Below are 45,614 nucleotides of genomic sequence, written 5' to 3'. Positions count from 1 at the left end.
ATTTACTAATCCGACGGTATCTCCCGACGGGCAGTGGATCTTATGTCAGGGAAACAGTAAGTCATCCATCACTAAAAAGAATAATCTGGATATTTTTGCTGTGAAAATTGATGGGACAGGCTTTATACAGTTGACTTATCATCCTGCCAGTGACTGCTGTCCCATATGGTCGGCTGATGGAAAGAATATCTATTTCATTTCCAGTCGTGCAAATAAAGAAGATTATTTTAATATATGGAGAATGAGGTTTGATTTACGCTAGGCGGTGATTCCTTAAAAACTATATGCAAATAGAACGGTGTGGCTTTCATACAGTTCTATTTTTTTTCTTGTGCGCCGTACATGATAACTAACCTAGTGGTGTAAGTCCACTATGGGGGTATGTGGCGGCCAACCATTAGCTAAGGGCCAGGGTGTCTACCGTGAGGAGGATCTTTTCAAGCCCCAACGAAGCCCTAAAGCTACATGGATACGGTATGGATAAATGATGCAGATGTATGGAACGAAAGTTATAGTCTTCGCCTTTACATACTTTTATATCACGTTTTGCAGATAAATATGGCAGGTTTTGCAGGGAATCTCTTCCCTTTTTTATACTTTTGCCCTATTATAACAATGCATTATGATTATGGTCAAGAAGAGCAAGACGAGTAAAAAGACAAAAGATGCGGCAAGCAAGGTGTCTTATCACTACAAACCGGACAACCTCACCCTGGAAGAATGGCAGATTGCCTTGCGCAGGCAGGCTGTTGCAAAGGAGCAGTTTGCTATTTCCGAGATGAACAGGAAGGAATATCCCGGATATTATCAAGTGGTGAATCCGGTATCGCATAATGAATATAGAGTTGTGTATCGGGGACAGGAAAGCCCTTGGAATTACTGCTCGTGCATGGACTTCAAGACCAATCAGCTGGGTACGTGCAAACATCTGGAGGCAGTCGGAATCTGGCTCAAAGAGAGCCGGAAGCGGGTCTGCCGCGACGTTCCTCCTTATACTTCCGTTTACCTGTCTTATAAAGGAGAGAGAAAGGTGTGCCTGCGCATTGGTACGGATAATGCCGAAGAGTTCCGCCGTCTGGCGGAGCCTTATTTCACACCCGAAGGAGTGTTGCGCCCTGAAGCATTGGACACGGTGACCGATTTCCTGCGTGATGCCTTGCGGCTGAACGATACATTCCGTTGGTATTCGGATGCTTTGAGCTTTATTCTTGAGAAGCGCGACGCGAAGAGACGGCAGCAATTGCTGTCCGAAGTCGCCTCGGATGCGGTACTGGATGTTCTGCTGAAAGCGAAATTGTATCCTTATCAGAAAGAAGGAATCCGATTCGCTTTCCGTGCCGGAAAGTCGGTGATTGCCGATGAAATGGGACTTGGAAAAACCATCCAGGCCATCGGAACGGCAGAGTTGATGAGGAAACAGAACTTGATATCTTCTGTTCTGATTGTTTGTCCCACTTCATTGAAATATCAGTGGAAGAAGGAAATAGAACGTTTTACGGATGCCAAGGCGGTCGTTGTGGAAGGAAACCATTTGGCGAGGAAGAAGCTTTACGATGCCGGAGAGTTTTATAAGATTGTTTCGTACAACGGTGTTTGCAATGACATCAAGATACTGAAGTCTCTGTATACGGATTTCCTCATTATGGACGAGGTGCAGCGGCTGAAGAACTGGAATACGCAGATTTCAAAGGCGGCCAGGCACATTGAGTCGGAATATGCTGTTATCCTTTCGGGCACTCCGTTGGAGAACAAACTGGAGGAATTGTATTCCATCATGCAATTTGTGGACCAGTACTGTCTAGGCCCTTACTATCAGTTTATGGACAGCACGGTGGTAAAGTCGGAAACCGGCAAGATAATCAGTTATAAAAACTTGAATGCCATAGGCGAGCAGATGAAGGACGTACTCATCCGTCGCCGGAAGAAAGACGTGGCTTTGCAGTTGCCGGGGCGCATGGACAAGATTCTGTTTGTCCCGATGACCGAGCAGCAGCGTGCCATGCACGATGAATATCAGACTGTTGTCTCGCAGATAGTTTATAAATGGACACGCGCCCGCTTCTTGAGCGAAAAAGACCGTAAAAGGTTGTTGCTGATGCTTAGCCAGATGCGCATGATTTGCGACAGTTCCTACATTCTCGACCAGAAGAGCCGTTATGACACGAAGGTGGAGGAAACGATGAATATCCTGAAAACCGTGTTCGATAGTGGCGATGAAAAGGTGGTCATCTTCAGCCAGTGGGAACGGATGACCCGTTTGGTTGCTGCCGAACTTGATACATTGGGAGTGCGCTATGAGTACCTGCACGGAGGCGTACCTTCCGAAGCGAGAAAGAACCTGGTGGATAACTTTACGGAACAGCCCGAAAGCCGTGTGTTTCTTTCGACGGATGCCGGAAGTACGGGGTTGAATTTGCAGGCCGCTTCCATCTTGATAAACCTTGATTTGCCTTGGAATCCGGCTGTGCTGGAACAACGCATCGCCCGCATTTACCGTATCGGGCAGAAAAAGAATATTCAGGTCATCAATCTTGTAGCCAGCCAGACGATTGAGGAGCGGATGCTTTCCACATTGAACTTCAAGTCTTCCCTTTTTGAGGGCATTCTGGATAATGGTGAAGATGTCATTTTCTTGGAAGACAGCAAGCTGGATAAGATAATGGACAGCATCAAGGTGATGACTGAACCTATAGAAATGGGAGAAAGTGCTCAGGCTGGTAGTGACATACGTCAGGATGATGGCGAGGAGGCACGAAAAACAGATGCTGCGGAGAAAGAAATCGTGCCGGAGCAAGAGGAAAAACCTGTACGCGAGGAAATTCCTGTACGGGAAAAAGACACACTTGAGGCAGAACGGGATACGTCGGTAGAACCGGAACAGTTGGTTCAGCAGGGCTTCTCTTTCCTCAGCGGATTGGCACGTACGCTCAGTTCGCCGGAAGCAACGCGGAAATTGGTAGACTCGATTGTTGAAGAAGATAAGGAGACGGGGCAGACTTCACTCCGCATTCCTGTGCCCGACAAAAAAAGCGTGGCAGGGATACTGAATTTGTTTGGAAAACTGTTGGCAGGAGGGTAAGGACTTTTTGTTTGTCGGCTGTGGGGGACGGCTTGAAAAGAACCTGCTTCTATCGCTTATCTCGAAATAAATTTGTTATTTTGCAGTGAAAGTGGAAAGTCGTGATATAATCTTTTAAAACTCAGAATGGAACAAGAAGATTTAGATATACGTAATCAGCAACCGCTAACCAGCAAGGAACGTGACTTTGAGAACGCTCTCCGGCCGTTGAACTTCGAGGATTTCAGCGGGCAGGACAAGGTAGTTGATAATTTGCGTATTTTTGTGAAAGCTGCCCGCTTGCGGGGGGAGGCACTGGATCATGTACTCCTTCACGGTCCTCCGGGACTGGGAAAGACAACGCTTTCCAACATCATTGCCAATGAACTAAATGTCGGTTTCAAGATTACCTCCGGCCCCGTACTCGACAAGCCGGGCGACTTGGCGGGAGTGCTTACCAGCCTCGAACCGAATGATGTGCTTTTCATTGACGAGATACATCGGTTGAGTCCCGTAGTGGAGGAGTATCTATACTCTGCCATGGAGGATTACCGCATCGACATCATGATAGACAAAGGTCCATCGGCACGAAGCATACAGATAGACCTGAGTCCTTTCACTCTCGTGGGTGCCACTACCCGTAGTGGCCTGCTGACGGCTCCTTTGCGTGCCCGCTTCGGCATCAACCTGCATCTGGAGTATTATGACGACGAGGTGTTGAGTGGCATTATCCGCCGTTCGGCAAACATTCTTGCTGTGCCTTGCTCCACGAAGGCGGCGGCAGAGATTGCAAGCCGCAGTCGCGGAACGCCGCGTATCGCCAATGCACTGCTGCGCCGTGTACGCGACTTTGCCCAGGTGAAAGGTTCGGGCAGCATTGACACGGAAATTGCGAATTACGCTCTTGAAGCACTGAATATCGATAAGTACGGTCTCGATGAAATCGACAATAAGATACTTTGTACCATTATCGATAAGTTCAAAGGTGGTCCGGTAGGGCTTACTACCATTGCTACGGCATTGGGTGAGGATGCCGGTACTATAGAAGAGGTGTATGAACCGTTCCTGATAAAAGAAGGTTTTCTGAAACGTACTCCTCGCGGACGTGAAGTAACTGAATTGGCTTATAAACATTTAGGACGTAGTCTTTACGATAGTCAGCGTACGTTATTTAATGAATAACGAATAAAGATGAGTGGATTAAAAAGTTTAGCAAAAGAAACAGCTATTTACGGGGTGAGTAGTATTGTAGGGCGTTTCCTCAATTATCTGCTGGTACCTGTATATACGATAGCTTTGCCTGCATCATCGGGTGGTTATGGTGTGGTTACGAATATATATGCTTGGGTGGCATTGATGCTGGTATTGCTGACGTGCGGCATGGAAACGGGATTCTTCCGTTTTGCCAATAAAGGGCAGGATGACCCGATGCGGGTGTACTCTACCACCTTGTTGAGCGTAAGTATCGGTTCATTGGTATTCGTTGCTTTGGGATTGTTGTTTCTGGAACCTATTGCCGGATGGCTGGAATATGGCGAACATCCCTGGTATATAGGTATGATGATGATTGTGGTAGCAATGGATGCCATTCAAAGTATTCCGTTCGCTTATCTGCGCTATAAAAAACGGCCTATCAAGTTTGCTGCACTGAAGTTGCTGTTTATCTTTCTCAATATTGCACTCAATCTTTTCTATTATGTCATATTGGAAGGGAATGATGTGGGGTATGCTTTCCTCTTCAATCTGGTATGTACCTCTGTTGTTATGGTGTGCATGATACCGGAACTGAGGGGATTTATCTATGTGTTGGATAAAGAGTTATTGAAACGGATGCTTCGGTACTCTCTGCCGTTGGTAATTCTGGGTGTGGCAGGCATCTTGAATCAGGTGGCTGATAAGATTATCTTTCCTTTCGTTTATCCCGATGAGGCGGAAGCTACCATACAACTCGGTATTTACGGAGCTGCCAGTAAGATTGCCATGATTATGGCTATGTTTACCCAGGCATTCCGCTTCGCTTATGAACCTTTTGTATTTGGTAAGAGTAAGGAGAAAGACAGTCGTGAAATGTATGCCCAGGCTATGAAGTTCTTCATTATTTTTACCTTGCTTGCCTTTCTGGCTGTGATGTTCTACCTGGACATCCTGCGTCATGTCATCGGACGTGATTACTGGGACGGGTTACGGGTGGTGCCTATCGTCATGGCAGCGGAAATCTTTATGGGGATTTATTTCAACCTGTCCTTTTGGTACAAATTGATTGATGAGACCCGTTGGGGAGCCTATTTCTCATTGACAGGTTGTATCATCCTGATTTTGATGAATATCTTCCTGGTTCCGAAGTATGGTTATATTGCTTGTGCCTGGGCTGGGTTTACAGGATACGGCGTTGCTATGCTGCTTTCTTACTTTGTCGGTCAGAAGAAATATCCGATACAGTACGATTTGAAGGCGATAGGCATGTATGTACTTCTTGCCGCTGTGCTTTATGTAGCTGCCGAATATGTATCGATAGACAATATCTATTTGCGTATGGCATATCGTACAGTTTTGCTGTTACTGTTTATTGCGTATGTCGTTAAGCGTGATTTACCGCTGAACCAAATACCAATCCTGAACAAACTCTTAAAACACTAAATGAGCCGCATGGCAAATAGTAAATAGTCAAATTGTAAATGATATGATGGAAACACCTGAACAAAACCGGAATGTTTTTGCCATTAAAAAGTTCCTGAGCGAGTACCTTGATCTGAGGAAAGACAAGGACAATGAGCTGGAAACAGTAGACTCCATCCGCAAGGGAGTAGAGTTTAAAGGGGCTAACCTGTGGATTTTGATCTTTGCCATTTTTATGGCATCGTTGGGACTGAATGTCAATTCTACAGCTGTAATCATAGGTGCCATGTTGATTTCCCCATTGATGGGACCTATCATGGGGGTGGGACTTTCTGTCGGTCTGAATGACTTCGAACTGATGAAGCGTTCACTGAAGAGCTTTCTGATAACCACCCTGTTCAGTGTAACTACGGCTACTATCTTCTTTCTTGTAAGCCCTGTTGCCGAAGGGCAGTCGGAGCTTCTGGCACGTACTTCACCTACGATTTATGACGTATTCATCGCATTGATGGGTGGTCTTGCCGGTGTAGTTGCCCTGTCTACCAAGGAGAAAGGAAATGTGATTCCAGGTGTTGCCATTGCTACGGCCTTGATGCCGCCACTCTGTACGGCAGGTTACGGGTTGGCAACGGGGAATCTGGTTTATTTCCTCGGAGCATTCTATCTTTACTTCATTAATTCGGTATTCATCAGTCTTGCCACGTTTGCCGGTGTGCGTGTGATGCACTTCCAGCGTAAAGAGTTTGTGGACAAGAAGCGGGAGAAGAAAGTACGCCAATACATAATACTCATTGCTGTGCTGACTATGTGTCCGGCTGTCTACTTGACAGTAGGCATTATTCAGAGTACTTTCTATGAGAGTGCCGCCAATCGGTTTGTTGCCGAACAGCTTTCTTTTGAGAATACACAGGTGCTAGACAAGAAGATTCATTATCATGGCAGTAAGGACAATGAAATACGTGTGGTGCTGATTGGACAAGAAGTTCCCGAAGCCTCTATTGCCATTGCCCGTAACAAGATGAAGGACTATAAGTTAGGTGAAACGAAGCTGATCGTTCTTCAGGGAATGAATAATGAAGCTGTGGATATTTCTTCTATCCGAGCTATGGTGATGGAAGATTTCTATAAAAACAGTGAGGAACGACTGGTGGAACAAACAAAGAAAATTACAGTGCTGGAACAGAGTCTGGCAAGATACAAGTCTTTCGATGAATTGGGCAAAACGATCGTTCCGGAGCTAAAAGTTCTCTATCCATCAGTGAAAACTGTTTCTATCTCTCATGCCATAGAACTGACGGTTGATTCGGTACGGACGGATACCATTACACTTGCTGTGCTGAAGTTTGGCAAGCATCCCGACGTCCATGAGAAACAGAAGATTACCGAATGGCTGAAAGCACGTACTGGAGCGAAAAAACTAAGACTGATTGCAGAATGATAATCAGTTAAGTATAACGAGTTATTCTAAATAATAATTTAATACCAAGTATAGAATGAAGCTAAAGTGTATCCTAATTGTAGCTTGCAGCCTCTTCACGTTGACGGGACAGGCGGACGAAGGTATGTGGATGCTGGGAAACCTGAATAAACAGACCCGTAAGACCATGAAAGAACTCGGCCTGCAAATGCCTGCCGATAAACTATATAATCCGAAGAAGCCGTCGTTGAAAGATGCGGTAGTCAGCTTTGGAGGGTTTTGTTCCGGTGTGGTAGTGTCGGAAGACGGGTTGGTGTTTACCAATCATCACTGTGGCTTCAGTAGTGTGCAGCAACATTCGTCGGTGGAGCATGATTATCTGAAAGATGGTTTCGTAGCCCGTAGCCGTGCAGAGGAATTGCCTAATCCGGAGCTTTATGTTCGTTTTCTACTTCGTACGGAAGATGTAACCAAGCGTGTGCTGGGAGCCGTTAAACCTTCGATGAACGAGATGGAACGTTCCAGTGCGGTAGACTCTATGATGATGGTAATAGGCGGTGAGGTATCTCTGAAAGACTCCACTTTGCTTGGCGTGGTAGATGCTTATTATGGAGGCAATGAGTTCTGGCTCTCCGTTTACCGCGATTTCAACGATGTGCGGCTGGTGTTTGCACCTCCTTCCTCTGTCGGTAAGTTCGGTTGGGATACGGATAATTGGGTGTGGCCCCGGCATACGGGAGATTTCTGTGTGTTTCGTATTTATGCAGACCGCAAGAACCGGCCTGCCGATTACTCCCCCGACAATGTTCCGTATCACCCTGAATATGTAGCGCCGATTTCACTGGATGGCTATAAGGAAGGCTCTTTCTGTATGACGATAGGCTATCCGGGAAGTACGGAACGTTACCTTTCTTCATTCGGTATCGAGGAAATGATGAATAACTCCAATCAGGCGCAGATTGACATCCGTGGTGTGAAGCAAGCCATCTGGAAACGTGAAATGGACAGTAAGGACAGTATACGCATTAAGTATGCTTCCAAATACGATGAAAGCTCCAATTACTGGAAGAACAGTATCGGTGTCAACCGTGCCATCCGTAAGCTGGGAATCCTGGAGAAGAAACGTGAAATGGAACAGGAAATTCGTCGATGGATACAGCAGAACCCGGACGAACGTGAGAAACTTCTTCAACTGTTTACAGACCTGGAACTGAATTATAAGAACCGCCGGGAGGTAAACCGTGCACAGGCTTACTTTATCGAGTCTTTCCTATATGGACCGGAATTAGTGCAGCTCGCACTGAAGATTCTGAATTTCGACTTTGAAGGGGAGCAGAAAACAGTTATTGCCGCCTTGAAGGATATCGTTGAGCAATACTCTAATTTGGACCTGGATATAGACAAGGAAGTATTTACGGCACTATTGAAGGAGTATCGCTCAAAAGTGGATACCACTTTCCTGCCGGAAATCTACCATACTATCGCACAGAAATATAATGGGGATGAGAAAGCTTTCGTAGATAGTCTTTATGCAAGTTCTGAGTTGACTACTCCCCGTGGTTTGAAGCGCTTTCTTGAACGGGATACTACCTATCAGATTTTCGATGATCCGGCTATCTCGTTGGGCATTGATATGCTGACGATGTTGTTCGATATGAATATGCAGATGCAGGCGCCTACTACGGAGATCATCCGTGGGGAACGCCAGCTGAACGGGGTTATCCGTCGGATGTATACGTCTCGTAACTTTTATCCGGATGCCAATTCCACCATGCGGCTGAGCTTTGGAACGGTATGCGGTTATACTCCCTTTGACGGAGCGGAATATGATTATTATACAACGACAAAGGGTGTCCTGGAGAAAGTGAAAGCTCATGTGGATGATGTTGATTTTGCAGTACAGCCGGAGGTACTTTCATTGCTCTCTTCGGGCAATTTCGGAAGATATGCCGATGAAAAGGGCGAAATGAAGGTGTGCTTCATCTCTAATAATGACATTACGGGTGGCAATAGCGGTAGTGCGATGTTCAATTCGAAAGGTGAATTGCTGGGGTTGGCTTTCGATGGAAACTGGGAAGCTATGGGCAGTGATATTCTTTATGAACCGAAGATGCAGCGTACCATCGGGGTGGACGTGCGCTATATATTGTTTATGATTGAGAAATACGGGAAAGCAGGGAACCTGATCCGGGAATTGAATATTCTCAATTAGTGGACGGGCCCCTGCTTTTCGTGAGGGAGACAATTACTTGCTTCCGGACAAGATTCCGGTATCGGTATCCCTGTTGTTGATTCTTCTGCCTTGGCTGTTGCGCTTCTTTCCGAAATCAAGGCTGAAGGATGCATTTACCATGAACAAAAGCCTTAAGTTCTTGGAATACGCTAACTGGCGGTAGGGAGCCGACTTTGACAGATTTTCTATTTCCTGTTCATACTTCTTGGTGAACGGGTTCAGCACCCCGGCAGAAAGGCTCCATTTCTCCGTATTATATCCTGCCATGATGGTGTGCAGTTTCTCTTCTTTAGTCAGCGTTTCACCCCACAAAGTGTGGTTGCTGGTATTCATTTCTGCCATCAGTACCCAGTTTTTGTACATTGCCATCAGGCTACCTCGCAGTCTTGCATTGGTGTGTGTATGCGTGTAGGTGTTGCCATAGCTGATATAGCGGTTCAGAAACGGAGTGATTTTAATGGAGATATACTCTTTGTAAGGTCGTATTTGTATAGCTGTCTCCAGATTGATCCGGTGGAAACCTTTATGATTCTCGGTAGTGCGGACAAAATACCCGTCTTCGTAGTAGGTATTTTCCATAATCGGCTTATTGTCATAGCTATATCTTCCAAATAAATCGACAGATACATACTTGCTTTGCCAACTGGCAGACAGTGTATTGGCATAGAATGTAACAGACTTTAAGTCGGGATTCCCTTTGCGTATCTGATACTTATCCATTGCTTGCGAGATGTCGTTCAGGTCGGACAGGGAAGGGGCATAGCCCGACACGTATCCGTTGTATCTGAAAAACCACTTCCCGTTGATAGAGTACGACAGGCTTAAGGAAGGTTTGACTATATACTTCTCGGAAGAATACTGCTCCTGACTATTATAAGTTCTCATGGCTCCAATCCCTACTGTGTAGTTCAGAGCTTTTATCTTTGATTGATATTCGGCAAATAGGTACGTTTCAGCCGTATTCATCGTGATTTTATTCTCTATATTACCCGAATATCTATTTTGCAAATAGGCCTGTGTATGCTTGATGCCTCCGGTAAACTTACCCGTATTGAATTGTTTTTCGTAGATACCTTCTCCAATGATGGAGTACTTCTCACCTTTGGTTTCCGAATAAATACCCGTATCGTTATTGTCATTATTAAGGGCTTTCTGCATAAAAGTCCGTTCGTTCTTGCTGTCCAGATAAGAAGCCACTATATCCGCATAGATTGTCTGCTTGTTCTTCAGATTTCTCTGGTAATAGATATCCAAAGAAGGGATAAGTACTTTGGAGGCGGAAAGGTCGGATATGGAGTAGGAGGTGTCTCCTTCATACAATGTACTGATTCTGTCCGACATGGAACTGGGAGTATCGCTGTATTGATTTCTGAGAGCAATATTGAGAAGTTGTTTGTCATTATCCTGGTAGCTGTAATTGAGGTTGAAGTTAAGGTTATCATACTTTACTTTGGTAGGTTCTCCCACCTCTCTGTTCTCCTGATAGGCCTCCGGGAAGTGGAAACTTTCATCGTTTTCGCGTGTCCACTTCAGATCTCTCTGTCCCCAATATACGGTAGTGCTGAGCTCTGACTTGTTGAAGTGGTATTTGGCAGCGAGGTTATGTTCGCCATATCCCGTATCGGATACTCCGTTGGTGAGATCGGCAGAGATACTCCCTCCTGATTCTCTTCTCTTTACAATGTAGTTCAATACAGCTCCTGCATTTCCATAACGTGCGCCGGGATTGTCTATATATTCGATGCGGATCACATCTGTCGGGCGGATGGCAATTATTTCAGCTTGAGTTACTTCTACGCCGTTAATCCTAAGTTGCACATTGTCTCCTCCGGGGATCGTGATGCTGTTGTCTATCGGATTGATCAGGATGCGCGACAGTTGTAGATTTCTCAGTAAGGAAACTCCGTTGGAGGCGGCTTTAGTCTGCATTTCGGTCGGGAGGATAATTTGCCGGTCGGTCTTTTTGATGATGGGGCTGGCTGTTACGGTAACACCTTCCAGTATTACATTGTCGGGCGATAAGGGCAGTTCTCCCAGATTCAGGTTGGCTTGCAGGTTGCGGATGGAGAGATAGGAGCTTTCATATCCGACGCATGAGATGCATAAGATATAATCTCCATCGTTTACTTCTTTCAGCAGGAAGCCGCCACCGTTGTCTGTGGCAACTCCGGTGATGAATGTCGAATCCTGAGTCAGCAGGCTGACGTTGGCATACTCGATGTGCTGATTGTTACTCTCATCGATGATTTTCCCTGTGATTTTGTTTGCCGCCATCAGGGAAGTACATAGGAATAATACTCCTGAAATGATACTTAGTCTCTTCATTTTTCTTATTATTTTTAGTGATTATTTCTGTTCTTTGAACATGACAAAGGTAGGGGGATCGGGGGAGAAAAGCGGTTTATATGTGGCACTAAATAAAGTGCAATGGGTTTTGCAACTATCTGAGAATTAAAGAGTTTTGATCTTTGGTTTATAGAAAAGTTTATATCTTCCTATTTCAAGTTTATATATAAAGAAAAGTGCAAAAAATGGGATGCCGTAACTTCCGTTAATTGATAAATATCTATCTTTGCAAAGATTTAAAGCAAGAAGGAAGGATGGCATGAAAGCATTGAGACATGGTTTGATAGGTTGGGTATGCGTGTTGGTATTGGCAGCATGTGCAGAAGCCCTGCCATCGCAACGCATCCGGATAGAAAAGGCGGAGCAGATGTTACAGCAGAATGCAGAGGAGGCGATTGCTCTGCTTCGGTCGGTGGAAGATCCCGAAATATTGCCGGATTCATTGCGGGCACGGTTTGCATTGGCTATGGGGCAAGCCCACTATAATGCGCATTGGGTGATGAATGAAGACTCTTTGCTATTATATGCCCTGGATTATTATGGAAGGCCGGATGTACGCGATACATTGCAGTTACTGCGTACCTATAAACTGGCGGCGCATTACTTCTACGATAGCGAGAGATATAAAGAAGCCACTGAGATGATGACCGAAGGGAATCGCATTGCAGCCTTGCGTGGTGATACGGTCGCCCGTCTTGATTTGCTGCGGTCTGTAGCGAATATAGGGGAAGGTAATGATGATTTTGAAGGTTTGATACGCTTACAGAAGCAGTTGATAGCTATAGAGCCTGATTCCACCCGGAGATATTCCAATTACAACAGTCTGGCGATATCATACTACTGTGCAAATCAGAATGACTCTGCGCTGCTGGCTCTCCGCAAAGCTACTGAATGCCTGTATACATCCGCAGACTCTCTAAAGGCGTTATACTATGTGATGCGCAACTATGCGGATATTTTGAGTGACTCCGGAAAGAACCGGGAAGCCATCAATTTGCAACGCCATAGTTTGCAAGAGTATAAAGAGACGAAACATCCCTTCGAGTCCTTATCTTATTATGCTCTTTCACGTTATTTCCTGAATATGGGGCAGATGGATTCCGCCCGCTACTATATACAAATGGGGGATAGCGTGCGTTCGCCCTATATTGACCAGGACTTATCGTTGGCTAACTTTTATCTGGTACAGAAAACGTTGATGAATTATATAGATAGCCGTTCTTTTACAATCCGGGATGTCGCGTTCTTCTCAAACCGGTTGTATAACAACTTTATCCGTGACCAGCGGGTGATAGCCCAAAAAGGAAAGGTACAATTGTTACTCCAACAGCAGAATATGAATCTGCAACTGGAAAAACAGAAAGAACGGGCCTTCTTTGTCGGAGTGGTGGCTCTCTGTATTTTGTTGTTGCTGGCTGTCGTCTGGTATTTGCAGAGAAGAAAGCATTTGCTTGTGGAGAAGGAAGAAGAACTGGAAGCCTTGCGCCGTTTGCTGCATGAGACGGAAGACGATGAAAGCGGCAATAATGATAAGTTTGTCAAGAAGATGCTGCTTCAGCAGTTAGGTCTGATACGTATTGTGGCTACGAATCCCAGTTCCGATCATCAGGAGCTATTGGTACAGATGGGACGGATAGCCAATAAAGATGTAGCGGTGGACGATTTGCTGGTTTGGAGTGATTTATATAAGACTATCGACATGGTACATGATGGCTTTTATACCCGTATCAGTCAGAAGTATGGAAATATCCTGAATGAAAAGGAACTGCAACTATGCTGTTTGTTGAAGTCGGACTTTTCGACGAAAGAGATTAGCGTGGTTATCCAGCAAAGCATACGGACAGTGTATCAACGTAAGACGGTCATACGGCAGAAATTGGGCATGGCAGAAAAAGAGGATATCGCTGAATTCCTTTCTTGTAAACAGATAGGTAGATGATTGACAGTACTATCTTAGTTCTCCTCCTCCTCGGGAGGAGGAGTACCCGTAGGGGGAGGTGGTAGGTAAAATAATAAAATACCTATAAATTACAAGGTTAAGGATTTCTTTTCTCACCTACCACCCTGCCCTTTGGGCACCCCTCCTCCGACTGGAGGAGGGGAATGAAGATACTCTATCTGTGTCGTCCGCGTACCTATTTATGCAATTCCCCGGATGCGGTCATCAAATGCCGACAGTGCCGCCTTTGCACCTTCACCCATTGCAATTACTATCTGTTTGTAAGGAACGTTCGAAACATCTCCTGCCGCATAAACTCCCGGAAGCGTGGTGCGGCAAAAAGCATCGATCTTGATTTCGCCTATTGGAGTCGTTTCCAGTATGTCACGGAAAGGAGCGCTATTGGCTGCCAAACCAATCTGTACGAAGATGCCATCCAATGGGAAATCCCGTTCTTCGCCGCTTATACGATCTTTGACGCGGACAGCTGTTACCTTATCACCGTTTCCCACTACTTTGGTAGTCTGTGAGGAAGTGAAGATTTCTACATTCGGCAAGCTTTGCGCCTTTTCTTGCAGTACCTGGTCGGCTTTCAGCGTATCGGCAAATTCAAAGACAGTCACTTTCCGGCAGATACCCGCCAAGTCGATGGCTGCTTCTATACCGGAGTTTCCGCCACCGATAACGGCTACGTCTTTTCCCTGATAGAACGGCCCGTCGCAATGCGGACAAAAAGCAACTCCTCTGCCTATATACTCCGTTTCACCTTCCACATTCAGTTTGCGCCAGCTTGCACCGGTGGCAATAATTACACTGGGAGATATGAATACTTCACCGCCCACTACTGAAATCCTCTTTTCTTTTCCTTGAAGCTCCGCCTTCTCTATCTTACGGTCTTCAAACAAGTCGATGGGATAATGATTGATATGGCTTCTTAAATTGTCTGCCAACTGTGCGCCTGTAGTCTGCGGTACGGAGATCAGATTCTCGATTCCTACGGTTTCCTTTACCTGGCCACCGATCTTTTCAGCTACAATAGCTACCCGTAATCCCTTGCGGGCTGAATAGATCGCAGCTGAGGCACCTGCCGGCCCACCACCTAATACGAGGACATCATAAGTACGTGAGATAGGCTCTGCATTCCCCACAGGTTCGGAGCCGAACATTTCTTCCAGCTTTTGTAGAAGTTCGCCTAAAGTGCCACGTCCTACATGAAGCAATTTACCGTTGGCATAGACGGACGGTACGCCTTGTATTTTCAATGCATCCACTTCTTCCTGGAAAAGAGCGCCGTCTATCATTTCATGCGTGACCTGTCCGTTCAGCAAAGCCATAATGTTCAGAGCCTGCACCACATCGGGGCAGTTGGTACATGTCAATGATACATAAGTCTGCAATGAAACGGGCCCTTTCAACGCCTGAATGCGTCGGCTGATGGCTTCATCGGGAAGATTTTTCCCCTTTCCATCGGCATTCAGTACTGCCAGAAGCAAAGATGTGAATTCATGACCGTTCGGTATTCCGCGGAATTTGACACCGGTTTCTTTCCCGTTTTTCAGTAAAGAGAATTCCAGCTTCGGTTCTTCAGTTTCAGTTACCTCACAGGAGAGTTTATCGGAACATCCTGCTACATCTTTCAGCAACTCTGTCAGTTCCTGTGCGCTTTCGTGCCGGGGATGGCAGGTGATATGAAAAGTGTACTGTGCTTCCAGGTTTTGGAAGACACTGCGTACTTGATTTAAAATGCTTGTTTCTAACATAACAGTCTATATTAATGTATTCCGTTGGCGGGATTAATTCGTTTCTGAGCGGTTATGAGTTAAATGATAATTCCAATATTAAGTAAATAGAGTATCTCAATTCCCCTCATCCGTCGGAGGAGGGGTGCCCAAAGGGCGGGGTGGTAGGTAAAGCAAGAAATACCTATGAATCATATAAATAAGGAATTATTTTCTCACCTACCACCTCCCCCTTCGGGTACTCCTCCTCCGACGGAGGAGGAGAATTGAGATAGTATTGCTCAGCATTTCATTCATTACTTTTTTCGATATAAACTAATCTCGCCAACGGGTACTAATGATAAGATAAAAGAGGCCCCCTCTATGTGTGCAATGGATAAAGGGGACCTCGCTAATAAAAAAGGGATGTGAACTTAAATTTTACCAACTAAATCTATACTTGGCTTCAGTGTTTCGCCGCCTTTCTTCCATTTTGCGGGACATACTTCACCGTCGTGTGTTGCAACGAACTGTGCTGCTTCTACCTTGCGGAGAAGTTCGTCGGCGTTACGTCCGATGTTATTGTCCTGTATTTCGGCAATCTTGATTTTGCCTTCGGGGTTCACGACAAATGTGCCGCGGTAAGCCATACCTTCTTCTTCGATCATTACACCGAATGCGCGAGTCAGCACGCCTGTAGGGTCTGCCAGCATCGGATACTTGATCTTACGGATACTTTCGGATGCATCGTGCCATGCTTTGTGCACGAAGTGAGAGTCGGTACTTACAGAATATACCTCTACACCCATTGCCTGGAATTGCTCGTATTTTTCAGCGATGTCCACCAGTTCGGTAGGGCATACAAACGTAAAGTCTGCGGGATAGAAGAAGAAAATAGCCCATTTGCCTTTTACGTCTTCGTTGGTTACTGTTTTGAAACTTCCGTTCTGAAATGCCTGAACTTTGAATTCAGGAAGCTGTGAATTGATAATTGGTTCCATAATCTTTTTTGTTTTAAAAGGTTTAGTACTTTGTTTTTTCGATGATGCAAAGTTCATGCAAACCGAATGCAGAAGCAAGCTCGCTTGATTATGCTGAGGTGCAGCTGAATTTCGCTTTTGCAAAAATATAGCATCTTTTGCCGATAGAACAAAAAAACCGATTGAAAAGATTTATGGGCCGATAGACGAAATCTATACAACGCACTGAGTTGCCCGCAGGGACAGCATTTCGCGGGGTACAGAGGCTTGTATTTCTTTTGTGAGTACCTCCAATAAAGTGGTTCGTATGAAGTGCTCGTTGGTGATGAGAATGATCTGCCGGGTAGGAGTGGGGATGGCAAAGGGGCGCACCAACTCTTTCTGTGTCTCGTTGAGCTGATCAATGGCAAGTTCGGGAATGAAGGTAACGCCTTTACCGCTTTCTACCATACGCATGAATGTCTCCATGCTACCTAGATGATAAGCGATCTGGCTGGCTTGCGCCGCTTTCATCTGGCAGAAGCGGACTAACTGGTCGCGGAAGCAATGTCCCTCGTCAAGCATCCAAAGCTGTTCGTCGCTGAGATCGGAGGTACGGATAATCTTATTGTCGAACAGTTTGCTTTCGCGCGCGATATAAGCATAGAACTGTTCGTAGAATAAAGGTATCTGGCGGAAGTCATCCTTTTCAGGCAGGGTGGCGATAATGCCGGCATCTATCTCTCCTTTCATAAGAGCCTGTTTGATGTCCTTCGTCTTCATCTCCGTTACGCGGATATCCAATTTAGGATATTTCTTCATCAGTTGCGGAAAGAAGCGGGGCAACAGATAAGGGGCGATGGTGGGGAGTATGCCTAACTTAAAGACACCCGATAAGGAGTGCTTCTCTTCTTCAATAATATCCTTTATATGGCCTGCCTGTTCCAATACGATACGGGCTTGCTCTATTACAAGCTGTCCGACGGGAGTAGGGCAGATGGGCTGTTGGCTGCGGTCGAATATCTTAGTGTCTAACTCGTCTTCCAGTTTCTGTATCATGGCACTCAGGGTGGGTTGAGTTACACGGCAGTGTTCCGCGGCTTTGGCGAAATGGCGGAACTGATTAACGGCAAGAATGTATTCCAGTTGTTGTAAAGTCATGATAAATAAGGGGTTTGAACGGGTTGTATAGATTCTGTCTATGCAAAGATAGAAATTATCTGTTTGACAAGCATGGGTTTCCGCCTTATCTTTGTACAAAAAACGAAGAAAGGCTGCATCTCAGCATAATCAAGCAAGCTTGCTTCTGCCTTCGATTTGCACTTTCTTTGTCTCAGAAAAAAGAAAAACAGTATAAATTATTAAAACCATAAAATTATGAAGACTTTAAATTACATCAAGTTAAATGAATCGGGAGTAGCTAACGTAGTATCTGCATTGCATCAACTATTGGCAGATTTCCAAGTGTATTACACGAATCTGCGCGGTTTCCACTGGAACATCAAGGGACACGGTTTTTTCGTATTGCACGAGAAGTTTGAAAGTATGTATGACGACGCAGCCGAGAAGGTGGACGAAATTGCGGAACGTATCCTGATGCTGGGTGGTGTACCCGAAAACAAGTTCAGCGAATACCTGAAAGTTGCAAAGATCAAGGAAGTATCTGACGTGGCTTGCGGCAGCGATGCGGTCAGCAATATTCTTGAAACTTATGGATACCTCATTGGTGAGGAAAGAAAGATCATTGAACTGGCTAATGAAGCAGGCGACGACGTTACTGCCGACCTGATGACGGGCTATCTGAAAGAACAGGAAAAGATGGTCTGGATGCTAGTCGCTTTCAGCACAAAAGGATGCACGGACAAATAGTATATAGGTTTAGGTGATAAATGATGGAAAAGGTGATGAAGTGGTGGAAACACTGCTTGGTCACCTTTTCTTTTGTCTTATAGCTTAGCCAACTTGCCTGCCGGGCTTACATCATCATGTTCTTTCTGATGGAGAACTTGACAATCGCCATCGCCTGTATGGATGTGAGCGGAAGATCCATCGGTTCATGGTGTGGATTGTAGCTCACCAGCTTGATGCAATCTTCCACATCGGAACGGTTTATATACTTCACCGACAACATTGAATTGGATGTTTAGGGATTTCATCGGCCTGTGAAGGTGGGTGAAATCTTGTATCTATTTTTTCAGAACGATCACTGTAACCGCCGAAATAATCACCCCGATGCCTAAGGCGATGCTTTGAGTGAAAGGTTCTCCAAAGATGAGAATGCCTACACAGACGGCAGTCACAGGCTCCATGGCTCCCAATACAGAGGTGAGTGTGGAGCCTATGTTTTTAATGGCGTGTACCAGTGCCAGATTAGATATTACGGTCGGTACCAATGCCAGCATCACCAGGTTTCCCAGGGTTATCCGGTCCGGGATGGTCTGTACTCCGACGCCTGTCACTGTCATTCCGGTGAAAAGAAGGATTCCGCCAAAAAGGAAAACATAGAATGTCATTTTCAGCCCCTTCATTTCAAGGGATTTCAGTTGACTGACGGTGACCAGATAGAGCGCGTAGCCCAAAGCAGAGAGCAGGACGATAAAAATCCCGGTAAGGTAATAGTCTCTGTTGTGTCTCCATGCGAAAGGAAGAAAACTCCGCTTACCGCTAAAGCGATTGCTGCTATACGCCAAGGGGATTTCTTTTCGCGGAAGAAGATCATCATAATAAGCGTAGTCAGCACCGGATACATGAAATGAATGGTAGTAGCTACTCCGCTTGACATGAACTTATATCCCCAGAACAGAAAAACAGCGGAACAGTCATACAGGAATGCCAGCAGGAGAAGTGGAAGTATCTCTTTCCGGCGGATGCGGAAAGACTGCTTGTCGAGCAATAGTATACAGGCCAGTGCCAGCATGGCAAAGAGGAAACGGTAGAGCAGTATGGACCAGAACTGCATGCCCTGATGCATAGCAGGAATGGTGAACAGCGGAATAAGTCCGAAGCTCGCCGAAGAGAGAAGGCCATATAGGAATCCGTTTACTTTGTTCATATAAAAAAGGTGATAGAGTGATAAGGTGATAAAGTGATGGGGTGATAAGGTGACATTACTCTATCACTTTATCACCCCATCACTCTATCACAGCATTCTATTATTTCTTTTTAGGTGCCCGTCTTGCCCAGCCTTCTTCGCTGAAATCGGGTTCTTTATCACGGAACTCCTTGTTGTCGCCTTGAAAGAACTGTCTCCAATCGTCTTTCTTGCCGCGGGCATCGGTATAGCCACGCTCTTCGCGGCTTGGTTTGCTTTTCTTTTTGTCAGCCGGAGTACTTTCAGATTTACTTCTACTTTTTCTGGGGGCATCGCTACGCTTTCCAGATGCATCACTGCGCTTTTCGTCTTTGAAGCTGTGTTTCTTGCCTTCAAATTCCTTCTTGCCGTAGTTGTTGCCCTCACTCTTACGTCTGCCTTTGGGAGCTTCCTTGCCTTCTTCGCCGGCAATTTCTACAGATACCTTTCGACCGTTCCAGTTCGCACGGTTCAGGGCTTTCACTACATTACCTGCCTCTTTCTCATCTACTTCGAAGAATGAGAAGTTTTTCATCAGATCAATGCGTCCCAGCTCCACGCGTCCGCGGGTATTACCGTTCAGTAGGCCTATCAGCTCATTTGGGAAGAAGTTATCCATCTTACCCAGATTGATGAACAGGCGGGTGAATCCCGGATCTGCTTTGCGGCTGTTGCGATCACCGGTGCGTTCGCTGCCGCCTCTGCTGTTGCGTTCACCACGGCTGTCGGTAGGCATTTCTATCTCTTCGCGGTTGCGGTAATATTCTGAGAAACGGTTGAATTCATGAGAAACCATGCGCTTGATCAGATCTTCTTTGCTCAGCCAGTCCAGCTTACGGTATATTTCAGGCATGAAGTCGGCCATATCTTCCTCGTTCACCTTCACCTTTTCCAGGTCATCGATCACTTTCAGAAGCTGTTTCTCGCAAATCTGCTTGCCGGTAGGCATTTCGCCAACAATAAACTTCTTGCTGATAATCCGTTCAATTTCACGCATTTTACCTTTCTCGCGCAGGTTGATGATGGCGATGGAAGTGCCCGTCTTTCCGGCACGTCCCGTACGTCCACTACGGTGAGTGTAGCTTTCGGTATCATCCGGCAAGCCATAATTGATGACGTGGGTCAGATCGTCCACATCCAGTCCGCGGGCGGCAACGTCCGTGGCAACCAGGATTTGCAGATTGCGGATACGGAATTTCTGCATGACGGTATCACGTTGTGCCTGGCTTAATTCTCCATGCAGTGAGTCAGCGTTATAACCGTCCTGCATCAGCTTGTCGGCAATCTCCTGCGTTTCTTTTCGTGTACGGCAGAAAATGATACCATATATTTGCGGGTAATAGTCTACAATGCGTTTCAGGGCAGCGTATTTATCTTTGGCATGAACGGTGAAAACCACATGCTTCACATTGCTTGTGCGCATTTTTCCGTCCGATGGTGATTTCTTTGGCGTCACGCAGATATTCTTTTGAAATGCGTGCAATCTCCGGACTCATAGTGGCGGAGAATAACAGAGTGTTACGCTCTTGCGGTACATCGGCAAGAATGGCGTTGATGCTGTCCGTGAATCCCATGTTCAGCATTTCGTCAGCCTCGTCCATCACTACGTTCTGGATGGTGGTGAGGGATACCGTTTTGCGCTCCATCAGGTCGAGCAAGCGTCCCGGGGTGGCGACAATGATATGTACACCCTGTTTCAGGGCACGTATCTGGCTGTCTATGGATGAACCACCATATACCGGCAATACCCGCAATCCGGTGATGTATTTGGAATAATCATTCAGATCACCTGCAATCTGCAAGCAAAGTTCGCGTGTAGGGCAAAGTATAAGGGATTGTGGAATCCGGTTCTTTACATTAATTTTCTGGATAAGTGGCAAGCCGAATGCGGCGGTTTTCCCCGTTCCTGTTTGTGCAAGTGCTACAACATCATTATTTTCTCCTAAAAGGTAAGGAATCACTTCCTCTTGTACCGGCATGGGACACTCATATCCCATTTCTTCAATGGCGCGGCGTATCTCCGGCGACAGACCGAGCTCTTCAAAATTCTTCATTAAATCTTTGTATATCTTTATATTCGGGCACAAAGATAAGAGTTTTTTGGTGATAAACGATTAGTTGTTAGTGATAAATTGAGGAATAGGAAGAAATTATGCTACGTAAACGGCATGTTTATCAATCTTTCACCAGCAGAATCTTCTGCAACTTCTTGATTTCTTCTTTGTTGAGTCCGATGGCTCTTTGCAGATACGTATCTACATCACCGTACCGGCGCTCTATTTCCTCCCTGGCGGCGTTCAGGAAATCTTCCCTTGCCGAATAGATGGTCGTAATGGCCTCTTGCGAGCGTGCGGGTAGGTTGTAGGCATAGCTGGAAGCGCTGGGAATGTTGAAGTAATCGTTGCTTAGGCGGTAGTCTTCCATAATGATGTCGCTGTTCACGCCAAGGGAGGCAAGGATCAGTGCCGAAGCAATGCCGGTGCGCCCTTTGCCGGAGGAGCAATGGATAACGACTGGGTAATTGGTACTGTTCAGCAAGATATCAAATATCTGGCGATACTCTTTATGATAGTTCATTACCAATTCGCGGTTCATCCGTTCCACCATCCGGTAGACAGTGTCGCTTTTTATCTTCTGTTCCTGGATGCCTTTCAGTATATCTTCCATGTCTCCCGTTTTTATAGGGACATGTATTACATTAAATCCTTGTTGCAGTGGAGTGTGCCCTTTCAACTCCGATTCTGAGCGCAGATCGATGATGGTCTTGATGCCTATATTCTTCAGTTCCCTGCGTGAGTAGCATTCCAGACTGTCTATCTGTGCAGAACGATAGAGCATGCCCCAACGCACCCTCTTCTTGGTAGGGTATGACGGATATCCACCCATATCACGGAAGTTTTGTATGCCGGGGATATTGACATTGCGGGTAGCAATCTTTACGCGATATTTATCATTGAATACGAGGGTGTAGTAATAACGCCTGGTAGGGTCTGTGGTGACAATCGTCATTCGCTGATCGGAAATGTTTGCTATGGCTACCGGAGAATCCTCGGGGATATTGTTCGGATCAGTCGAAGCATATACCTTTACGTTCCCTTTGATGAGAGGGGCTATTTCCCATTTGACGATACTGTTCCCGACATTATTTTCTTCGCAAACAATGGAAATATGAGGAGCTGTGCCGCTACAAGCCGGTAGCAGCAATACACATGTTAGCAAGTTCAACAGATTTCTATACATAGTTTTTTTGTCTGAGCATATATATGCAAAGATAATGCAAACCGAGAGCAGAATAAAATGAACTTGTTCATTTTTTATGCCGAGGTGCAGCTTATCTTCGCTTTGTTGCAAAGATATGTATTCTGATGACTTTTGTTATTCCAGGGCACAGAGTTTCACAGAGTTTTTTCTCCTTTAACGGGGATTTAGTTAACGGGAGGCAACTGCTTGGCAAATTCCGGTGATATAGAGTTGTTGAAACTCCGGCATACATCTGCCGCAAACTCGATGCCGCAACGGATAATCTTGTCCCAGGTGTCCTCGCTTATCTGTCCTAAATCGCAGTAACGCACGTCGTACTTCAATAAACCATAAATAATACCGGCATTAAAGTTATCGCCTGCGCCAATAGTGCTGACTGCTTCCAATGGGGGAATAGAATACTCTTTGGTGATGCTATTGGTGCGTAGTGAGATTTCTTTGGCTCCGGCAGTACAAAGGAAGTTAGGGCAATAAAAACGAATTTTGTCTTTATATACCTTGTCCACTTCTCTTTGATTGTACATATAGAAAAAGTCTTCTATAGATCCGCGCACAATGTCGGCATATTCCAGATTTTCGATGATGGTGGACGTCAACTTGATAGCCTCGCTTTTGTGCGACGACCGGAAGTTGGGGTCGTAGTACACGATTGCTTTCTTCTCACGTGCCTGCTCCAATAAATCCAGAACTTTTTCGCGCAGCACCGGATTCAGGGCAAAATAGGAGCCGAAAACCACGATGTCGTCTTCTTCCAGTTTTGGGAAAACCACGTCCAGCCGTTGCTTGGGATAATCTTTGTAGAAGATGTATTCCGCATCACCATTCTCGTTAAGATAGGCCAGTGATACCGGGGATTTTCCATCGGGAAATACGTTGACATAGTCAGTAGACATGCCGCTATCCCGCATGGATTGCAGGATTGTATTACCTACCCGGTCGTTTCCTGTCTCACTGATAAAGCTGACGGGAACGCCTGCCCGTGCCAATGACACGACGCCATTGAATACTGAACCGCCCGGTACAGCAGCTGTCGGCTGGCCGTTGCGGAAAATGATGTCAAGAATCGTTTCTCCTATACCAATTATTTTTCGCATAATTTTCTTGATTTTTCACCCAAATAGCCACCGTGATGGCGTTTGGAGTAGTCTCCAATAGTAAATCCTGTCTGTTTCATGACTTGTACCACAAGGATGTCACCGATAACGGTCATCACAGTGGTCGAAGTGGTGGGAGTCATACCTAAAGCACAAACTTCCTTTGGTTTTCCTGTGCTGAGGCATACATCGGACTCGTGTGCCAACGGACTATCCGGATTTCCGGTAATAACAATAAACTTGAGGTCTGGGTTCAGATTATGAGCCAATTGTGTAAGTTCAACGATTTCTCGCGTCTTACCGGAATTGGAAATCAGCAACAGCAGGTCGTTCTCCTGCAAGATGCCCAAGTCTCCGTGTTGTGCTTCGCTGGGGTGCAGAAATACGGAAGGAATACCTGTAGAACAGAATGTCGTAGCAATGTTCATGGCAATCTGCCCGGCTTTTCCCATACCTGAGGTCACCAGTTTTCCTTTCCGCCGATGAATCTGTTCCACGATAAGTTCTACCGCACGCTCGTAAGCGTCTGTCACGGGGATGTTCAGTACGGCTTGTGCCTCTTTCTGCAAAAGCTCTTGAATGGATTCAATCATTATACTATTTTTGTTAGTAGTTAGGTTATAGCCTACAAATATCTGCAATTTTCCATAAATGGCAATAAGTTTTATTGTATTTTTGCTTTGCGAAGATAAGGGGACCTCGTCAAATTGCGCTATCTTTGCGCCCTCAATTAGTTTCAAACGTCAGAATGAAGAAGTTAGCACTATTACCCTTGCTGGGACACCATCAATATACTCTTGCCAATGGTTTGCGTATTATTCACCAACCGTCATTTTCCGATGTGGCTTACTGTGGTTTTGCAGTTGATGCCGGAACCCGTGATGAATTGGAGAATGAACAGGGCATGGCGCATTTTGTGGAACATCTTATTTTTAAGGGTACTCAGAAGCGGAAAGCCTGGCATATACTCAACCGTATGGAGAATGTGGGCGGTGACCTGAATGCTTATACCAACAAGGAGGAAACAGTGATCTACTCTGCTTTTCTTACCGAACATTTCGGCCGTGCGTTCGAGTTACTGGCGGATATTGTCTTTCACTCTACTTTTCCGCAACGTGAGATTGAAAAGGAAACGGAAGTGATTATTGATGAGATCCAATCTTATGAAGACACCCCTTCCGAACTTATTTTCGATGATTTTGAGGATTTAATCTTTCGAGGACATCCGTTGGGACGCAATATCCTGGGGAATCCTGAGCTGCTGAAAACCTTTCACAGCGAAGATGCCGCTGCGTTTACTTCCCGTTTCTATCATCCGGGGAATATGGTGTTCTTTGTGTGGGGAAACCTGTATTTCAAGCAAATCATCCGTTGGGCAGAGAAACTGCTTGCCGATGTTCCGGCGGTGACGGTGGATAACCGTCGTACCCCACCGTCTCTTTATACGCCCGAAAAACTGGTGGTGCATAAGGATACGCATCAGGCTCATGTGATGATAGGCAGCCGTGGCTATAATGCTTACGATGATAAGCGCACCGCGCTCTATCTATTGAATAATATTCTTGGCGGGCCTGGCATGAACAGTCGCTTGAATGTTTCTCTGCGTGAGCGTCGCGGCCTTGTCTATAATGTAGAGTCTAACCTGACTTCTTATACGGATACCGGGGTTTTCTGCACTTATTTTGGTTGCGATCCCGATGATGTGGATACTTGTATGCGTCTGGTGATGAAAGAACTTAAAAATCTGCGTGATACAAAGATGACTTCGCTACAACTCGCAGCTGCGAAGAAGCAGCTTATCGGACAAATAGGTGTGGCTTCGGATAATAATGAGAACAATGCTCTCGGCATGGCGAAGACTTTCCTGCACTATAATAAGTATGAAAGCTCCGAAGCAGTTTATCAACGTATTGAACAAATTACTCCGGAGATTTTGCTGGAAGTGGCGAATGAGATGTTTGCAGAAGATTATCTGTCGACGTTAATTTATCGCTGATTGTCGTTTACTTAATGGGATAGGGTAATGTTTGTAGCCACAGTTCCATAAACCGGTCATACACACAATAACCTTTGTCGGATTTGAAAACATATTCCTTATTGATTAATGTTTTAAGCGCTGTGTTTATACTACTGCTACCTTTTAAACCATATTTTTTTATGAAAGCCGAGCTATTGATGGCAGTTACTATTTTTTCTCGTGCGATGGCACGTAATAAAGACGATTGATTTTCGGTTAGCATCCCGTATAACTGTTGGTAAGAGTCTATTTCGGAATGGATAATATCTGATATGCACTCTTCAATCAGTTTTTCATCAATGGTTGGTTGAGGTTGTTCATAAAGTCGGTTCAGGATATATTGCATATACCAGGTGTGACCTCCGAAGCGCTGATAGATTTGCTGAAATAAGTTTCTCCCCAGTTGCCTACCTCCCTGATTCATCCATTCGTTGGCAAAAAGAAAGTAATCCTCTACGGGGATTGGTTGCAGAGTCATTTTTTCCGTACTCCGATAGAAGGGACGCTTGGTAGAAGTGAAGATTTCATCCATGAGATGTTGTTTACTGCCGGAAAATATGAAATGTATATGTGGCAGGAACTGTATATAAGAACGTAATAATCCTTCTACACCTTTTTCCGGATAGTCCGTGATTTGCTGGAACTCATCGATGGCTATGTAGCATTCTTTACCGGAGTGTTCCAGATACTCGAATATTTCTTTCAGAGTGGCTTGCGCTTGCGAAGGTTGAAAATCAAGTGCCGCCTGTGGAGTTCCGTTCAGTGGGTCGGATGAAAATACAATGCGGCAACTTCTGAAGAAACCGGTAAGTGTTGACAGTGCTTTCTGTGATAGGGTATCTAGTTTTCCGACAACTGTTTGGCCGAAAAGAATGATAAAATCATTCAGGCAAGTCGTGGAAAAGATGTCCATATAAAAGCAGGCTGCTTCCGGGGTTTCCTGATGAATTTGATAAAAAGCATTCTTGATCAGTCCGGTTTTCCCCATACGGCGTGGGCTCATCAAAGTGATGTTCCGTCCGTTCCTTAAGGCGGAAACCAACTTTTGTGTATCCTCTTTCCGATCACAAAAATAATCTGGCCCGGCGTAGCCATAAATCAAAAATGGATTAGTTATTCTGTTCATAAGCAGATGTTTATATGTAGCACAAAAAGTGTAGCACTTTTTGTGCTACACAAATTACGCAATAACTTTCCACATCTGCAAATGTTTCGTATAAATTCTGATTCCTACTTGAATACTTGCTTCATGGGCCTGCCTATCCAAACTTGCGGTTGTTCCAGTCCGAAGATGTAGGCAATGGTGGAAGCAACATCATATTGCATCATGCTTTCTTGAAATTCACCGCTTGTCTTCACATTTTTACCGGAAATGATGAAAGGTGTCTGCATTTCGTTCATGGTTTTGCCGCCATGTCCTTTCTCAATGCCTCCGTGGTCGGAAGTGACAATGAAAATGGTTTCTTTCAAGATACCGGCATCTTTTACGGCTTGGATGATGCGGGTAACGTAAGTATCCAGTTCTTTTAGTTTGGCATAATATTCGGGAGTATCATGTCCGGCCTGGTGTCCTACATGATCGGGATTATCGAAACAGACGGCAAGCAGGGTTGGTCTTTTCTCTTTGATGTATGTTTCTGCCATTGTGCACAGAGCTTCGGGATATTTGTTATAATCGGGCGCTTGCTTGTGGTGACTTAATGCAAGGGTGTCTACCAGATATTTAATACCATCCCATTCGTATAGGCAACCGATTTCCGCTTCGGGTTGTGCATCACGCAATAACTGGAAAATAGTAGGGAAAATGCCATGTTGATTGAGCACCCGTGAAGGAAGCTCAGGCGTTTTGGAACCCCATTGCGTGTATCCGTGCAATTCGGGTCCGGCACCCATGAACATGGAAGCCCAGTTGATGGCACTGGAAGAGGGGAGGGCCGAACGTTTTTCAAGCGTATAGGCTCCGTCTGCCATCAATTGTTTAATAGTAGGTATATCAGCTTTGGGAACGCTGTAGGCACCCCAACCATCCAAACCGATTAATACGACATGTTTTGCTTTTCCCTTGGCATTGCAAGGAGTGGTAATCAATAGCACTGTCATAATGGAGAGCGCCAATGTAATGGTAAATTTCTTCATGTTTTTCCGTTTTTTACGTTAACTGATGGCAAAGTTACGGAATTTATTGCGGTGCACCTGCCGGTTTAATACTGGAAATATGCCTTTATTATCCATGTATTGCAAAAAGAAACTATGTAGTAACTTTCTCTGCTAAAAAATGTTTCAAGATGAATTATTATGATTACCATAATAATAATTATTATATTTGCAATAATCTAAAATTGAATAATTATGAAGGCTGTACAAACAAATCCTTTTATAATAGGCACCTATGCCGGTAGTCATTACTTTTGTGACCGCAAAAGAGAAACTGACGAACTGATTCGTGACTTGACAAATGGGCGCAATGTGGTATTGATCGCACAACGGCGTATGGGAAAGACCGGATTAATTCTACATACTTTTCACCAAGAGGAAATCAGCGAAAATTATAATGTTTTCTTTATCGATATCTTTGCAACGGCTTCTATCCGTGAATTTGTATATGCTTTCGGCAGTGCTATAATCGACCAGTTGAAACCACGTGGCAGGAAGTTTCTGGATCGTTTCCTGCAAACCATAACTTCCTTGCGTCCTGCTGTGAAAATAGACGCTTTCACCGGTGAACCCACATTAGAAATCGGTTTAGGAAACGTGCCCTCTGTGGATGCCACTCTGGATGAAATCTTTGCGTATCTGAATACTGCCGATAAGCCCTGCATTGTTGCGTTTGATGAGTTTCAACAAATAAACCGTTATGCTGAAAAGAATATGGAAGCCTTGCTGCGCACACAGATACAGCATTGTCCGAACGCCCGTTTCATTTTTGTCGGCAGCGAACCCAGTTTGCTGGTAGATATGTTCAATAGTGAGAACCGTCCCTTTTATCAAAGCACCTTTACTTTGCATCTTGAAAGCATACCTTCGGATAAGTATATCGAATTTGTGCAGATGCATTTTCGTGAGCATGGCAAAGCCATAGATGCCGCTTTGGTGGAAGTGGCTTATCAGAAATTTGAAGGGATTACTCTTTATCTGCAGATGCTGATGAATGAGGTATTTTTGCTGACGGAGAAAGGAGAAACTGCCACACCGTATTATTTCGAAATGGCTTTAACTTCCCTTATCCGAAAACAAAATTTCATTTATCAGTCCATCTTTGCCGACTTGACGGAGCGTCAACGTGAGATACTCCGTGCAATAGCTGCTGAAAATATAGCTGCTAATGTGACTTCCGGTGAGTTTGTGCGAAGATATCATCTGAAATCACCCAGTTCCGTACAATCTGCTCTGAAAGGACTTTCCGGTAAGGGGGTGGTTAGTAAGACTCTGGATGGCTATGTCATCAACGACCGGTTGTTTAAGTTTTGGATAAAACGAAATTCCATCTGAAAGAGTCCATAAGGCGGAATCCTCCGAATGGGGTGCATACGGGGTAGTTTGGACGGTTGTTACGGATAGTCGTATGCTATTGGCTACACAACTTCCGTCAGCACTGCAAAAGCTGAGATAGGCTACCAGTTCATCGCCCTGCCAGTCATCAGGAAGGGGCAATTCGCCATGAGTGTCGGATCGCAGGGCGGCTTCTGTGTCATAGAGGGCTGTTTCCTTGTCTTTGTTGTACACCAACAGCATGACTATATCGGTATCTTCTGCATTTCCCATGCCACTGTTGTCCTGCCAGTTAAAGTGCATCTTATTTCCGTCTTGTGTGGCTGCACCTTCGAATACCGGCATCAGGGTTCCCATGGAAACCAATGCCCGGTCAAAGTCTATTTTGATTCCTTTTCCACTGCCAGTCACGGCTCTTTTCAGAGTGTAGGACATAGCGGAGTTGAATGCGGATTTATCCTGTGTAAATTCCTTGTAGCCAATACGTATGAAAGGTTTTATAGTCTTCAGGAAGCTGAATGCCGTAGCGAATTTACCGCGTTGTTCCTGTTGTTTCGGTGTGCGCGGATTGCTGACTTTGGCGGCTCGTGCACGTATATAGTAGTTTGATTTCCAGCGGAACCCTACTATCGGTCCCACTTTACCGGAGAAGCCTCCGAGAATGCCCTGGTTGATAATTCCCATGATATTGTGTTTTTAATTACTTGTTTCTGTTACTGTGCAAATCTATGGAAAATAGATCTCTTCAACCCGCTTCCTGTGATTTTTGCGTTCATTTGCGTCATTTTGCGTAGATAACGCTTTGATCTTCTTCATTGTATTATGACCTGTCCTCGTTATATCCGGGATACACTTGCTCCGTATCAAGGCCGTATTTTCTTCGGTCAGAGGTACCTGTGAGTGGAGAAGGTACGGAGCAGGTGCATCCCGGATATAACGAGGATAGGTTTTGTATTGCAATGAAACACTCTTGTTATAAGATAATTCCGGTTAATTGATTTTCAACTGTGAATTCGTAAAATATTGATGCTGTATTTAAAATCTATTGCTTGTAATATGAATTTATTTAATGTATAATCTGAGTGCTTAATTATATATTTATGATTTATTGGATATATAATAATATTATTTATTATATTTGTGATTGTTATAGTTTGTGTTTATGAAATAAAACACTATGCCTTTCGTGAAAGGTCTCAATAAAACTCTTTAATAAAACATAGATATTAAAAAAGTAATGAACAACTTGAGGTTTACCTTATATCTGGTATTGATTTTTCTCGTCGCATGTCGGCAAGAAAGTTCGTTAGAACGCGCATTAGCCGCTTCCGGAGAGAACCGGAAAGAGTTAGAATTGGTTTTGGATTACTTCAGGGGAGATAGTTTGAAGTATAAGGCGGCTTGTTTTCTATAGAGAATATGCCGGGAGCTTTTGCCGTGGACGAAGAAATTGTGGCAGCTTGCCGGCCTTTCTACCAAATGTATGATTCATTGTCGCATACCTACGATTATGATTCTCTGTCTATATACGACCAGTATCCTAGGGGTAAAGACTGGGGTAGGCAGATAGACAGCTTGTGGAATGCATATTCCAGCTCTAATAATGAAAAGCTGAAAAAGGATATGTGTATTGATATTAAGACCATTAAAGCTTCCCGGTTAATAACAGAAATTGAGCAGGCATTTCGGTCCTGGAAAGAGAATGTCTATACCCGAAACTATTCTTTTGAAACTTTTTGTGATTACATTCTGCCTTATCGCCAGGAAAACGGCTTGTTGGTGGATAGTGCACGCCAGGTATTTTACAGCAGGCATCAGGGACAGTTTTTTACCAATCCCGGAAAAAACATGATAGAAGAAGCGGATTCCCTGTTACGATTGTATAGTTACATAGGGCATTCGGGATTTCATGCTACCGGTATTCCTATATGGGATGTTGCTACTTTAGAGAGGTTACGTCACGGGCTTTGCACGCACAAATGTTGGCATAACACATTGTTGTTTTCTTCTTTAGGTATAGCGGTTGCCACTGATATCGTTCCGGCATGGGCCAATAGGGGAAGTTCCCATTCGTGGAGTGTATTGATTGAAGAGGGAGATATTCATCCTTTTAATCCCTTTTGGGAACAGGGCTTGTGGCAGTATAAGCGCCTTTACAACAATATGGATTATCATAAATACTGGGGACGCTTTCGTCTGCCTAAGGTTTTCAGGAAGACATACCGATATTATATGGAAGGGCCGCTGGCAGATGGAGTGCCCGCTAAGGATATACCGGAAGCCTTCAGAAGTTTAAGGAAGAAAGATGTTTCGCATGAGTATTTTGATACGGTGAATGTGAGGATAAAGCTGCGTAAGGTGCCTTCCGGCACGAAGTATGCGTATCTGTGCGTGTGGAATTATAATAACTGGAAACCTGTTCATTGGGGAAAAATAACCGAGGATATGGCGTTGTTTTCGGGAATGGGAAAAGACATTGCTTATTTGCCTATGTACTGTATGGACGGGGAGATGGTAGTGGCGGCTGATCCCGTATTGGTACAGAAAGATGGGAAGGTACGAATACTTCATCCGGAGGATACACGGGAAGAAATGGTGACTACACAGTATACAGGTGTACTGGCTTATCCATTGAACAGGTATAATAATGGGATCATAGCTGGAACAGTGCTTAAGGGAGGGAAGGTGTATGGTAGATGGGAAGATACGTTGTGTGTATTCCCGGAACAAATAGAATTGAACAGTCAGCGATTACAAGTGCAATCCAAAGATTCGGTACGTTATGTACGGATGATGTTGCCTACCAAAGGAATGGCGCTAGGCGATTTGAAATTCTATAAAAACAATGCTTCGGGGGAAGTGCCGCTGAAGAATGTCCGTTGGTTGGCTGAACTTCCTTTATCTCATAAAGAGGAATCGGCAGATTGTGTTTTGGATGCTTATTCTTCAACAGGATATAGGATGGACTTGGATGAAAAGTATGTAGACTTGGATTTAGGAGAATGTTGTCAGCTGGCGGAGGTGAGCTTTTGCCCGTATTTGGATGTGGAGTACCGGAAGGATGAGACCTACGAACTTTGCTTGTGGCAGGATAGTTGGCAAGTTGTTACGAGCACTGAAGGAGGGAAGCCTTTGCGTTTTACAGATATTCCCCGAAATGCGTTGTGGCTGATCCGTCCTGTTTCGCAAAGTGGGCGGAAACATGTGCGTCCTTTTTTGTATGAAGCAGGGGAGGTTTATTGGTATTGATTAACGGGTTAGATGATATATGAAAAACATGGACTTAGGAATGTTAAAGCGGTTCTTTTTAAATATCTTTTATGTTAAGAAGAATACAATCGCAGGTGGAGACATTTGTCCTGCCATATTGGAGACGGGAAAAAAGGTTGTTGCCGGAAGGGGAACTCCCTTCGATATTTATCCATTAGGGAATGGACTTCATTTTGATTCTGTCAGCAGACGGCTGTTTCGTAAAGAGAGGGCGGAATTTATCACCCGGCAAGCTTCCACATTGCTACTTGCCTTTTTGAAAGCGGAAAATTGCGACTTATCCATATCTGAGATTTGCGATGTGTTGTGGCCGGATGGTGGTGGTACTTCCGAACGGGTATATACTGCCGTCAGAAGGCTGCGTGCCTTTTTGGTGGAGATGTGCGCAGGTGCAGTCATTCTAAATGGAGATTACCATTACTGGCTGAAAATCCCGGTTTCATCGGAGGAAAACGAGGAAATACGAAATCTGACATAATCTGACATAATCTGACAACAGTTAAAAATGTCTTGATGTCAAATATTTAGTCGTAATATATTTGATATTCTTTTTGGGGTATTCTACCTTTGAAACATGTGGAAGCTAGAAAAAGGTAGCAACCAATTATAGCCGAGTGGCTTATACTGACAAAAAGAAATAAGATATGATGCAATAAAAACGGAACAGATGGAGTGCGTTTGATTGAAGTATGGCGTACCATCTGTTCCATAACCCATTAATTAAGAAAGGAGGGCTATGCAAAGGTAGTGATTTAAATCGAAAACGGGAAAAAGGCTTCAACTGTGACGATAGCGCAGCATGAATCTTGTTTTTTAAGACGGGTAATGTCTTAGCTTTAATTGCATACTTAGTATGCTTAATATTAACAATTTAATGAAAAGTAATGAAGAAATTTATGAAAGTGGCTTTTGCTGCAATCTTTGCAGCAATTGCAGGATATGGTGTTTATACTTCGCAAAAAGCTGATGTTATGTCTGAACTAGTATTGGCTAATGTGGAAGCGTTGGCAAGTGGTGAAGGTGGCAATGGTGAAAATCAATGTTATCAAGTATATACACCTGCAGATTGGTTTCATAGTGATCAAATATTTGTAGATTGTTATACTTGTACTCAGAAAAAAGGGCGCAACTTTGATATCAGTCGTTCTTGCTTTAGAAACTAATTTTTATAATGTATAGTCAGAGATGGTTAAAATAAGAATGATTTAAATAATAAGTTCGGAGTTTTAACCATCTCTATTAAATAGATGAAGGTATGGTATTGAAAAATATTATTTTGTTTTTGGTCTTGGTTTTACTTTGTGGATGTTCCCATAAAAGAGCGGAAATTAATAGGTATAGTGGTTTTGAACAAACTATATCTGTAAAAAGTACAAAAATAGAGGTCCCTCCTGTTTTGCTTTATCCTCGGAATCTTTTTCTTCTGAAAGATAAATTGATTGTATTGAATGAAAAAACAGATACTTTATTTCAAGTGTTTAGTATGCCTGAGCTTGAGTATCAAGGGCAATTTGGAATAAAAGGGGAAGGACCCGATGATTTCCATTTACCTTCGATACAGGCTGTTAGATGTACGGAATCCGGCTTTACATTAAGTGATTTAAATAAGTTGAAAACTGTAAATTGGGAAAATACTGAACCTTATATAACTTCTACGGACATGCCTTATGAATTTCAATATTTCAATGGCTTGATAGAACTGAAAGATTCTTTATATTGCTGCAATACAGAGTATGGTTCGGAGCATGAATTGAGATTTCTTTATCCTGATGGGAACTATGAAGAATTAGGTGTGTATCCTGAAGAGGTAAAACCTAGGTTTAAGGATACGTTGGCGCGTAATCAGGCTTATAATAGTTTGTTGGCAGCTAAGCCTGATGGAACTTGTGTAGCTGTTTTCTACCAGTATTTACGCAGATATCGTATTTATAATGCTAATGGTGAACTGAAAACGGACAATGTTTTAGATATTCTTCCATGTCAAGAACTGCCTGACGTAAGAGATGAGAATAGGTATATTCATCCGATAGCCCTTTATGCTACTGATCGCTATATCTACACTTTAAATTTAGATATGACAGTAAATGAGATAGGTAATAAGGTTAGCAATCCAAGTATCCAACTTTTCGACTGGGAAGGTCGCCCATTGAAGCGATATCAATTAGACCGTTATATAAGTTCTTTCATTGTGGACGAACAGAATGGGGTTTTCTATGGTGTGTTCGTGGAAGATGAGAATTCTATTTATAAAATTGAACTGTAGCGAATTAGATAATGATGGGCATGCAAAGGATAAAAGAACTGGTCCTTCTTTTGATTGGGCTTATGTATGGTATCCATGTTGATGGGCAACAGGTTTCTTATGTGAAAATGAAGGGTGATACTTATAGTATTGATATGATGGCAGACTGGAAACTTTGTACAAGTGAACAGATTAGTAAAGAGCCGATGAGACGGAAAATAGCAGGGTATGAAACGGTATGTATGACTAGGATTTGTCCGGATTATAACCTTGGGGTCTCAGTTTCTGTTTTAGAATTCAAGGGCTGTAAGGATTATAAGAAAATACAAAAAAGGGATAGCTTGAGTTTTGTGGATAGCCAATATTATAGTACAGTAACTTGGTGTAAGTCTGGCTCTGTGAAAGTGAAGCAATCTGTAGAACTGGTATGCATGCCTGTTAGGCATTTGGAAACAGGCAAGAATATATATATGAGAATGAAAAAGTGGTATGTTCAAGGAAAGGAAAATGTTTATCTTATAGATTTTGTGTCATCTTCAACTTTGGGATGGAATAAATGGTTGCCGGAAATGGAAAAGATGATTCTTTCTTTGAAAGAAATTGATTGAAGTGAAAAATGAATATGCCAATGATTGGATAGATCCTATGAATCCTATGGTATATGGACAAGATAATCTTGAAAATGCAGATATAGGTTCTTTGGCTATAAACTATCTCAAACTGAAAGTCGGATAACTTTATTTATGGCCTTTTTCAGATAAGATACAGAGGAGATAGCCTCTGATATCTGTTATGAGGTGCATATTGGGGATTGGAAAAGAAAACTTGTAAAACGTTATGTTCTTGATAGACTGGTTTGTAACTGTGCTATTGTGTTTTGTTGATAAATATTTAATTGTGAATAAGCAAATATTTAGGAAGGTAGAAATGTGATATGAAGTCTTTGATATGTATATGGATTGCTTTATGCTTTATTGGTTGTGGAAACTCAGAAAAAAAGAAGGTTCTAGAATTAGTAAAAGAATGGAATGGGAAAGAAATCCTTTTTCCAATGGAGAGTTTTACCACTGTCTTAGGGAAAGATACTTTTATGATGGAAGAAAATCCAGAATATAAAGTTGTTGTTTATACGGATTCTGTGGGATGCACTAGTTGTAAATTGCAATTACATCGTTGGATGGAGTTGATGCATGAGGTTGACTCATTGGCAAAGGGGCGTGTTTCTTTTTTATTTTATTTTTATTCGGAACGTAAGAATGAGTTAAATGATATTTTTAATCGCTTTAATTTTGTTTATCCTGTATATTGGGATGAAAAAAATGAGTTTTATCGTTTGAATCGTTTTCCCTCTGATATAACCTTTCAAACTTTCCTGTTAGATAAAAGCAATAAGATAATAGCTATTGGGAATCCTGTTCATAATCCTAAAATAAAAGATTTATATATGAATATAATTCAAGGGAAGGCAGCTTCCGAGAGCGAGGGAATAAGAACAAAGGTCAATATAAAAAGCACTGATTTGTCTTTGGGTGCTTTTGATTGGCAGCAAGAACAAACGGTAGAGTTCATTCTTGAGAATACAGGTGAGCGGCTTTTAGTGATAAATGATGTGCTAACTTCCTGTGACTGCACTATGGTCGGTTATTCAAAGGAACCGGTTCGTCCTAAGGATTCTGTCGCTTTATCGGTGACATATATGGCAGAGCAACCGGGGCGTTTTGATAAAATCATAAAAGTGTATTGTAATGCAGATTCTTCTCCTATCTTATTGAGGATAACCGGGGAAGCAAAATAATAGAAGGCTAAATAGGGTAACCCTCTTTGAAAGAGATATAACCTATTTTAGTTTTCTGAGTAATATGATTACTATTGTAAGTACCTTTTGTCTTTAAGAGTAATTTTTTACTTGTTTATTTATGAAAAGAATTGAATGTATATCTTGTCTCATGATGCTGTTGATTACCTGTATTGATTGTCGCGAGAAGTATGATGATGTGAAATGTGTATAGTGTGTTGAGAATTTAAACAATATAAATATTTATTGTATGGAGCGTGTTTGTTTTTTATTGTTCTGTATCACATTAATGGCATGTACAGAACAAAAGTTACAACAAGAAATGGAACCATTTCCTGAGGAAAAGTTACTTTATGCAGAGAGAATAAGAGTAGATGAGATTATAAGTCCAGAGCAGATAGTACTGAAAAAGCAAAGTGTATTGGTTACGGACAGTAGAAATCATGATGCCATGCTGTACCAATACTCTCTGCCTGAGTTTAAGTGTATTTATAAAGGGGGTGTGAAAGGACAGGCAGAAGAAGAGTTTCAAGTTTATCCCAGAATTTGGAGAACATTGACTGATAAAGTTTATATAGGAGGATACACAGAATTCTCTCTTAAGAGTTTTAGGATGGATAGCACATGTCATCTTTTTTTTGAAAAAAAGCATGAGTTGCCCATCTCTAGCGATATTCCTAATGATAGGCATATAGTGAGAGACTCTCTCTATATATATAATGAGACAGACAAACTCGCCATAAAGAAAATCAATTTGAATACCCTGCATGAAATGGGACAGATTTTGTTTGAGCCAGATGATCATCCTGAAAAATACTATTATAAGAATAGTGGAATTATGATTGCAAACGACTCTCTGATTATTTATGCATATAAGTATAAGAAGCAGATTGATTTTTATAGTGTGGATAGCATGAAACTCTGTAAAAGGCTTGTAGAGGATGATATAACTCCGCGCATGGTAATTGGTGATTTAGAAAATAGTGTGGTTTATTATAATGAACTGATTGTGGGTAAGCGCTATTTCTATGCAAGAGGTGAAGGAAAGAAAAAAGAATGTATTATAGAAGTTTTTGATTACTCAGGTCATTCCATTGCTAAATATACTTTGGATATTATGCCAAATCCTTTTGATGTGGACGAAGAGAATAGAATTATCTATGGTTATAATAGTGAATTTTTTGAAGACGGTTTCTTGAAGTTTGCTTTTTAGTTTATTATGGTTTGATAAAATAAGGCTATATTGTAATTTGAATGAAGCCATTTCGTAAAAAAAGAAAACTCACTTGGTTTGTCGACAAGTTGCTAAACTTGTTTTTGATAGGCTGTGGATTAGTGGCTCTATGGGTATTACTTCAAGTAACCTGTATTGCCACTTTCAAGATTCCTTCGGACTCCATGGAGCCTGCTTTGCTCCCGGGGGATAACATTCTGGTGAATAAGTGGGTGATGGGTGCCCGTATCTTCAACATCTGGGATGCTGCAGAAGGAAAAGAAGTTAGGATTTCCCGCCTGCTGGGATTAGGCAAGATTAAGAGAAACGATGTATTGGTTTTCAATTTTCCTTATCCGGCCCAGTGGGACAGTATCGGCCTGAATTTGATGACTTATTATGTGAAGCGTTGTGTGGCATTGCCGGGCGATACATTTGAAATAAGTCAGGCGCATTATAAAGTGCGCGGTTGTAATGTACCGTTAGGAAATGTAGATTCTCAGAATGGGTTGATGCGTATCATAGAGAATGGGAGAGAAAGGGATTGGGGAATTGTCATGAGTGGTTATCCTTATAATGAATTGGTAAACTGGGATATTATGAATTTCGGCCCTTTGTATCTTCCCGCTAGAGGAGATGAAGTGGAAATGAATCCTGAACATGCCGCTTTCTATAAGAATGCAATAGAGTGGGAACAAAAAAAGAAACTCTTCTTGCGTGGAGATACCGTTTTACTGAATGACAGTGTGATATATGCTTATCGCTTTAAAGAGAATTATTACTTTGTTACGGGAGATAAAGTGATGAACTCTCAGGATTCCCGCTATTGGGGGCTGTTGCCGGAACCTCTTATCGTGGGCAAGGCTGTCAGGATATGGAAGTCGGTAGATAGGGAGAAGGATAGGATAAGATGGGATAGAATATGGAAGAGAATAGAATGATAAAGATACTAATAAACAAAAGAAAAACGATATGAATAGAATAAGTAAATATGCACGTATATCTATATTCCAGATGCACAGAATGGTGTGTTTATCAGTTGGCTTACTGTTTATGGCATGTGCAGAGCAGAAGCCTGCGCCTCAGCAAAAGGTGGAATCGTTTCCTGTTGAGAAATCCCTGTTTGCAGAGAGAGTAAAGGTGAACGAGGTGTTCAGTCTCAGTAAAATGATGTGTAAGGGGGATTATCTGTTTGTGAGCGATGCGCGGAGTAACGAAAATCTGATACATCAATATTCGCTGCCCGATTTTAACTGCGTTTATGAAGGTGGTTCCAAAGGGCAAGCGGAAGATGAATTCCAGATATTTCCTGTGTTTTGTAATACACTGGCGGATAAAGTGTATATTTGGGGATACACAATGTTTTCCGTCAAAAGCTTCACTTTGAACAATGCAGGTCAACTCTCTTTCGAGAGAAAATATGATTTGCCTATATCTGGCGATATGTACAATGATATACATGTCGTGAGGGACTCCATATTGGTTATGAATGAAGTAAGCCAACTTGCCATTAAGAAAATTAACCTGAACAATCAGCAGATAATTGGGGAAATCAAGTTTAAGAAGGATGAGCATAATGAGTCTTTTTTCTGTGAAAATTCAGGATATATGGCAGCGAACGATTCTCTGATAGTTTATGCCTATCGTTATAAGAAACAGATTGATATCTATGACATGGGTGATATGAAACTTAAAAAAAAACTGGTTGGCGATGAGATTGCTCCACACATTGTTTTATATGATCCGGAGAGTACCGTATATCGAAATTACGGGATATTTGCCGGCAAAGATTACTTTTATGTATGGTGTCCGGGAAAATGGGGAGTCAAGAATGGATGTAGTGTAGAAGTCTATGACTATTCAGGTGGTTCCATTGCAAAATATGAATTGGATGCCATGCTTACTACTTTTACCGTGGATGAACGGAATGGAGCTATATATGGCTATGCTGGTGGAGTTTTTGAAGATGGATTCATGCGATATATCTTTCAGCACAGATTAATACAGACTGACAAATAGAATGATAAAGCTAGGGATACATACAATGAAGGATACGGCTGTTGCATTATTGCACTTTCTTGCTGTTTGTTCTCTGTTGAGCCTGGTCTGTGTAACAACACCTGAACTTCTTGCCGGAGAAACTATCGGGCAGTGGGTTTGGTTTGGAAAGGCTGTATTGTTTTCAGCCGGTTGTATCGTTGTAGCCTGTCTGCTTCAGCTTTTCGACGGTTCTTCTTGGAAGAAGATGTTATCCTTTTCGTATTTTTCCGCTTGTGTATCATGGAGTCTGATACTTCTTGGAGGAATTGAAGCCGTTTGGGGACTACATCAGTTGTATGGCTTTTCTGCTTCCGGTCATTTTCGTTATGCACTTACCGGTTCTTTTTTTAATCCCGGTCCGTATGCCGGATATCTGGCAATGGTACTACCTATCTGCCTGCATCATTATATGCAATTCGGAGTATGGAAGTGGGTGAGCGATTCTTTGAAGTTGGAAAAAGTGGCGGCGGGAATAGTGGGAGTACTGATTCTTTGCGTATTACCGGCTACAATGAGCCGTTCGGCTTGGGTGGCTGCCGTGATAGGTTGTGTATGGGTGACATACATGCATCGGGATAGGCGTAAATGGAATATACTATGGAGGAGGTATAAAAAACGATATATCTCTTATGGGATAGGTATACTTTTTGTATTGATAGTGGTAGGTGCCGGAGCTTTCTTCTTGAAGCCGGACTCTGCTTTGGGACGCTTGTTTTTGTGGAAAATAACCTGCCAGGCCATAGCTAAGTATCCTATGGGGTGTGATAAGGGATTCGCTTTTGCATACGGTGAAGCGCAGGAAGCTTACTTTGCTCAGGGAGATTATGCCGAGTGGGAAGAACGGGTGGCCGGAAGTCCGGAATATGCATTCAATGAATATCTGGAATTGATTCTGACACAGGGACCTGTCATCTGTATAATGCTGATAGTGATTACTTTTGCCTGTTTATGGGCGGGGATACAGTTCAGACGCTACGGTGTATGTGGCGCAATTATCGCTTTGCTTATTTTTTCTTTTTCTTCTTATCCTATGCATCTTCCCGCTTTCATTGTAGCCTATGTGTGCTTGTTGCTGGCTTGTGGGATAGGAGATATAATAGCTAAACCGGTTGTTTTATCTGCTTGTCTTATTATATGGATAGGCGGTTTTCATGACAAGTGGCAACGGGAAAAGGATGCTTGTCGGGACTGGGTGAATGCCCGTATGCTTTATCATGCGGGAGCCTATACAGCGGCAAATGCGGCTTATGATAAGCTCTATCCGCAACTGAGAGAGAAAGGGACATTCTTGTTTGAATATGGGCATAGCCTTCATAAGGCAGGGTTTTATAATGAGTCTAATAAATATCTGGATAAGGCTCTGGTATATTGTACTGATCCGATGATACAGAATGTCATTGGCAAGAATTATCAGGCACTGCGTTGTTACAATTGGGCAGAGGAACTTCTTCTGGCTTCGGTCCATCGTTTGCCCGGACGGATTTATCCTTACTACTTACTGGCGAAGCTATATGCCGAACCGGAATTCCTGAATAGAAAGAAGTTTGAGGAGATGAAACGAATAGTGCTGATGAAAGCGCCTAAAATTCATTCTATGGCTATTGAGGAGATGCGCAGGGAGGTAGAGGAAATAGCAAAGGAACTGGAAAAGTAATTAGGAAAATATTATAAAAACAAGAGATGTATATGGAAACTTACAGTGATGGTTGGAATGCTTGCTTACTGTTCAGAAATAAGCAACTGACAAAACAACTGAAAAACTATCAGGAAGCATCAGTATTGGCAGATTGCTCATCCTCTTTATTATTGGCTATGAGCCAATTGTTACGACTTCATCAGCATCCGTCTTATGGCATTGTCAGGGATGATACCGAATGGCAAAACCTGTTTACCGTTATCGATTGGTTTTATGGGAACTGCCTGACAGAAGAGTTGGCTGATTACTGTTTAGGACCTCAGGAATTAAAGCTGTGTTATCTGGTGCGTGCCCGACTCTGTAACAAGGCTGTTGCAGCTCTTTTCAATATCACTTCCCAGTCGGTATTGAAAACCAAGCAGCGCATAAAGAATAAATTGTCCTTATCTGCTACGGATAGCCTGGACCGGTATATACAGCAAATATAATGTAGTTACCTCTTATTTAATTTAGACTCAGATGAAATATAATTCAACCTGTGTGTTCTTAATAGCTTGGATGCTAAGTGCATGCTCTCAACCTCGTGTAGATGGAACCGTTTTTCACGAAAGCAAAAAGGTATTTGCAGAAAAGATTCCTGTAAACGAAATGTTTTCTCCTGATTTCGTTACAAAATCAGGAGACTATTTTATTATTTCAAGTTCACAATCTGACACAACATTATTCCTATATGAGACTCCTTCATTGACATTTAAAAATGCCACAGGTATAAAAGGAAATGGTCCGGATGAGATCCAAATGTTTCCTATGTTTTGCCATACATTGGATAATGATTATTTATATATAAGAGGTTATTCTCCTACGTCAATCAGAAAAATATCATTAGCGCCTGATGGTAACTTATTGTTTATTGATGAGTATGAATTAGGTGAATATGATGAATATAATGAATATAATTTCATGAATATTATAAATGATTCTTTATTCATATATTATAGCAGTAATCAACTTGCCATTACAAAATATGATTTGAAGAATCAAACTGAACTGGATAAAATAAAACTGGAAAAAGATGACGGTAATGAGTCTTATTTCTATTCTAATAGAGGACTTATTGCTGCAAATGATTCATTTGTGGTTTATCCTTACATCTATAAAAAGCAAATAGATATCTATGCCGTGAAAGATTTTAAGTTAGTAAAAAGAATTAATGATGGTAAGCATTATCCCGAAATTATAGCTAATGACATTGAAGATATAACTTATCACTATCTTAATGTCTATGCGGGGAAGAAATATTTTTATGCTCTGTATGTCGGACATAAGGAGGATGATAATTTTTTTGGCAGAATTTTAGAGGTCTATGATTATGAAGGGAACCCGATAATCAAATATACATTTGATATAATTCCTTTTTATTTTGTAGTTGATGAAGAAAATGGATATATATATGCGACTAATGCACACTATGAAGATTATTTATTAAGGTATAAACTGTAATTTTGCGGACAGTATTCCTATTCCTCCGGTATTGCTGGCTGTCAAGAACGGGAAGATGTGATCTGTACTTATAATATACCCTGATCTGGAATCTTTTTAATATGAAACTAATACTGAGTATAAATAGGATATCATATAGTCACAGTATCGGAAATGTACTACTGGATATCTATTATCCTTAATTCTTATCATCGGATAATAAATTGTATCTAATGGGATTTCTTTTGGACTTGAAGATGCAAGTTATCAATCCGGATGAGAACCCGGCTATTGCTATTATTGATATAGATGATATCCGTTTTTACGGATCAGCCGATATTTCGGGTGCATGAATTGAACTGTTCCTGACTATTGCATTAACCTGTCCGTAGCATCTATATATCCAACACTATCCATCTATATTATTCTGAATTTCTCATCTGAAATCAATAAAAAAAGGTTTCCTTTGTCATGCGAATGAAACGTAAGCATTCGGTGAACTCCGTATTTTTCCTCTTTTCTTTTCCTGCTACCTTTGCCTCAAAAAAGTTATGTGGAATCTTAAAGCGTTTGAATCAATTTATTCCCGTTATGAAAGTAGCGGTTTGAAAGTCCGTGATTTTTGTGCCAATGAAGTGATCAACGAAGCCAAGTTTTATTATTGGCAAAAGAAGCTGCGCGAGTCAAAACTGCCCGCTCAAAGTTTTGTTCCTATAGTGCTGGATTCCAAGTTGCCCGTCTCCGGCTTACCTTGTTCAACCTCTACCGATATCTCTGCTTCCGTCATGCCCTCCCCGGAATATGAAATTCTTTATCCATGCGGAACCTCTTTGCGCGTAAAAGGCATAGTGGATGCCGAACAGCTTAAAGTCTTACTCCAACTAATCCGTTGATGCCATGTTTAATCTAAATGACTCCATGCGCTATTATCTATATCCTTATCCTACGGATATGCGCAAAAGCTTCTATACCCTGAGTGGTGTTGTCAAAGACCTGATGGGGCAAGATGTCCGTAATGGTGATGTCTTCATTTTTATAGGACGTACCTGTAGCAGCATGAAAATCTTGCATATGGAATGTGGCGGTTTGGTGATTTATCATTTGCGCCTGGAAGAAGGCCAGTTTAAATTGCCTGTTTTTGATGAACAAACTCATACCTACAAAACAACTTGGCAGGATTTAATGCTGATGGTACAAGGTATTGATATGAGTAATTGCACTCGTCGAAGAAGATGGAATCCACATGGTAAAACTGACAAAAAGTAAACAGAAATAAGTTGTATAATCCATTGACAATGGCTATCTTTACGTCATAATTGATAGCCATAATGGGAGAATTAATCAGCGATAAAGACTCATTCATACAAGCGCTTCTTGCCGAACGCGACCGTTTGTTCCAAGAGAACAGCCGGCTTAAAAGTAAGCTGGAAGACAAGACGGACGTGGAATCGTTGAAATCTTCTTATGAAGAGACTATCAATCATCAAAATCCAAAGATTATCTCCCTGGAACATCAGGTTGCCTACCTTCAGCGTCGTATCTGGGGTAAGTCTAGTGAGCGTTTCATCAAAGAAGCCCCTCAGCAGCGCAGACTGGATTTTGATGGCTTGAAACTCCTACCCGAGGAAAAGGAAGAAGCCCGTTTGGCGGAAGAGGAAATCACCCGTTATAAGAACCGAACTATCATCACGAAAGAGAAAAGCAAGCCGGTACGTAAACCTATACCTGAAAATATTCTCCGAATAGAGGAGCATATCTATCCGGAGAATATCAACTCTCAAGAGTGGATTGAGCTAGAACCGGAGGTTACGGAAATATTGGAACATAAGCCCGAAGAGTTCTTTGTCCGCAGAATTATCCGTCACAAGTACGTATTGCGTGATAAATCCACTCTGGTAGAATCACCCATTGTCACTGCCACTCTTCCTCTCTTGCCTTTAGCCAAAAGCTATGCGGGCGCCTCCTTACTGGCAGAGTTAATGGTTAACAAGTATGTGAACCACCTGCCTTTCTATCGACAGATACAGATGTTCAAGCAATCAGGCATCAGTCTAGCGACTGCAACAATCAATGACTGGTTCTCACAGACGGCTGATTTGCTCAGACCCTTATATTACCGTTTGAAGGAAATTGTTTTGTCGAGCGACTATATACAAGTGGATGAATCCACGCTCCCCATAGTAAACGAGGAAAAACATAAGACGGTAAAAGGCTACATCTGGATGGTCAGGGCTGTCATAGAGAACCTGGTATTCTTCCACTACGACCATGGTTCGAGGGCTCAAAAAGTAGTGATCCCGTTATTGAAGAACTTCCAGGGTGCTTTGCAGACAGATGGATATGAAGTCTATAAAATGTATGAAGACAAGAAAGGAGTACTCCCATTAGGGTGTTGGGCACATGCCAGACGAAAGTTTGAGGAAGCTTTAAAAGAAGATAAAGTCAGGGCGGAGTATGCCTTGGCGCAAATAGGTATGCTCTATGATGTGGAAAGACGGGCAGATGAAGAGAATCTTTCTTTTGAGGAACGTTCAGACCTTCGCTGCCGGTTATCATATCCGATCATGGTTGCTTTTGAAAAGTGGCTGGTTAACGAGTATCCAAAAGTTCTGCCAAAAGGAAGGCTGGGTAAAGCTATCAAATACACATACGAGATTTACCACAGATTAACCAGGTATCATCTGGATGGCAGGTATCGAATTGATAATAATCTAGCTTATCC

General features: G+C 43.0%; 34 protein-coding genes and 5 pseudogenes. 26 read left to right on the top strand and 13 right to left on the bottom strand.

Translation table 11 applies throughout. The annotated features are described in order from the left end of the window. From BN161_RS16180 to BN161_RS16155, 6 genes and pseudogenes are all read left to right on the top strand, one after another. Nucleotides 1-262: pseudogene (locus tag BN161_RS16180) on the top strand (PD40 domain-containing protein); the annotation flags it as partial. A gap of 366 nt (nt 263-628) precedes the next feature. Next, nucleotides 629-3,079 (top strand): DEAD/DEAH box helicase, encoded by a 2,451-nt coding sequence (locus BN161_RS16175; protein WP_044268116.1) that lies wholly within the window; start codon nt 629-631, stop codon nt 3,077-3,079. 126 nt (nt 3,080-3,205) lie between these two features. Further along, a complete protein-coding gene (ruvB, locus tag BN161_RS16170) occupies nt 3,206-4,240 on the top strand; it encodes a Holliday junction branch migration DNA helicase RuvB (protein ID WP_044268101.1) in 1,035 nt (344 codons plus the stop codon). 9 nt (nt 4,241-4,249) lie between these two features. Next, nucleotides 4,250-5,695 carry a lipopolysaccharide biosynthesis protein gene (locus BN161_RS16165; RefSeq protein ID WP_044268099.1) on the top strand — a complete coding sequence of 482 codons (1,446 nt, stop codon included), beginning with the start codon at nt 4,250-4,252 and terminating at the stop codon, nt 5,693-5,695. A 46-nt stretch (nt 5,696-5,741) separates the two neighbouring features. Further along, nucleotides 5,742-7,112, top strand: coding sequence for a TIGR00341 family protein (locus BN161_RS16160; protein ID WP_044268113.1), 1,371 nt, complete (start codon nt 5,742-5,744; stop codon nt 7,110-7,112). 55 nt (nt 7,113-7,167) lie between these two features. Then, nucleotides 7,168-9,303 carry a S46 family peptidase gene (locus tag BN161_RS16155; protein WP_044268097.1) on the top strand — a complete coding sequence of 712 codons (2,136 nt, stop codon included), beginning with the start codon at nt 7,168-7,170 and terminating at the stop codon, nt 9,301-9,303. A gap of 33 nt (nt 9,304-9,336) precedes the next feature. Here BN161_RS16155 and BN161_RS16150 read toward each other — a convergent pair whose 3' ends face one another. Next, nucleotides 9,337-11,649 (bottom strand): TonB-dependent receptor, encoded by a 2,313-nt coding sequence (locus BN161_RS16150; protein ID WP_044268095.1) that lies wholly within the window; start codon nt 11,647-11,649, stop codon nt 9,337-9,339. 280 nt (nt 11,650-11,929) lie between these two features. On the opposite strand from BN161_RS16150, the gene BN161_RS16145 reads away from it, so the two are divergent. After that, nucleotides 11,930-13,609, top strand: coding sequence for a tetratricopeptide repeat protein (locus BN161_RS16145; protein ID WP_044268093.1), 1,680 nt, complete (start codon nt 11,930-11,932; stop codon nt 13,607-13,609). 200 nt (nt 13,610-13,809) lie between these two features. Here the strand turns inward: BN161_RS16145 and ahpF are convergent, their stop codons facing one another. From ahpF to BN161_RS16130, 3 genes are all read right to left on the bottom strand, one after another. Further along, nucleotides 13,810-15,369 carry an alkyl hydroperoxide reductase subunit F gene (ahpF, locus tag BN161_RS16140; protein ID WP_044268090.1) on the bottom strand — a complete coding sequence of 520 codons (1,560 nt, stop codon included), beginning with the start codon at nt 15,367-15,369 and terminating at the stop codon, nt 13,810-13,812. Nucleotides 15,370-15,761: 392 nt separating this feature from the next. Then, entirely contained in the window at nt 15,762-16,328 is a 567-nt protein-coding gene (ahpC, locus tag BN161_RS16135) for an alkyl hydroperoxide reductase subunit C (RefSeq protein WP_007211096.1), read from the bottom strand. Nucleotides 16,329-16,520: 192 nt separating this feature from the next. Continuing rightward, nucleotides 16,521-17,447, bottom strand: coding sequence for a hydrogen peroxide-inducible genes activator (locus tag BN161_RS16130; RefSeq protein ID WP_044268088.1), 927 nt, complete (start codon nt 17,445-17,447; stop codon nt 16,521-16,523). A 216-nt stretch (nt 17,448-17,663) separates the two neighbouring features. On the opposite strand from BN161_RS16130, the gene BN161_RS16125 reads away from it, so the two are divergent. After that, a complete protein-coding gene (locus tag BN161_RS16125) occupies nt 17,664-18,155 on the top strand; it encodes a Dps family protein (RefSeq protein WP_007216682.1) in 492 nt (163 codons plus the stop codon). A gap of 106 nt (nt 18,156-18,261) precedes the next feature. Here the strand turns inward: BN161_RS16125 and BN161_RS28730 are convergent. From BN161_RS28730 to BN161_RS16100, 6 genes and pseudogenes are all read right to left on the bottom strand, one after another. Further along, a pseudogene (locus tag BN161_RS28730) lies at nt 18,262-18,414 on the bottom strand (transcriptional regulator); the annotation flags it as partial. A 58-nt stretch (nt 18,415-18,472) separates the two neighbouring features. Further along, a pseudogene (locus tag BN161_RS16120) lies at nt 18,473-19,338 on the bottom strand (DMT family transporter). Nucleotides 19,339-19,438: 100 nt separating this feature from the next. Continuing rightward, a pseudogene (locus BN161_RS16115) lies at nt 19,439-21,410 on the bottom strand (DEAD/DEAH box helicase). A 121-nt stretch (nt 21,411-21,531) separates the two neighbouring features. Next, nucleotides 21,532-22,596: a tyrosine-protein phosphatase gene (locus BN161_RS16110; RefSeq protein WP_044268111.1), complete on the bottom strand. Its 1,065-nt coding sequence runs from the start codon at nt 22,594-22,596 to the stop codon at nt 21,532-21,534. 185 nt (nt 22,597-22,781) lie between these two features. Further along, on the bottom strand, nt 22,782-23,711 hold the full coding sequence (locus BN161_RS16105) for a carbohydrate kinase family protein (RefSeq protein WP_044268082.1): 930 nt from the start codon (nt 23,709-23,711) through the stop codon (nt 22,782-22,784). Beyond that, nucleotides 23,699-24,304 (bottom strand): KpsF/GutQ family sugar-phosphate isomerase, encoded by a 606-nt coding sequence (locus tag BN161_RS16100; protein WP_022208190.1) that lies wholly within the window; start codon nt 24,302-24,304, stop codon nt 23,699-23,701. The genes BN161_RS16105 and BN161_RS16100 overlap by 13 nt, the downstream gene beginning before the upstream one ends. 155 nt (nt 24,305-24,459) lie before the next feature. Here BN161_RS16100 and BN161_RS16095 point away from each other — a divergent pair, with 155 nt between their 5' ends. Beyond that, complete coding sequence (locus tag BN161_RS16095) at nt 24,460-25,707, top strand: M16 family metallopeptidase (RefSeq protein ID WP_044268075.1); 1,248 nt, start codon at nt 24,460-24,462, stop codon at nt 25,705-25,707. A gap of 7 nt (nt 25,708-25,714) precedes the next feature. Here the strand turns inward: BN161_RS16095 and BN161_RS16090 are convergent, their stop codons facing one another. Together BN161_RS16090 and BN161_RS16085 are read right to left on the bottom strand one after the other, a co-directional pair. Next, nucleotides 25,715-26,854 (bottom strand): AAA family ATPase, encoded by a 1,140-nt coding sequence (locus BN161_RS16090; RefSeq protein WP_044268073.1) that lies wholly within the window; start codon nt 26,852-26,854, stop codon nt 25,715-25,717. 104 nt (nt 26,855-26,958) lie between these two features. Continuing rightward, nucleotides 26,959-27,864: an alkaline phosphatase gene (locus tag BN161_RS16085; protein WP_044268071.1), complete on the bottom strand. Its 906-nt coding sequence runs from the start codon at nt 27,862-27,864 to the stop codon at nt 26,959-26,961. Between the two features lie 213 nt (nt 27,865-28,077). Between BN161_RS16085 and BN161_RS16080 the strand changes: the two genes are divergently transcribed. Next, entirely contained in the window at nt 28,078-29,217 is a 1,140-nt protein-coding gene (locus BN161_RS16080) for an AAA family ATPase (RefSeq protein WP_044268068.1), read from the top strand. Between the two features lie 78 nt (nt 29,218-29,295). Here the strand turns inward: BN161_RS16080 and BN161_RS28725 are convergent. Continuing rightward, nucleotides 29,296-29,901, bottom strand: a pseudogene (locus BN161_RS28725) (DUF6266 family protein); the annotation flags it as partial. Nucleotides 29,902-30,636: 735 nt separating this feature from the next. Between BN161_RS28725 and BN161_RS16070 the strand changes: the two are divergent. The 16 genes from BN161_RS16070 to tnpC form a co-directional block, all read left to right on the top strand. Beyond that, complete coding sequence (locus BN161_RS16070) at nt 30,637-32,466, top strand: hypothetical protein (protein ID WP_125910855.1); 1,830 nt, start codon at nt 30,637-30,639, stop codon at nt 32,464-32,466. 28 nt (nt 32,467-32,494) lie between these two features. Next, nucleotides 32,495-32,965, top strand: a complete 471-nt coding sequence (locus BN161_RS16065; RefSeq protein ID WP_044268059.1) for a helix-turn-helix domain-containing protein — start codon at nt 32,495-32,497, stop codon at nt 32,963-32,965. A gap of 406 nt (nt 32,966-33,371) precedes the next feature. After that, nucleotides 33,372-33,650: an NVEALA domain-containing protein gene (locus tag BN161_RS16060; RefSeq protein ID WP_044268058.1), complete on the top strand. Its 279-nt coding sequence runs from the start codon at nt 33,372-33,374 to the stop codon at nt 33,648-33,650. Nucleotides 33,651-33,742: 92 nt separating this feature from the next. Further along, nucleotides 33,743-34,750, top strand: a complete 1,008-nt coding sequence (locus tag BN161_RS16055; RefSeq protein WP_052356310.1) for a BF3164 family lipoprotein — start codon at nt 33,743-33,745, stop codon at nt 34,748-34,750. A gap of 20 nt (nt 34,751-34,770) precedes the next feature. Continuing rightward, nucleotides 34,771-35,337: a hypothetical protein gene (locus tag BN161_RS16050; protein ID WP_209441907.1), complete on the top strand. Its 567-nt coding sequence runs from the start codon at nt 34,771-34,773 to the stop codon at nt 35,335-35,337. After that, the gene (locus BN161_RS30835; RefSeq protein ID WP_262483917.1) at nt 35,330-35,464 is read left to right on the top strand and encodes a hypothetical protein; all 135 of its coding nucleotides are present in this window, start codon (nt 35,330-35,332) and stop codon (nt 35,462-35,464) included. Before BN161_RS16050 ends, BN161_RS30835 begins: the two co-directional genes overlap by 8 nt. Before the next feature lie 199 nt (nt 35,465-35,663). Further along, a complete protein-coding gene (locus BN161_RS16045; RefSeq protein ID WP_044268054.1) occupies nt 35,664-36,524 on the top strand; it encodes a DUF1573 domain-containing protein in 861 nt (286 codons plus the stop codon). 250 nt (nt 36,525-36,774) lie between these two features. Next, nucleotides 36,775-37,737: a hypothetical protein gene (locus BN161_RS16040; RefSeq protein ID WP_044268052.1), complete on the top strand. Its 963-nt coding sequence runs from the start codon at nt 36,775-36,777 to the stop codon at nt 37,735-37,737. 41 nt (nt 37,738-37,778) lie between these two features. Then, the gene (gene lepB, locus BN161_RS16035) at nt 37,779-38,678 is read left to right on the top strand and encodes a signal peptidase I (protein ID WP_044268051.1); all 900 of its coding nucleotides are present in this window, start codon (nt 37,779-37,781) and stop codon (nt 38,676-38,678) included. Between the two features lie 31 nt (nt 38,679-38,709). Then, the gene (locus tag BN161_RS16030) at nt 38,710-39,756 is read left to right on the top strand and encodes a BF3164 family lipoprotein (RefSeq protein WP_044268048.1); all 1,047 of its coding nucleotides are present in this window, start codon (nt 38,710-38,712) and stop codon (nt 39,754-39,756) included. A 1-nt stretch (nt 39,757) separates the two neighbouring features. Next, on the top strand, nt 39,758-41,431 hold the full coding sequence (locus BN161_RS16025; RefSeq protein ID WP_044268046.1) for an O-antigen ligase family protein: 1,674 nt from the start codon (nt 39,758-39,760) through the stop codon (nt 41,429-41,431). A 32-nt stretch (nt 41,432-41,463) separates the two neighbouring features. Further along, on the top strand, nt 41,464-41,901 hold the full coding sequence (locus BN161_RS16020) for a hypothetical protein (protein ID WP_044268107.1): 438 nt from the start codon (nt 41,464-41,466) through the stop codon (nt 41,899-41,901). Nucleotides 41,902-41,932: 31 nt separating this feature from the next. Continuing rightward, nucleotides 41,933-42,913, top strand: a complete 981-nt coding sequence (locus tag BN161_RS16015; RefSeq protein WP_125910853.1) for a TolB-like 6-bladed beta-propeller domain-containing protein — start codon at nt 41,933-41,935, stop codon at nt 42,911-42,913. Nucleotides 42,914-43,443: 530 nt separating this feature from the next. Next, nucleotides 43,444-43,785 (top strand): IS66 family insertion sequence element accessory protein TnpA, encoded by a 342-nt coding sequence (tnpA, locus tag BN161_RS16010; protein WP_044268042.1) that lies wholly within the window; start codon nt 43,444-43,446, stop codon nt 43,783-43,785. A gap of 4 nt (nt 43,786-43,789) precedes the next feature. After that, nucleotides 43,790-44,158, top strand: coding sequence for an IS66 family insertion sequence element accessory protein TnpB (tnpB, locus tag BN161_RS16005; protein ID WP_044268040.1), 369 nt, complete (start codon nt 43,790-43,792; stop codon nt 44,156-44,158). Nucleotides 44,159-44,220: 62 nt separating this feature from the next. Next, a partial coding sequence (tnpC, locus tag BN161_RS16000) for an IS66 family transposase (protein ID WP_044268038.1) occupies nt 44,221-45,614 on the top strand: 1,394 nt, incomplete at its 3' end.

The sequence above is a fragment of the Bacteroides timonensis genome (assembly GCF_000513195.1).
Taxonomy (GTDB): Bacteria; Bacteroidota; Bacteroidia; order Bacteroidales; family Bacteroidaceae; genus Bacteroides; species Bacteroides timonensis.
This window is presented reverse-complemented; position numbering and strand designations above follow the sequence as displayed.

What these genes read in the sequence shown, in the direction of transcription:
- ruvB (WP_044268101.1), top strand. Translation starts at nt 3,206, where the DNA reads ATGGAACAAGAAGATTTAGATATACGTAATCAGCAACCGCTAACCAGC.
- tnpA (WP_044268042.1), top strand. Translation starts at nt 43,444, where the DNA reads ATGTGGAATCTTAAAGCGTTTGAATCAATTTATTCCCGTTATGAAAGT.
- BN161_RS16110 (WP_044268111.1), bottom strand. Translation starts at nt 22,596, where the DNA reads ATGTATAGAAATCTGTTGAACTTGCTAACATGTGTATTGCTGCTACCG.
- BN161_RS16150 (WP_044268095.1), bottom strand. Translation starts at nt 11,649, where the DNA reads ATGAAGAGACTAAGTATCATTTCAGGAGTATTATTCCTATGTACTTCC.
- BN161_RS16095 (WP_044268075.1), top strand. Translation starts at nt 24,460, where the DNA reads ATGAAGAAGTTAGCACTATTACCCTTGCTGGGACACCATCAATATACT.
- BN161_RS16030 (WP_044268048.1), top strand. Translation starts at nt 38,710, where the DNA reads ATGAATAGAATAAGTAAATATGCACGTATATCTATATTCCAGATGCAC.
- BN161_RS16060 (WP_044268058.1), top strand. Translation starts at nt 33,372, where the DNA reads ATGAAGAAATTTATGAAAGTGGCTTTTGCTGCAATCTTTGCAGCAATT.
- tnpB (WP_044268040.1), top strand. Translation starts at nt 43,790, where the DNA reads ATGTTTAATCTAAATGACTCCATGCGCTATTATCTATATCCTTATCCT.
- BN161_RS16130 (WP_044268088.1), bottom strand. Translation starts at nt 17,447, where the DNA reads ATGACTTTACAACAACTGGAATACATTCTTGCCGTTAATCAGTTCCGC.
- BN161_RS16040 (WP_044268052.1), top strand. Translation starts at nt 36,775, where the DNA reads ATGGAGCGTGTTTGTTTTTTATTGTTCTGTATCACATTAATGGCATGT.
- lepB (WP_044268051.1), top strand. Translation starts at nt 37,779, where the DNA reads ATGAAGCCATTTCGTAAAAAAAGAAAACTCACTTGGTTTGTCGACAAG.
- BN161_RS16125 (WP_007216682.1), top strand. Translation starts at nt 17,664, where the DNA reads ATGAAGACTTTAAATTACATCAAGTTAAATGAATCGGGAGTAGCTAAC.
- BN161_RS16080 (WP_044268068.1), top strand. Translation starts at nt 28,078, where the DNA reads ATGAAGGCTGTACAAACAAATCCTTTTATAATAGGCACCTATGCCGGT.
- BN161_RS16155 (WP_044268097.1), top strand. Translation starts at nt 7,168, where the DNA reads ATGAAGCTAAAGTGTATCCTAATTGTAGCTTGCAGCCTCTTCACGTTG.
- BN161_RS16175 (WP_044268116.1), top strand. Translation starts at nt 629, where the DNA reads ATGGTCAAGAAGAGCAAGACGAGTAAAAAGACAAAAGATGCGGCAAGC.
- BN161_RS16055 (WP_052356310.1), top strand. Translation starts at nt 33,743, where the DNA reads ATGGTATTGAAAAATATTATTTTGTTTTTGGTCTTGGTTTTACTTTGT.
- BN161_RS16020 (WP_044268107.1), top strand. Translation starts at nt 41,464, where the DNA reads ATGGAAACTTACAGTGATGGTTGGAATGCTTGCTTACTGTTCAGAAAT.
- BN161_RS16070 (WP_125910855.1), top strand. Translation starts at nt 30,637, where the DNA reads ATGCCGGGAGCTTTTGCCGTGGACGAAGAAATTGTGGCAGCTTGCCGG.
- BN161_RS16160 (WP_044268113.1), top strand. Translation starts at nt 5,742, where the DNA reads ATGGAAACACCTGAACAAAACCGGAATGTTTTTGCCATTAAAAAGTTC.
- BN161_RS16015 (WP_125910853.1), top strand. Translation starts at nt 41,933, where the DNA reads ATGAAATATAATTCAACCTGTGTGTTCTTAATAGCTTGGATGCTAAGT.
- BN161_RS16105 (WP_044268082.1), bottom strand. Translation starts at nt 23,711, where the DNA reads ATGCGAAAAATAATTGGTATAGGAGAAACGATTCTTGACATCATTTTC.
- BN161_RS16065 (WP_044268059.1), top strand. Translation starts at nt 32,495, where the DNA reads ATGGACTTAGGAATGTTAAAGCGGTTCTTTTTAAATATCTTTTATGTT.
- BN161_RS16165 (WP_044268099.1), top strand. Translation starts at nt 4,250, where the DNA reads ATGAGTGGATTAAAAAGTTTAGCAAAAGAAACAGCTATTTACGGGGTG.
- BN161_RS16145 (WP_044268093.1), top strand. Translation starts at nt 11,930, where the DNA reads ATGAAAGCATTGAGACATGGTTTGATAGGTTGGGTATGCGTGTTGGTA.
- ahpC (WP_007211096.1), bottom strand. Translation starts at nt 16,328, where the DNA reads ATGGAACCAATTATCAATTCACAGCTTCCTGAATTCAAAGTTCAGGCA.
- BN161_RS16100 (WP_022208190.1), bottom strand. Translation starts at nt 24,304, where the DNA reads ATGATTGAATCCATTCAAGAGCTTTTGCAGAAAGAGGCACAAGCCGTA.
- BN161_RS16045 (WP_044268054.1), top strand. Translation starts at nt 35,664, where the DNA reads ATGAAGTCTTTGATATGTATATGGATTGCTTTATGCTTTATTGGTTGT.
- BN161_RS16090 (WP_044268073.1), bottom strand. Translation starts at nt 26,854, where the DNA reads ATGAACAGAATAACTAATCCATTTTTGATTTATGGCTACGCCGGGCCA.
- ahpF (WP_044268090.1), bottom strand. Translation starts at nt 15,369, where the DNA reads ATGTTAGAAACAAGCATTTTAAATCAAGTACGCAGTGTCTTCCAAAAC.
- BN161_RS16085 (WP_044268071.1), bottom strand. Translation starts at nt 27,864, where the DNA reads ATGAAGAAATTTACCATTACATTGGCGCTCTCCATTATGACAGTGCTA.
- BN161_RS16025 (WP_044268046.1), top strand. Translation starts at nt 39,758, where the DNA reads ATGATAAAGCTAGGGATACATACAATGAAGGATACGGCTGTTGCATTA.
- BN161_RS16050 (WP_209441907.1), top strand. Translation starts at nt 34,771, where the DNA reads ATGCAAAGGATAAAAGAACTGGTCCTTCTTTTGATTGGGCTTATGTAT.